This is a genomic window from Cupriavidus sp. IDO, assembly GCF_000812465.1.
In the GTDB taxonomy this organism is placed as follows: domain Bacteria; phylum Pseudomonadota; class Gammaproteobacteria; order Burkholderiales; family Burkholderiaceae; genus Cupriavidus.
This window is the reverse complement of sequence record NZ_JWMA01000160.1, coordinates 1-55,799: the sequence shown is the minus strand read 5'-3', so window position 1 is coordinate 55,799 and position 55,799 is coordinate 1. Positions and strand designations below refer to the sequence as shown.

The window sequence follows — 55,799 nt, the reverse complement described above, 5'->3', positions numbered from 1 at the left end:
TCGGATGTCGATGCCGCCGGGGTCAAGCGCTGGATCTTTACGCTGCCAGTCGTGGCGGTCGCGGACCTGCTTGGCATGCCGGTGGCAGCGAGCGGCAATGCGGCCGAGGTGGCGTCGCAGGTGGCCGCCTATGCCGCCTCGCAATCGCCGCTGGCGAGTGCCGCCGAGGTCCAGGCCGGCGCGGACGCAGCGCACTGGCTCGCGCAATGGTTGCTGGACGCCGATCCATCGTCCACCGGCTTGCTGCCCGCGCTGCAAAGCGCGGCGCAGCAAGCTGACGTCGATCCCGCTGCCGTGGCGGCCAACGCAATCGGGTTGATGGTGCAGGCCTGTGAAGCTACCGCGGGCCTCGCCGGCAATTCGCTGGTGCGCCTCGGGCGCGAGCCGGCTTTGCTGGCCCGCCAGGATGCGGCTGCCTTGCACGCGCTGGTGGCCCGCGTGGCGCGTGACGATCCGCCGGTGCAGAACACGCGCCGCTTCCTGGCGGCGGATGCCCTGTTGTGCGGCGTGCCGGTCAGCGCGGGCGACGCGGTGCTGGTGCTGCTGGCCGCCGCCTCGCACGATGACAGCCATGCACCAAGCGAGCGCCCGTGGACCTTCGGCGCGGGCCGCCACGCCTGCCCGGGCGATGCCCTGGCGCAAGCACTCGCCGCCGCAACGGTTGCGGCGCTTTTGGCGCGCGGCGCGCAACCGGCGCGGCTGGTGCAGTCATTGCGCTACCGGCCATCGCTCAACGCGCGCATTCCGCAGTTTTCCTGATCCTCCCGCCTGTCTTTCTGGAGCAAGCCCCATGATCGCCGTCATCTTCGAAGTCGAGCCCGCACCGGGCCGGCAGGATACCTATCTCGATATCGCCGCGCAGTTGCTGCCGACGCTGCAGGCCATCGACGGATTCATCTCCGTCGAGCGCTTCCAGAGCCTGACCAACCCCGGCAAGCTGCTGTCGCTGTCATTCTTCCGCGACGAGGCCGCCGTGATCGCATGGCGCAATACGCTGCCGCACCGCAAGGCGCAGGCCGCCGGGCGCGGCGACGTGTTTGCCGGCTACCGGCTGCGCGTGGCGCAGGTGCTGCGCGACTACGGGCTCAACGAACGCGACGAGGCGCCGGCCGACAGCCGCGCCGTGCATGACCAACCGGCAAGCTGAGGACGCGGAGCAATGACGAGTTCCATGATCGGCATTGAGGCTGCCTTTATCGGCCTGACTTTCCTGCTGGCCGGCTTCGTCAAGGGCGTGGTCGGGCTGGGCCTGCCCACGGTGGCGGTGGGGCTGCTGGGGCTGGTGATGCCGCCCGCGCAGGCCGCGGCGCTGCTGGTTGCGCCTTCGATGGTGACCAACGTGGTGCAGCTGTTCAGCGGGCCGCGCTTCGGGCAACTCTTGCGGCGGCTGTGGCCCATGCTGGCGGCCATCTGCGCCGGTACCTGGCTGTGCGCGGCGCTGGTGCCCGCACGCATGATGGTGCACGCCACCGCGGCGCTCGGCGTGGCGCTGGTGCTGTATGCGGTGGTGGGCCTGGCGGCCGTGAAGATGACCGTGCCGCCGGCAGCCGAGCGCTGGCTCGGGCCGCTTGCCGGGTTTGTTACCGGCGCCATCACGGCCGTTACCGGCGTGTTCGTGATTCCGGCCGTGCCTTACCTGCAGGGGCTGGGGCTCGACAAGGAAAGCATGGTGCAGGCGCTGGGGCTTTCATTCACGGTCTCGACCATCGCCCTTGCCATCAGCCTGGCGATGGGTGGCGCGCTGCTGCATATGCCGGTGCTCGGTGCCTCGGTGCTGGCGCTTGCGCCGGCACTGGGCGGCATGTTCATCGGGCAATGGCTGCGTCATCGTATCAGCGTGGAGCGCTTTCGCCGGCTGTTCTTCTGCGGCTTGCTGGTGCTTGGGGGCGAACTGGCGCTGCGCGGCGCCTTCTGACCTGCTGCTTCCCGCGTTGCCCGCTGGCATGCAAAGCCTGACACAATCGTTCCAGATACTCGCGGTGCGCGGGTGCGCAGCAACGAATCCGGCATCGACGACCGGGCGGGAGGCCAGAGGCATGGGACGCGGCAGGAGCAGCGGAGCAAAGCTATGGGCGGCGCTCAACAAGAGCGCGGCGCGCAATGCCCGGCGCATGCAGCGCGTGGTGGCGAAGGCGGTGGCCAGGCCGATGACCGACGCCATCGTGCGCCATGCGGTCAGGCAGTCCACGGCCATGACCCGCGCCGCGCAGCGCGCGCTGTCCGGTGTGGTGTCGCCCGCGCTGGCTCCTGGCGGGCGCGGGAGCGGGCGCTGGGAAGAGGGTGTGTGGGGCCTGGGGCTGCTTGCCCAGCACCGCTACCGCATCTTTATCCCGTCCGGCGTCACGGCGTCGCGGCCGGCACCGATGCTGGTGTTGCTGCATGGATGCGGGCAGGACTCGGCCAGCTTTGCCGTGGCCACGCGAGCCGCCGCCGCGGCCCGGGTGGCGCGTTGCGTGGTCCTGATGCCCGAGCAGCCGGTCCAGGCCAACGCCCAGCGCTGCTGGAACTGGTTCCGGCCCGCCGCGCAAGGCGGTGGCGAGACCACGCTGCTGATGGCGATGATCGATCATGTCCGCCAGCGGTACCCGATCCGCTCCGGGCGGATCAGCGCGCTGGGGCTTTCGGCGGGCGGCGCCATGGCGCTCATGCTTGGCCTGCACTACCCGGAGCGGTTTGTCGCGGTGGGCTCGCATTCCGGCGCAGTGCCATACAGCGCCACCAACGCCGCGCAGGCGGCGCGCGCCATGCGCGGGCAACGCAGGCCGGACGCACAGGCGCTGACTACGCTACGACTGTTGCTGGCCGGACGCCGTCCGCCGCCGCTGTTGCTGCTGCATGGCGATGCCGATGCCGTGGTTGGCTTCGGCAATGCCACCGCGGCGGCGTCGCTGTGGCTGGATCTGCAGCCGCCCGGTGCCCCCGCGCCGGCTGCGCTGCCATCGCGCCGCGTCCAGCGTGGAGCCCGGCGGGCGGTGGATGTGATCGACTGGATCGCGGATGGCCTGCCCTATATCCGGCTGGTCAGGATCGACGGGCTGGGGCACGCGTGGAGCGGAGGCAGTGCCGGGCAGGCTTTCTCGGATCCGAGTGGCCCGGATGCGTTGAAGATTGCGTTGCGGTTTTTTTCGGTGAATGGGTTGGGGATTGATTGAAGGCAGTCGTCAGCCCAACCCGACCGGCTCGATCACTACATCGCTCGTCGCACAGGCCACGCACGGCAGGATCAACCCCTCCTCCTTCTCGTCGGGGCTCAGGCCCGGCCATTCGATGCGGTAGCGGATCGTGCCGGTGTGCAGGCGGCTCACGCACGTGCGGCAGGTGCCGTTGCGGCAGGAGCTGGGCAGCGCCACGCCCTCGAGCAGCGCGGCCTCGAGCAGGCTTAGCGAGGCGGGCGCGGTGAAGGTGGCGCCGTGCGGAACCATGCGCACGGTGAATTCGGCGCTGTCTTCCACGGGGGCGTGGTGCGGCTCAGCGACCATGTTCATCATCTTCCTGCTCCGGAAACTGCGCGCGGCCATGCGTGGCGTCGCGCAGCGTGTCGCGCGCGGCGTCGCGCATCGAGGCCGGCAGCCGGATCACCAGCCGCGCGCTGGCGCCGTACGCCGTTTCCTGGAGCGAGCAGCCGTCTTGCGCCGACTGGTCCAGCCAGCGCCGCACGCGCGGTTCATCGGCGTAATCGATCTCGACAGCAAGTGTCGCGTAGGCAATGCGTTCGATGCGCTGGGCGGATTTCAGCGCGGCGGCGATGGCATCCGTATAGGCTCGCACCAGCCCGCCCGCACCCAGCTTCACGCCGCCGTAGTAGCGCACCACCGCCGCCAGCACGCCGTCCAGGTCATGGTGCCGCAGCACTTCCAGGATGGGCCGGCCGGCCGTGCCGGAAGGCTCGCCGTCGTCGGACATGCCCGATTCGCCGCCGGCCAGCAAGGCCCAGCACACATGCGTGGCGGTGGGATGCTGCGCGCGCAGCGACGCCAGCACCGACATGGCGGCATTGCGGTCGGCAACGGGAACGGCCAGCGCGAGGAAGCGGCTTTTGCGGATTTCGATATCCGCTTCGACGGTGGCGGCGAGGGTATAGGTGGGCAAGCGGAGTTGGCAGAAAAAGGCGGATGGCAAGGCTGCCGGCGCGCGTCGGGCCGCCGGGCAACTGGTGAGTTTACCGCAGCCGGGACACAGAACCCGCCCAGTGGGAGGTTTGTGGTTCGTCGTCAACTTTCTGTCACACAAGGTCAATAGGATGCGCGTTGCCTGTCTTAACAAGCAGGCATTCAGGCCGGACGTCCGTTGGGGCGTATCGCCATGACATCCCTTCTCCCCCGGAAAAGACCATGCTTGAGAAACCAGATGCTGCCCGCCGCAAGGCCCTCCGAATCATCGCCGGTGCGCCTTTGCTGCCGCTAGGCCTGGCATCCGCCGGCCTGCTGGCAGGCGGATGTGGCGGTAGCGATGACGCTGTTGCCGCGCCGGTACCCGCACCGAACCCCGGCCCGTCGGCCAGCGCCACCTTCACCACCGCGGAATTCACCGGCATGAGCGCGCCCACGCTGGCCGACCCGGCCGCGATGGCCACTACCACGGTGGGTTCAAGCCTGAAGGTTTCGTTCAGCGACGGCAGCAGCCAGACCTACAAGCTGGCCTACCAGCCCTTCTTCATGACCGGCGACACGCTGCCGGACGGCAAGGGCGGCACCGTGGTTGCCGGCGGCTACTACAACATCAACAACCAGCCGATCATCGACACGTCGGTCGCGGGCAAGGAGCGCCAGTTCTTCTCCGATGCCCCCGACGGCAGTTCCCTGCTGACGCTGGCCAATCCGACCGTGCCGGGCGTCAAGGGCAATACCGTGTTTGCCGTGGTGCAGTTCGAGTACACCAGCGTCAATCAGAACAAGGTCAGCATGTACGGCCTGCTGCCGTCGCCGATCGCGGTGGTGACGCTGGACCAGGATCCGGCCACCGGCAAGCTGACGCCGGTGAAGTACCACAACGTCGATACGTCAGGTGTCAACGGTCTGTGGATTACCTGCGGCGCCAGCCTGTCGCCGTGGAACACGCACCTGTCGAGCGAAGAGTACGAGACGGACCTGAAGACCGCCTCGGCCGTGACCCAGTTGCAGAACTACAGCCAGAACCTCTATGGCGATCCGAACAAGGCCAATGCCTACAATTACGGCCACCTGCCGGAAGTGACCGTCAATCCGGACGGCACCGGCTCCATCAAGAAGCACTACTGCCTGGGCCGCATCTCGCACGAGCTGGTGCAGGTCATGCCCGACGAGCGCACCGTGCTGATGGGCGACGACGCCACCAATGGCGGCCTGTTCCTTTTTATCGCCGACCAGGCCCGCGACCTGTCGAGCGGCACGCTGTACGTGGCCAAGTGGACCCAGGTCTCGGGCGTTGGCCCGGGTTCCGCCACGCTGTCGTGGATCAAGCTGGGCCACGCCACCAGTGCCGAGATCCGCGCGCTGGTTGACGGCGGCATCCGGCTCGCCGACATGATGGACGTGCAGACCGGCGACCCGTTCGACAGCAGCTACACCCGCATCCTCTACAACGGCAAGCCCAACTGGATCAAGCTGGTGCCGGGCATGGAAAAGGCTGCCGCCTTCCTCGAAACCCATCGCTACGCCGCCTTCGTCGGCGGCAGCCTGGGCTTCACCAAGATGGAAGGCACCACGGTCAACATCAAGGACAAGAAGGCCTACTCGGCGATGTCGCGCATCGAGGCCAGCATGCTCAGGGGCAACGCCGCCAACGCCGGCGACATCCAGGTCGAAGGCCCGTACTCGGGCGCCGTGTACGAGCTGAACCTGAAGGGCGGCCAGTCCGACAAGGGCGGTGCAGCGATCAGCAGCGAATGGGTGCCGGTCGACATGGCCGCCGTGCCGGCGCTGGTCAGCGAAGACCTGGGCGGCGGCAAGATGCTGCAGCAGGACGCACTGGGCAACTTCGCCAACCCGGACAAGATCGCCACGCCGGACAACCTGAAGTTCTCCGAGAAGCTGCGTACGCTGTTTATCGGCGAAGACAGCAACACCCACGTCAACAACTTCCTGTGGGCCTACAACGTCGACACCAAGGTGCTCAGCCGCGTGCTGTCGTGCCCGGCGGGCGCCGAGTCCACCGGTCTGCATGCCGTGGACGAGATCAACGGCTGGACTTACGTCATGAGCAACTTCCAGCATGTGGGTGACTGGGAATCGCCGCTGCACGACAAGGTTAAGCCCACGCTCGACCCGCTGGTGCGCGCCAGCTACAAGGACAAGTTCGGTTCTTCGGTTGGCTACCTGACCGCGGATCCGACGAGCGTGAAGTTGGCGAAGGCCTGATCGGTCCTGAGGGGTCGCCAGGAAGCAAAACGGCGGGCTGTAGCCCGCCGTTTTTGCTGCTCGCGCGCGCTCGGCGTGGGCGCGCGGCGGCACATGCCTTTGGGCGCGTTGCGTTCAGCTGGCGCTGACCTCGTTGGTGAGCGGTTTGCCCGTCTCGAACTCCGTCACGCTGCGCAAGGTCGTTTCACAGATGGTCGTCACGGCTTCGCGCGTGAGAAAGGCCTGGTGCCCCGTCACGATCACGTTCGGGAACGTGATAAGCCGCTGGAGCACGTCGTCGGTGATGATGGTGCCGGACAGGTCGCGGAAGAACAGGCCTGCCTCCTGCTCATACACGTCGAGCGCGAGCCCGCCCAGCTGCCCGCTCCTCAGCGCGTCGATGACCGCCTCCGTGTCGATGAGCGCGCCGCGGCTCGTGTTGATCAGCAACGCCCCGCGCTTGGCGCGCGACAACATGTCGGCGTCGATGATGTGATGGGTTCCGGGCGTGAGCGGGCAGTGCAGCGAGATGGTGTCCGCACACTCGCCGATTTCCCCCGGCTCCGCGTAGCGCGCCCCCAGGGCTTCGAATTCGGGCGACGGGAACTTGTCATAGCCGATCACATTGCAGCCGAACCCCAGCATGATTCTGGCGAAGACGCGCCCGATCTTGCCCGTGCCGATCACGGCGACCGTCTTGCCGCACATATCGAAGCCCATTAGTCCGTCGAGCGAGAAATTGAAGTCGCGCGTGCGGTTGTAGGCCCGGTGAATCTTGCGATTGATTGCCATCAGCAAGGCGACCGCATGTTCGGCGACCGAATTGGGCGAGTAGTCAACCACGCGGACCACCTTGATGCCGAGACCTTGCGCCGCTTTCAGATCGACGTTGTTGAACCCGGTGCAGCGCAGCGCGACGAGCCTCGTGCCGCCCTGCCCGAGCGCTTCCAGCACGGCCGCATCGGCCCGGTCATTGACGAAGATGCACACGGCGTCGTGGCCCGCGGCGAGGCCGACCGTTGTGCTGTCCAGTGGGACCTCGAAGTACTTGAGGTGATGGCCTGCCTCCGCATTCGCGGCATCGAGATATTCACGATCGTAGGGCTTTGCGCTGAAGACGGCTATTTCCATGATGTGCCTCCGCGGCGAATCGGGGTTCAGGGATTCGCGTAAATTGCGCCGCGCTATCCGCCTGCCAGGGTGGCGGCGATCTGCACGAACAGGATCTTCACGATGGTCATCGACGGGAAAATCATCGAGTAGCCGATGTCGGGGCGGTCGGTCGGCGCGACGCGATTGGCAAAGGCAAGGATCGCGGGGTTGCCGGTCGCTCCGCTGATCACACCCACTGTCATATCGAACGGCAGCCTGAAGATCCACAGACAGAAGAGCGCCGTGATCACGACCAGGGCGAGCAGGATCGCCACGCCGTACAGCAGGAAGGACGCGCCGGTCACGCCGATGGTGGCGAAGAACTTCGGCCCTGAGGCAATGCCTACCTGCGCAAGGAAGATGGTCAGGCCGAAGTTGCGCAGGACCAGGTTGGCCGAGAGCGGCATCGTCCAGACAAACGGCCCGAAGCGGCGCACCCGGCCAAGGACGAGGGCGACCAGAAGCAGCGCGGCGAGCCCGAGGGCCAGCTTGCCGACGCCGGGAATCGGCAGCGGAATCAGGCCGGCCAGCAGCCCGAGGGCCGCGCCGGTGCCGATCGAGATGAAGCTCAGCTCGGCGGTCCCCTTGATGGAATCGCCAAAGAGCGCACGGATCGACTTCAGGTGGGCGCGATTGACGAGCAGGCCGACGCGGTCGCCGAATTCGAGGATGAGATCATGGTTCGGCATCAGGTCTGCATCGCCCCGGCGCACATGGGCGATCGAGCAGACCACGCCCTCGGGAAAACGGATGTCGCCCAGCGTGTGCCCGACCACGAACCGGCTCGAAGCGAACACGCGCATATAGTCCAGATCCTCCCGATGACTCGCCATGCGGCCCGGCTGCAACTCTCCGAACAGCGTCGTGGCTTCGCGCAGCACGGCCGGGTCCGTGGCGGTCGCGAGCAGGACATCGTCCGCCTGCAGGACCAGATCGTCTGCGGGTGGCCGATTGTGGTGTTCGCGGCGCACGGCGGCGATCGCCAGGCCGGCCGGCATGCGCGCCAAAAGCTCTGACAGTCTTGAGCCGATGAACGCGGGGTTCCTCAGGGCGATCTCGGCGGTTTCGATCAGCTTCGGCGGCGGCCGCTCGATATTTGGCTTGAGCACTGCGCTAAGGAAATACAGGAACAGGATCGGCCCTGCCACGCCGAACGGGTACGAGACGCTGTAGCCCACCGTGGCGCCGTCGCTCTTCATGGCTGCCATCGCGGCCTGCAGACTCGCCGTGCTGGTGCCGGAGCCGGCGAACATGCCGAGCGATTCGTCGAGCTTCACGCCGAACAGCGGCACGAGCGCGACCGACACCAGCCCGGCGCCGATGACCCCAAGCGCCGCGGCTGCGTTGGCCTTGAGGCCGTCGGAGCTCGTCAGGCCCTTGAAGAACTGGTCGCCGTACTGGATCCCGATCCCGTAGAGAAAGAGCAGAAGCCCAAGCGTGCCGAGCAGCGCCGGCGGCGCTGACTTGGGCGCGAATCCGCCGATCGCCAGTCCCACGAACAGCACTGCGCCCGACCCGAGGGACACGCCCTTGATGCTGATCTCGCCGACGACATAGCCCAGGGCGACCGTGAGAAACAGCGTGAGCAGGGGCTGGGTTTCGAGCAATGTCCTGACTGCATCCATGGCAGCTCCTTTTGATGAGCAGGCGCAAGGGCGCAGCGACGAGTAACCGCGCGGTAATCACGCGCAAACCTCAGGGGACCGGGTTGCCTGACCCTTCGGTTCGGGACATGCCTGATCGGCTGTGATCTGCCGCGAATCCGCTCACCGTGAAGAATACTATCGAGTCCGACGATCGATCACTGGTTCGCACTGCGGCAACCCTAAAGAGGCTTCTGGAAAATATACGATGCCCCGCACGATTTCAAGGCTCACAGGGTCGTTGGTCTGAACCGGTGATGCGCGGCGCGATGTCCAGCCGTATCGAATGCATGCACCGCGACTACTATCAGGCCTCCATGACCGGCATCGCCGTGGCGGTGTACGAGAACGCTGACGACAGCGACATGCGGGCCGCCCGCGCGCAGCACCAGCGCGAGCCACTACGGCGTGATCTTCTTCCCGCTGCAAATCCCGACTAAGGCGGCGGCACCGGCCAGATCATCGGTTACCTGGCCGGTGCCGCCGCGGTTCAGCATTCCGCGGTCTTGCATGACAAGGACGAAGTCGCCGGGCCTTTGAAGGCGGTCCGGATATCACCTATCCTTGTTGGTCGTAGTGCCACGGCCAACGGTCGATCCTGATTTGATTGCTGGGCCGTGTGGCGCCAACGACTCCCTCAAGGAGAAACGGCGATGCGTGTCATGGTGATGGTGAAGGCGACAAGCGAGTCCGAAGCCGGAAAGATGCCCAGCACGGAACTCCTTGCCGCCATGGGCAATTTCAATGAAGAGCTCGTCAAGGCGGGCGTGATGCTCGCGGGTGAAGGCTTGCACCCGAGTATCAGGGGAAAACGGGTGCGCTTTTCGGGCAGCCAGCGGACTGTGGTCGATGGACCTTTCAGGCAGACCAGTGAACTCGTTGCCGGGTTCTGGCTGTGGCAGGTCAAGTCGATGGAAGAAGCCATCGAATGGGTCAAACGCTGCCCCAATCCCATGGAAGGCGAATCCGAAATCGAGATTCGTCCGGTGTTCGAGGCCGAGGACTTCGGCGCTGAATTCACCCCGGAACTGCGGGCGCAGGAAGATCGACTGCGCGCCGCGACGGAAAACATCGCGAACAGGCCGCGCTGAAGCAGGGCTGGCCGGACTCGTCCTCGGCAAGCTCGCAGAACCGAAGGCAATTGCCCTAGAACCCGTTTCACAATGAAAAAGGGTCCCCTTCTTCATTATGAAACGGGTTCTAGGGCTGAATCAGAAGACGCCAAGCGCAAGACCAGCCGCCAGTCCTGCACCAAGCTCGGCACAGCGCTCAAGGTCGTCGGCGCCGATCGTCTTGGGTGCGAGGATGCGTTCCGGCGTTTGCGCATGGGTGCAGACGATCAGGCCTGGCGCCACGCTGTTGAGGCGCCAGCCGGTGGCGATTCGCTCGACCTGGCGCAGCGCGTTCTGGCCATCGCTGCCGGCACAGATCATGGCCGCGTACGGACGGCCATTCAGGCGGTCAAGCGCCGCGTAGTAGCAGCGGTCGAAGAAGTCCTTCATCAGGCCGGACATCGCAGCCAGGTTCTCCGGCGTGGCGAAGAGATAGCCGTCCGCGGCCAGCACATCGTCCGGGCTGGTCTCGGACGCGCGCTGCAGCTTCACCGCGACGCCGGACTGCGCGCGCGCTGCGTCGGCCGCGGCCTCGGCCATCTGCTGCGTTCCCCCGGTCATCGTGTGGTAGATGATCAGTAGCGTCTTCATTTGTGCACGCCTGTGGTCTGCCGGTACCTCGCCGGCGCACGCAGCACTATGCCTTCGCGGTCACGAGGTTCGCATCGCGCGCGAGCAGCCAGCGGCCGTTCGCGTCCTTGCGCAGCAGGGTAAGCGTGTAGCCCGCGCGCCGCACGGCCTGCGTCGTGCCAGGCGGCGTCACCGCGATCTCGATGTAGTTGCGTATGAAGGCCCACTCGCCGAGCACCTGCAGCTCGACAATGTCGGAAGTGCCCTCGATTTGCATGCCCTGCTGCGCCGCCGAGGCGGCGGCGAAGGCCGCCTTGCCGAACGGCTCCTGACCCGGCACGGTAAATACGACATCGTCGGTCATCAGGCTCAGCACCTTTTCGGTATCTCCGGCCTTGCTTGCGGACATCCAGGTGTCCACCAGATCGCGAATTGCGCGTTCGTCGTCGGTCATCACGAGCCTCCTGGCCATTGCCATGCCGGCGATTGTAGCAACCAGCAACGGCATTCAATACCACTGGCGCTTTCCCGCCGCGCCATGACGCGGTTCCGTCACGTCGACGCGCGTTCGACGATGCGAAAGCCGACGTCGATGACAGGCTGGGTGATGGGCTTGCCGCGGAAGCGGTCCAGCAACAAGCGCGCCGCCAGCGCGCCGATGGCCGCGCCATCCACGTGCACCGTCGTCAACGACGGATTCAGGTGTGCGGCGAAATCGGCATCGCCGAAGCCGCAGATCGCAAGATCCTCGGGAATGCGCAGCCCGCGTGCGAGCGCCTCGACCATGACACCTTGCGCAAGCTGGTCGGAACTGCAGTAGATGGCCTGGATCCGAGGATCCTTTTCCAGGAGTCCGGCAAGAGCCTGACGGCCCAGCGCCAGGCTGCTCGGCGCAGGCACGACGACGGTGGGAACGTCATGCCCGACCGTCGAGACAAAGCCTTCACGCCGTACCGATGCGCGGTGATCATCGCCGGTAGCAATACCCAGGTGGCGCCATCCCTTGCCAAGGAAGAAGCCGGCGATTGCGCTGCCGACTTTCACGTGGGAAAAGCCCACGGTCATGTCGACAGGGCGATCGCTGAGATCCCAGGTTTCGACGACCGGGATGCCCGCCCGGCGCAAGCGCTCGCGGGCAGCCTGGGAGTGGACCAGCCCCGTCACGACGATGCCGTCCGGGCGCCGGCTGATCATCGTGCCCAGCAAGGCTTCTTCCCGCGCGTGGTCATAGCCGGTCTGCCCCAGAATCAACTGGTAGCCCGCCGCGTCCAGGGCGTCGGTCAGCGCCTTGACCGTCGGCAGGAACTGCGCCACCGCGATATTCGGAACGAGTGCCGCGACCATCAGGCTTCGCTTCGACTTCAGCCCGCCGGCCAGCAGGTTGGGGATATAGCCGGTCGCTTCCACGGCCTGCTGAACCCGCGCAATGGTCTTCTCCGACACCATGCCGGGATTGCTGAGTGCGCGCGAGGCGGTGATCAGCGAGACGCCTGCCTCGCGCGCGACGTCGTGCAATGTCACGGATTTCGGCGGATTCGTAATCGTCATGCGGGGTTCTGACTCAGGGTAAATCGCTACCGGCAACGTCGACGCGGACGGTTGACGATCCAAAATGACAACGTTAGCATTCGATCCATTCCCTCAAGCAGCGGCACATTGCCGGCTGAGAGGACTTAAGCCGCGTGAAATGGCGTATGACGGATGGATTATATCAATCTCGTTCGCCCAAAAATGATAACGTTATCATTTTGAGTATGCAAGGACCGCGGCCCGATTCACTTCTTTCCATTGCGGGGCATTCCGTGACGACTCCTACCGCACAAGCGACCGATACCATTGCCTGGATCCGGCTCTCGTCGTGCTACCTGCCGCTGGCCACGCCGATCAGCGATGCCAAGGTGCTGACGGGCCGGCAGAAGCCGATGACCGAGGTGGCCATTCTGTTTGCCGAGATCCGCACGACGCGCGGCCACGAAGGCATTGGCTTCAGCTACGCCAAGCGCGCCGGCGGCCCGGGCCAGTTCGCGCACGCCAGTGAAATTGCCCCGGCATTGATCGGCGAAGACCCCAATGACATCGCGAAGCTGTGGGACAAGCTCTGCTGGGCCGGCGCGTCAGTCGGGCGCAGCGGACTGTCGACACAGGCGATTGGGGCATTCGACGTCGCGCTCTGGGACCTGAAGGCAAAACGGGCTGGCCTGTCGCTGGCAAAGCTGCTGGGTGCCCACCGCGACGCCGTGCGTTGCTACAACACCTCGGGGGGCTTCCTGCATACGCCGCTGGATCAGTTGCTGGTCAATGCGGCAGCCTCGGTGGAGCGCGGCATCGGCGGCATCAAGCTGAAGGTGGGCCAGCCCGACGGGGCGCGCGACATCAAGCGCGTGGCGGCCGTGCGCGAGCGGCTCGGCGATGCGGTGCCGCTGATGGTCGACGCCAACCAGCAGTGGGATCGCCCCACGGCGCAACGCATGTGCCGGACCTTCGAGTCCTTCAACCTTGTCTGGATCGAAGAGCCGCTCGACGCCTACGACCACGAGGGCCATGCCGCGCTGGCGACGCAGTTCGATACCCCGATCGCGACGGGCGAAATGCTCACGAGCGCGGCCGAGCACTGGGACCTGATCCGTCATCGCGCCGCCGATTACCTGATGCCGGATGCGCCACGGGTGGGGGGCATCACCCCTTTCCTCAAGGTTGCAGCGCTGGCCGAGCACGCAGGCCTGATGATCGCCCCGCACTTCGCCATGGAACTGCACGTGCACCTTGCCGCAGCGTATCCCCGCGAGCCGTGGGTCGAGCACTTCGACTGGCTGGAGCCCCTGTTCAACGAGCGGCTGGAGATCCAGAACGGCCGGATCATCGTGCCGACGCGGCCGGGCCTGGGCATCACGATCAGTGAGCAGGCCCGTGCCTGGACGCGGCACCAGGCGGAATTCGTTCACCGTGCCTGACGTATGCCGTCATACCTAAAACAAAGGAGACAGAACATGAAAAAGCTGATTGCGTCCGTGCTGATGACGGTAGCCATGACGGGGGCGCAGGCGGCGTGGCCCGAGAAGCCCGTCACCGTGCTGGTTCCCTTCCCCGCAGGCGGCTCGACCGACAATGTCGCGCGCATACTGAGCGCAAAGTTCCAGGCGCAGTTCGGCGGCAGCTTCGTGGTCGACAACCGCCCCGGCGCGGCCGGCATGATCGGTGCCGCCACCGTCAAGCGTGCGCCGGCCGATGGCTACACCGTCTTCGTCTCGTCGCTGGGCCCGTTCGTCATCGGCCCGCATCTCTCGAAGAACGCGGGCTACGATCCGCTCAAGGACTTCGACTACATCAGCGTCGCCGTGCAGGCGCCGAACGTCCTGGCGGTGCCTGCCAACTCGCGCTTCAAGACCATTCGGGATGTCATCGCCTACGAGAAGGCCAATCCCGACAAGGTGACGTTCGCTTCCGCTGGAAACGGTACAAGCGACCACCTCACCGTGGAATTGTTCTGGCAGCAAACCGGCACGACCGGCGTCCACGTTCCGTACAAGGGCGGCGCGCCGGCAATGAATGACCTGCTCGGCGGACAGGTCGACGCCACCTTCATGAACATCAATACCGCGGTCCCGCATATCAAGGCGGGAAAGCTGCGCGCGCTCGCCATCACGAGTACGAAGAGATCGCCGATCCTGCCCGATGTTCCCACCATGGACGAGTCCGGCATCAAGGGCGTGACGGTCTACTCCTGGCAAGCGGTTGCCGCACCCAAAGGCCTGCCTGCGGACATCAAGGCGAAGCTGCATTCCGCCACCGTGGCCGCGCTCAATGATCCGGCGGTCAAGTCAAAGCTGCTCGAGGTCGGCTTTGAAATTGTCGCGAATACTCCGGAACAGTTCGCTGCATTCCAGGCGTCGGAGTTTTCCCGCTGGAAGAAGGTCATCGAGGTGGGAAAGATCACGGCGGACTGACCGTGTGCAGGATGGATGTGCGCTTGCGCAAGCGGTCCGCCGCCGCATTGACTATCGCTGACTGCCGACTACTATGCAGAAAACATATCTGCCGGCCAGCGCGCGTGCTGCCACCGGCACAGGGCATCCGCCGGCGCTTCTGACATCCCGGCCGCATCTCCGATGACTGGCCAGCCCGCACCGGGGCGCCAGCGTTCTCACATCAGGAGGTACACCATGACCACTCGCCGAACATTCCTGAGGGGCGTCTCGGGCGTCGTGGCAATCGCTGTTGCCGGCATCGAGACACCGCAGGCCAATGCGCAAGCGGCAAAAGTGGACGAAGCCGATCCCCAGGCGGTTGCGCTCGGGTACCGGCATGACACCACCAAGGTCGACAAGGCCAAGTTCCCGAAACATGAGGCCAGCCAGAAATGCGGTAACTGTCAGTTGTTCCAGGGAAAGGCCGGCGATGCGTGGGGCGGCTGCCCGCTCTTCCCCGGCAAGCAGGTTTCGGGCAACGGCTGGTGCAGTTCATACGTGAAGAAGGCATGATGGAGCCCGGTGCATCGCGCATCGCGTTGAAATATGCCTGTCATATGACAGCGTCACAATAGCGAGCTGTTCGGACGGCGCGAACAAGCAGTGAATAGCGCGTCAACTGTCCAGGATGTGGCCTCGGCCAATGTGTTTCACGCGTGTCCCCGAAGACACCGGAGACGGCCATTGAGGTCTTTTTGTCGCGGGGGTATGAGAGGCCGTCCACCAGGACGGCCTCTTTTGTTTCCGATGCGCGGCTTTGACGCCTCCGTGTGTCCGCCAGCCTCTTCTTCTGCCCCTGTTGCGCGCTGCATCTGCTAGCCTGAATTGCCGGAGTGCTGCACCGGCCCGGCCGGAAGAAGGAAGAAAAATCATGATCAGATCAGGCGATGGCAAGGCAGGCTTTTTCCGTGCGGCATGCCGGCATATGGTTGCACTGGCTTTGTCTCTCGCGGCGGTTGCGAGCGCAACGGCCGGCGAGGTGACAGGCGCGGGCTCCACGTTCGTCTATCCGCTGATGTCCAAGTGGGCGGCCACGTACTACGCCAGGACCGGCCAGCAGATCAACTACCAGCCAACCGGATCGGGCAACGGCATCCGGCAGATCCGGTCAGCCAGCGTAACGTTCGGCGCCACAGATATGCCACTCCGGCCTGAGGATCTGCGCACGGCCGGACTCGCGCAGTTCCCGATCGTGGTGGGCGGCGTCGTGCCTGTGGTGAACCTTGAAGGCATCCGGCCCGGCCAGATCCGCATGACCGGTGTCCTGCTGGCCGCTATCTTCCAGGGGAAGATAGCGAACTGGAACGATCCGGCCATCGCCGCGGCAAATCCGGGCTTTGCGTTTCCTGACCAGAAGATCGTGGTCGTGCATCGCAGCGACAGCTCGGGCACCACCTTCAACTGGACAGACTACCTGTCGAAAGTCAGCCCTGGCTGGAAGGCAAGCGTCGGCGCGGGCACGACGGTGAAATGGCCGGCAGGCGTTGGTGCCAGCGGCAACGAGGGCGTTTCCACGTACATCCGCAATGTCCGGGGCACGATCGGCTATGTCGAGCTGACGTACGCGCTGCAGCGCAGGCTGCCCTATACCTCGGTGCAGAATCGCGACGGCATCTACGTGCAGCCTTCGCGTGACACCTTCAGCGCGGCGGTGGCCGCGGCGGACTGGAGCCCCGGGTCGGATTTCTATCAGGTCCTGACCAACGCCTCGGGCCCCGATGCGTGGCCCATCGCCGGCGTTGTGTTCGTGCTGATGCCGCGCGCCGCGGGCAACGTGGGCACCAAGGACGCGCTTGCGTTCTTCCGCTGGGCATTGCTGGAGGGGCAGGCGGATGCAGCGGCCGAGCATTACGTGGCCCTGCCGCAGGGCCTTGTGAAGCAGGTCGAGGCTTACTGGGCAGCGACGTTCAGGTAGCCCGTCTCCGTGCGCCGCCGGCGCCGTTCGTCACGACACCGGACTGCGCTATTACCATCCGCGCCAGTCACTGATCGAGCATCGCTTCGTCATGCCGGATACGGAGCGGCTGGCGGGCTGAATTCAGCCGGCGCGCTTTGGGGGCGCAGCCTGCGGTCCGGCCAGGTAGGTTCGCAGCAGGGCATCGGGGCTCAGGTGCCGCAGGCGCGCCTCGCGCGCAACGGCACGCTCCAGCTCGGCACGCTGGAATGCCTCAAGCGTCATTCCGGCAGCGCGCGCGTGCCGCTCGGTGATCGCATTCAGCAGCGAGACGACATTCGGGTGATCCGCAAGGAAGCGCTCGTACGCGAGCTGCAGGAGTTCCGGCGTGATTGACATGTGGGTGCGGGGGGCGATGGCAGGGGAGGCCGATAGTACCTGTTTCCCGGCGTCAGGCCCCGCGACTCTGCTAGGCTTCACCCATGAACGGTGCAGCCTCGCCGAGCCCACACGCTACAGGACCCGACATGACCAGCCAGAGCAACGACCCGGATGCCCGCCGCATGGCCCCCGCCACCGAGCGCAACCGCGAGCCCATCCTTGCCGTGCTGCGCAAAGTATTGCCGGCGTCCGGCACGGTGCTCGAGATCGCCAGCGGCACGGGCCAGCACGCGGTGCATTTCGCGGCGGCGTTTCCCGATATCACGTGGCAGCCGAGCGATCCGGATGCGGCGGCGCGGGCGTCGATTGCAGCCTGGACGGCGCATGCCGGGCTGTCCAATGTGCGTGCGCCGCTGGCGCTGGACGTCTGCAGCCAGCCCTGGGGCATCGAAGCCGCGCAGGCGGTGGTCTGCATCAACATGATCCACATTTCGCCGTGGGCCGCGACGCAGGCCTTGTTTGACGGCGCCGGCAAGGTGCTGGGCGAAGGGGGCGTGCTGTTCCTCTATGGCCCGTACCGGCGCGATGGCGCGCACACGGCGCCGAGCAATTCCGCCTTCGATGCGCAGCTGCGCGCGACCGATCCGGAATGGGGCGTGCGCGATATGGAGGCCGTGATTGCGCTGGGCGCTGCGCAAGGGATGCGCTGCGACGAGCCGGTGCCGATGCCGGCCAACAACTTCAGCCTGGTGTTTCGGAAATAGGATTTCAACCGCGCACGAGCATGATGACCGCAGTCGCGATCAGGCATAGCGCGAACAATGCCCGCAGCCGCCGCTCGGGCATGCGGTGCGCAAGGGCCACGCCCCACGAGATGGTGAGCATGCCGCCCAGCGAAAGCGGAATGCCGCTGGCCCAGTCCACATGCCCGGCATGGGCATAGGTGGCCAGCGCCACCACCGCGCCCGGGGTCACCTGCGCCAGTGCCAGGCCCTGCGCCGCGGCCTGGCGGAAGCCGAACAGCCCCACCAGTGCCGGCGCGGCCACCACACCGCCGCCCACGCTGAACAAGCCGGAAAATGCCCCGCCCACCACGCCCAGCGCCGGGATCCAGCGCTGCGATACGCGCGCCTGTTGCACGGTGGCCGCCCTTCCCGGCAGCAGCCGCCACAGGAAATACAGCGCCAGCCCGATCATGAAGATAGCGAAGATGCGGCGCAGCAGCTGCGCATCCATGGCGGTGGCAAGCTTCGCCGACACATAGGTGGCAAGCACCGCCGACAGCCCGAGCACCAGCGCGGTACGCAGCGCGATATCGGCACGCCGCCGGTATTGCCAGAAGCCGATCAGCACATTGGGCGCGATCATCACCAGCGCCGTGCCCTGCGCGAGCTGCTGGTCCATGCCGTAGAGCAGCCCCAGCGCGGGTATCGCAATCAGTCCGCCGCCGATCCCGAACAGGCCGCCTACCGCGCCGAGCAAACCACCAAGTCCGAAGATCAGCAGGGAAGACAGCAGGAAATGTCCAGACATTGCGGGGGCGGCGGTGATGCGGGGGCGAATCGCGGTGGATCGGAGGGCGGGTTCAATCATACGCGAGCGGGTCACGTGGCGCATTGCACTAAAATCGCCGCAGCATTCGATCCATGCCGTGACACAGCCGTGCCGCAGCACCCCACGCAGCCCACTTCCGGAGAAGACGATGAAGGTAGACAACATCCTGCAGACCATTGGCAATACGCCGCACATTCGCATCAACCGCCTGTTCGGCAACGGCCATGAGGTCTGGATCAAGTCGGAGCGCTCGAACCCCGGCGCATCGATCAAGGACCGCATCGCGCTGTCGATGGTGGAGGATGCGGAACGCCGCGGCGTGCTCAAGCCGGGCGGGACCATCATCGAGCCGACCTCGGGCAATACCGGCATCGGCCTGGCCATGGTCGCCGCCGTGAAGGGCTACAAGCTGGTCCTGGTGATGCCGGACAGCATGTCGGTCGAGCGCCGGCGACTGATGCTGGCCTACGGCGCCACCTTCGACCTGACCCCGCGCGAGAAGGGCATGAAGGGCTCGATCGCGCGCGCCCAGGAACTGGTAGCCGCTACGCCCGGCGCCTGGATGCCGCAGCAGTTCGAGAACCCGGCGAACGTGGATGTCCACATGCGCACCACCGCGCAGGAAATCATCGCCGACTTCCCGCAAGGCCTGGATGTGCTGATCACCGGTGTCGGCACCGGCGGGCACCTGACCGGCTGCGCCCGCGTGCTCAAGGACAAGTGGCCGCAGCTCAAGGTGTTCGGCGTGGAGCCGGTAGCCTCGCCGGTCATCTCCGGCGGTGCGCCGGCCCCGCACCCGATCCAGGGCATCGGCGCCGGCTTCATTCCGAAGAACCTCGATACCTCGCTGCTGGACGGCGTGATCCAGGTCGACGCCGAGCCGGCCCGCGAGATGGCTCGCCGCTGCGCGCGGGAAGAGGGCATCCTGGTCGGCATCTCGTCCGGTGCGACGCTGGCCGCCATTGCGCAGAAGCTGCCTGAGCTGCCGGCCAATGCGCGAGTGCTGGGCTTCAACTATGACACCGGGGAACGGTACCTGACGGTGGAGGGCTTCCTGCCGGCGTAAGCGGCACGCAAGGAGGGGCCGGCGCCTCTACACGGAGAGCAGGCCATGCCTGCGATGCCAGTCCTCCAGCGATTCCGCCGGCCACGTGCCGCAATGCACGTGCCCTTTACCGCGCGGCACATCGACCCATGGCGCCGCAAAGTCCAGCGCCGCCTCCACGACTTCCGGCGGCTTGGGCAGCGGCGTATCGATGGCCGAGGCATGCGGATGCACCAGGTGCGGCCAGCGCGGGTCCCACAGCCAGAGCGCGCTGCCGCATTTGAGGCAGAAATGCCGCTGTGCCGGCGAACGCGTGGCGCGCTTGCCGGGCTCGCGCATCACGGCGTGATAGATCCCGAGATGCTTCTTGCCGCGTACGCGCAGCGTGTCCGCATCACCGCCCAGGTTGATCGCATAACCGCCGCTGCCCGCAGTCTTGCGGCAAATCGAGCAGTGGCAGTGCATGAACGGATAGGGCGAGTTGGATTCCAGCGAGAAGTGAATGGCGCCGCAATGGCATGAGCCGTCGAGATGCATGGGAGGGTCCTTTGAGCGTTAGCGAGCGGTGCAGTCCATTGACTGTAGAAAACCGCGCTCAAAGTGCAACCGGTGTCTTTGTGTTGTCTTTGTGTTTCCCCTCCAGCAGGCGGGGGAGGGGAGCGGACGGCTGGCACGCGAGTGCTGGTGAGCCCGGTCCTACAACGCCTTGCGAAACGTCAGATTGATCCGCTCACGCCCCAGCAGCGGGTGATCGCCATCCGCCAGCGGCGCCACGCCGTGAAAGGTCAGCCGCGCCGGACCGCCCCATACCACCACGTCGCCATGCACCAGCCGCACGCGCGCCGGACGGTCGGCGCGACGCTGGCCGCCGAACAGGAACACCGCGGGCAGTCCGAGCGACACCGACACGATTGGCGCGCGCAGGTCTCGCTCATCGCGGTCCTGGTGCAGCGACAGCCGCGTGCCGGGCACGTAGCGATTGATCAGGCAGGCATCCGGCATGAAGTCCGGAAAGCCCGCCAGGGCTGCCGCCTGCGTTGCAAGTTCGAGAAAGATCTCCGGCATGGCGGGCCACGGGCGGCCGCTCAAGGGATCGAGCGAGTCGTAGCGGTAGCCGTTTGCATCCGAGACCCAGCCGGCACCGCCGCAGTTGGTCATGGCCACCGACATGCGCAGGCCGCCCGGCGTGATCATGTTGCGCCACGGGGCGCTGGCCAGAATCGCGTGGACGGCTTCGAGCAGCCGGGGCGCGGCGTCACGCGCCTGCGCACGCAGCACGACGGCGCCGTCGGCCAGGGGCTCGGCGCGGCGTCCGGCGTGATCCGGATCATCGAGGTTGTCGAAGAGGTCGAAGGTCATGGGGGCTCAGGGCGTTTTCAGCCATCAGCCACATGATAGGGACGAACGGCGCCTGCCGGTATCCGCTGCTTGCGGTGGAATTCGGCAGGTGCCTTGTGGGGTACTCCTGCCCTTCGCGCGAAGCAGAAGGCACGGTCCCGAAAACAGGCCGGAACGGGGCGTGCGGCGCCCCGCGGCCGGGTCAGGCGAAGGTGTCGACTTCGCCGCGCGCCAGGGTGCGCTGCGGCGCAGGCGTGGCGGGGGTAGCGGTGACGGCGGCCTCGGAGCCGAAGGTGGCGCCCTGTGCAAAGCCCGGATTCCCGCGTCCGCCGCTATTGGCCTGTTGCTGCTGGCCGTTGCCGGCCTGGCCGGCAAAGCCATCCGCGCCCACCGAGGTGTGGCCCAGCTGGATGCCGTTCTCCGACAGCGCGGTGCGCAGGTGCGGAATCGCCGCTTCCACGGCGGCGCGCACGGCCTGGTGCGGCGAGACGAACTGCGCCTGCACCTGGTCGCTGACGACGTTGAGCACCACCTTGAGCGGTCCCAGGTTGGGCGGGTTCAGCTGCAGTTCGGCGCTGTTGTTGCCCTGCGTGGTCAGGCGGATCATCTGCTGGCCGAGTGCCTGCGGCCATTGCGTGTCGTTCAGCGGCGGCGCCACCACCGGGCGGGCAGCTTCGGCAATGGCAGCAGGTGCCGCGGCCGGGGTCTGGCCGGCCAGATGGGCGGCGATTGCCGGCGCGGAGTTGGCGGCGGCCGACGTATCGGTCGATTCGCCGGTGCGTGCGGCCAGCTGCGCGGCGGCGAACGAAGGTGCGGCGGGCTTGCTGTCCTGCGCGGCGCCTTCGACCGGCGCCAGCACGCCTTGCTTCGGCTGGCCGATGCCGGCGTCCTGCTGGCCTCCGGCCGACTGGCCGCGCGCATCCTGCAGCGAGGCCAGGGCCACGGGTGCCGCCGCATTCTTGCCGGCGTCGGCCGTAGCGGACTGGGTGGAATCCTTCGACTGCAACGCGGCGCGCTGCGAGGCAATGGTGGCGAGCGTGTCGGCCACCGTGGGGGTTGCGGCCTGCGTGGCGACGGCGGTGGCCGACAGCGGTCTGGCATCGGCCTGCAGATCGGCAGTCTTCAGCGCCGGATCCGGCTGCGCGGCGGTGGCATCTGCCTGTGCGGTGGGCGTGCCTTGCAGGGCGGCCAGACCACTGCTTGCGGCGCTCACGGCGGTGCCAGCGTCATTGGCCGTGGCGGCCGGAGCCGGAACGGGCGCTGCGGGCAGCAGCGCCGCCAGCGCGGCAGCTGCCGCGGCCGCAGCGTCATTTACCTGGGCCGACGCAGCATCGTCGTCCTCCTTCTTCTTGTCCTTGCGCACCGGGGCAGCACTGCTGGCCTGGGTGGTCTCAGCGGGTTTGCTGCCCGCATTGCCGGCGTCATTTTGCGCCGCCTTTGCGTCGGCCTTGCGGCTGGCATCCTGGCTGTCGCTGGCATTGCGCGTGGCGCAGTCCGGCGCCGCGGGCTTGCCGCTATCCTTCGCGCGCGAGAGGGCGCTGCCGAAGGCATCGGCGCCGGCATCGGCCACAGGGCGGCGCGACAGGTCTGCCTTGACGGCGGCGTTGCTGACAATCTGGCTGATATCGATCATGGCTTGGTGCGGTTCCGATGCGCTCAGCTCAGGCGGCTGGGCGCCGTGCGCGCCAGGCGCGCGGCATATTCGTCATTGGCACGCTGCTCGCGGCGGGCGGCAACCTGCTCTTCGCGGGCGTCCGCGCGGGCGATCAGGGTGTCGAAGGAATTCACGCGGCGCTTCTGGTGCTGCCAGTGGTTGCGGCCGGCCAGCAAGTCGGCCTCGGCCTTGGCCAGCGCCGTGGTCTGCTGGCGGATGGCGTGGTCAAGCGAATCCAGGAAGCGCGAGAAATCGTGCCAGCGGCTCGAGGTCATCCCTTCGGCTGCCACCACCTGCATGCGGGTGCGGTATTCCTGCCGGTACTGCGTAAGCTGGTTGAGCTGCAGCTCCGCCTGGGTGCGCAGCCCCTGCAGCCGTCCCAGTTCGCGCGCGGCGGCGTCGGTATCGCTCTGGGCCAGGTCGGCCAGCGTGTTGAGCGGAGAATGCTTAGGCATGTTCACTCCTGTCGAAGAGACTGTGCAGCTGCCCGACCGAGTCGCCGTAGCCGGCGCGCTCGTGGATGTCTTGCTGCAGGAAGGCTTCCATGCGGGGATGCAACCGGATCGCCAGATCCAGTTCGGGATCGTTGCCAGGCACGTAGGCGCCCACGCTGATCAGGTCGCGATTGCGCTGGTAGCGCGACATCAGCTGCTTGAAGCGCCGCACCGAGCCAAACTGCCCGGGCGAGATCAGCGCGGTCATGGCGCGGCTGATCGAGGCCTCGACGTCGATGGCCGGGTAGTGGCCCGCTTCGGCCAGGCTGCGCGAGAGCACGATATGGCCATCCAGGATGGCGCGTGCCGAATCGGCGATCGGGTCCTGCTGGTCATCGCCTTCGGTCAGCACCGTGTAGAAGGCGGTGATGGAACCGCCGCCTTCGGGGCCGTTGCCGGTACGCTCCACCAGCGTGGGCAGCCTGGCGAAGACCGAGGGCGGGTAGCCCTTGGTGGCCGGCGGTTCGCCGATGGCCAGCGCGATCTCGCGCTGGGCCATGGCATAGCGCGTGAGCGAGTCCATGATCAGCAGCACATGCTGGCCCTGGTCGCGGAAATACTCGGCCAGCCGCGTCGCATAGGCGGCGCCCTGCATGCGCAGCAGCGGCGAGGTGTCCGCGGGCGCGGCCACCACCACCGAGCGCGCACGGCCTTCGGGGCCGAGGATGTTCTCGATGAATTCCTTCACTTCGCGGCCGCGCTCGCCGATCAGGCCGACCACGATCACGTCCGCGCTGGTGTAGCGCGCCATCATGCCCAGCAGCACGCTCTTGCCCACGCCGGAGCCGGCGAACAGGCCCATGCGCTGGCCGCGGCCCACCGTCAGCATGCCGTTGATGGCACGCACGCCGGTATCGAGCACGGTTTCGATCGGCGCGCGCATCAGCGGGTTGATCTGCTCGCCCGCCAGCGGCACTTCCATGGCGGCGTTGATGGGCCCCAGTCCGTCAAGCGGGCGGCCGGCGGCGTCCAGCACGCGGCCAAGCAGGCCGTCGCCCACGGGCAGGCGCTTGGAGCCGGGCTCGCGCGGGCCGGAGGCGCCGGCCGGTTGCGGAGACGGTTCGAGCGGATAGACGCGCGCGCCGGGCAGCAGGCCCACCACGTCGGACTGCGGCATCAGGAACAGCCGGTCGGCGCCAAAGCCCACCACTTCGGCCTCGGCCGTGCGGGGCGCGTTGGAGTCGGCGCTGAACTGGCCGGCAGGCAGCTCGATCAGGCAATCGCTGCCGACCGGCAGGCGCAACCCGATGGCCTCCAGTACCAAACCGGCCGCACGTGTCAGGCGGCCGCAGGCGCGCTTGCTGTCGAGGCCGGCGATGCCTGCCGATGCCCCGTTCAGCGCGTCCACCCATTGCCGGGTGTGCTGCAGCGGTGCATCGGTCGTATCGACTACGTTCGGGCTGGCGACGGCGGCGTCACGCATGCGGCGGCTCCCACGCGTCGTCGCGGCCCAGCGCCTTGACTACGCGCGTCCAGCGGGTAGGGAGCCTGGCATCGCGCTCGCCGCTGGCAGCGCTGGCGATACAGCCGCCGCGCTCCACGGCCGGATCGGCGCGCATGCTCCAGCCGGCGGCTTCGAGCTCGCCTTTCAGATGGGTTTCCACCAGGGCGACGTCGTCGGGATTGAGCAGCAGGCACGGCGAACCGGACAGCGCCGGCTCGCTCGTCAGCAGCTCGCGCACGGCGGGCAGCAGCACGGCCGGGTCTTCGGCCACGGTGGTGCGCACCAGCTGGCGCGCGACATCGAGCGCCAGCGAAACCAGCGTGCGAGAGACCTCCTGGTCCACGCCCGCCAGCGCCTTGCGGAAATTGTCAGCCAGCCCGTGCAGGCGCGCAGCCTCATTGCGCGCGGCTTCCAGGCCGCGGGCATAGCCTTCGCGGTGGCCGTCGCCGTAGCCCTGGGTCTGGCCCTGGGTATAGCCCTGCGCATAGCCTTCCTTGCGTGCGCCTTCGCGCATCGCCTCGAGGGCCTCGAAATCGATGGGGGGTGGTGGCGGATCGGCCGGCAATGCCGGCTCGAATTCCTGCAAGGCGTCGCGCGGATCGAGCGAGTCCATCTGCCAGCGCTGCCAGCCGTTGCCGCTGCGCGCGCGGCGCGGCGGCTCGAACGGCGTGAAGCCGCCCGCGTCGGCCCTGGCGGCATTGCCGCCGGGCTGGGATTCGCCGCGCGTCGCGCGTCGCGCGGTAAAACCGCTTTCAGACATAGGCATCCTCGCCTCCGCCGATCTGGACTTCGCCCGCATCCGCCAGGCGTCTTACCACCTGCAGGATGGCCTTCTGCTCGGCCTCGACCTGCGACACGCGCACCGGGCCCAGCGCGTCAAGGTCCTCGCGCAGCATTTCGCCGGCGCGGGTGGACATATTGCGGATGAACTTGTCGCGCAGCTCCTGCGGCGCGCCCTTGAGCGCGACGATGAGCGACTCGGTGGCGATTTCCTTGAGCACGCGCTGGATGCCGCGGTCGTCCACCTCGAGCAGGTTCTCGAACAGGAACATCTCGTCGATGATCTTCTGCGCCAGGTCGCCGTCGTGCAGGCGCACGCCGTCGATGACGGCTTCTTCGTGCGCGGTGCTCATCAGGTTGATGATCTCCGCTGCCGTGCGCACGCCGCCCATGCGGCTGCGCTTCAGGCTCTGGCCGGCCAGCAGCTTGGTCAGCACGTCGGTCAGTTCCTGCAGCGCGCCCGGCTGCACGCCGCCGAAGGTGGCGATACGCAGGATCACGTCGTTGCGCAGGCGGTCGGTGAACAGTGCCAGCACTTCGGAAGACTTCTGGCGGTCCAGGTGGATCAGGATGGTGGCGATGATCTGCGGGTGCTCGTCGCGGATCAGCTCGGCGATTGCCGTGGCATCCATCCAGTTCAGCGAATCGATGCCGCCGCCCGGATCGCGCGATTCGAGGATGTCTTCGATCACGGACTGGGCGCGTTCCTCGCCCAGCGCCTTGTTCAGCACGCTCTTGATGAACGCGCTCGAATCCACGTTGAGCGCCAGGTATTGCTCGGTCTCGCTGCGGAACTCGCCCAGCACGTCGGCCATCTCCTCGCGCGTCACCGAGCTGAGCGTGGCCATGGCCGAGCCCAGCTCCTGCACTTCGCGCTGGGACAGGTGCTTGAACACCTCGGCGGCCGCGTCTTCGCCGATCGCCATCATCAGGATGGCGCTCTTCTGCAGGCCGCTAGCCGAGATTGCCTTGGAGGAGCCTTTAGCGGTTGTCATTGCCAATCCAGTTCTTGATTACGCTGGCAACCAGGCGCGGGTCGCGTTGCGCGGCGTCGCGCACCAGGGCGAGATCGCTTTCATACTTCGCGGCAAGCCGCAGGATTTCCGGATTCGCGGGCTCTTCCGGCGGCAGCAATACGGCCTCGGTTTCGTCGCTGGCGGTGGGTGCGGGCAGCGGCGGGACGGTGTAGCGGCGCAGGATCGGGCGCGCCACCTTGAACCACGCAAACAGCGCCAGCAGTGCCAGCAGCAGGTAGCCCGCGCCGGTCTTGCCGAGTTCGATCATTTCAGGTTGCTTCCACAACGGCAGCTCGGGCGTAATCTCGCGGTCGACCGTGAACGGGCTGTTGACCACGTTGATCGAGTCGCCACGGTCGGCCGAGAAGCCCATGGCTTCCTTGGTCAGGTTCTGGATCTGCTCCAGCAGCGCCGGCGGCAGGGCCTCGGCCACGGGCTTGCCCTTGGCATCGGCCTTCTGGCGGTAATTGACCACCACCGCCACCGACAGGCGGCGCACGCCGCCCGGCGCCTGCTGCACGTGGCGCACGGTGCGGTCCAGCTCATAGTTGACGGTGGAGTCGCGGCGATTGCTGCTAGGGCCGCTCGGCGCGGCGGTGCTGGTGCCCTGGGCGGCCTGGCCCTGCTGGCCCGCAGCGGGTGCGCCGGCCTGGCCGGGAGCCTGGCCCGCACGCGGCGTCTGCGGCGTGGTGACCGGCGCGGCGGCGGCGGCCGGCGGCTGGTTGGACAGCGCGCCCGGCACGCCGCCCGGCGTCGTGGCGCCCTGCTGGTTCGATTCGCTGGTCTGCTGGCTGCGGATCGCGGCGCGAGTGGGGTCCTGGTTGGGCTTGTAGCTCTCGTCGGTGTGCTCGACGACGGAGAAATCGACGTCCGCCGTCACCTGCGCGCGCACATTGTCCTTGCCGACGATCGGCGTGAGGATGGCTTCGATGCGCTTCAGGTAGTTCTGCTCCAGCGCCTGCACGTACTTGAGCTGGGTGGCGTCGAGCATGCGCTCGTTGCCGCTGTTCGACAGCAGGTTGCCGTGCTGGTCGACGATGGAGATTGCCTTGGGCGTGAGTTCCGGCACGCTCGACGACACCAGGTGGCTGATCGCTGCGACCTGGCCCTCGTCGATGGCGCGGCCCGGGTAGAGCTGCAGCACGATCGAAGCCGTGGGCTTCTGGCGCTCGCGCACGAACAGCGTGGGCTTCGGGATGGCCAGGTGGACCCGCGCGGACTGCACCGCGGCGATCGATTCGATCGAACGCGCCAGCTCGCCCTCCAGCCCGCGCTGGTAGTTGACCTGTTCGGCAAACTGGCTGATGCCGAACTTCTGGCTATCCATCAGCTCCATGCCCGTGGTGCCGCTCTTGGGCAGGCCCTGCGACGCCAGCCGCAGCCGCGTCTCGTGGACCTTGTCCGCCGGCACCATCACCGCACCGCCGCCTTCGGCGAACTTGTACGGCACATTCATCTGCTGCAGCGAGGCAATCACCGAACCGCCGTCGCGCTCGGACAGGTTGCTGTACAGCACCTTGTAGTCCGGGCTGCGCGACCACAGCACGCCAACGGCAATCGCGGCGGCCAGCGCCGCGCCGCCCAGCATCATGGGCAGCTTCGGGTTGGCCTTGAGGCGCTCGATCACTTCGGCCGAGCGGCCCGGCAGGGCGACTGCCGCCGTCATGCGCGTGCTCCCGGCCCGGCCTCGCACCGGCGCTGTTGACCGCCACTGGCGCCTGCAAGGCTCACATTACGCTGCAGAGAAGACACGCGTACTCCCGAGTTGATTGGGTTCTGGGTTCTGTTTCCGGACCGGACGCGCAAGGCGGCAGCCCGCGCTTTTCCGGCACGGTGGCAATGATCGGCCAGACTTGAGCCCGACAATCGGGTGAATAGGCCCGGTTTTCCGTCCGAATTCGGGCTATGGCGGGGTGGGGGCGGCGGGTACGCTGCGGGGGCTGAAACTGGGTGAGAACCGCGCGCAGGCCTGCCGGCATGTGAGCGACCAGGCTCCCCGATGGACTTCAACCACTGACATGACCACGATCTCTTCTATCGAAAGCATGCTGCAGCAACTGCGCGGCCTGTCCCAGGTTGCCTCGGGCAACAACGCCAGCCAGTCGGCGGCGCCGGTCGGCGGCGGTTTTGCCGGCGAGCTGCAGCGCTCGCTGGGCCGCATCAACGCCGCCCAGGACCGCGCCTACGGCCAGGCCGAGGCGTTTGAACTGGGCAAGCCGGGCGTGGCGCTCAATGATGTGATGATTGACCTGCAGAAGGCCAACGTGTCGTTCCAGACGGGGGTGCAGGTGAGGAACCGGCTGGTGCAGGCGTATCAGGAAATGATGAACATGCCGGTGTAAGCCGCCGGGTAGTGCACGGCCCCCTGTCCGCCCCCAATCATCATCATGCAAAACAACAACTATTACGCGTCGCGGGTGTCTCGCTACATCAGCCAGGCCGCCGCCAGCCTCGAGGCGCAGCGTTATCACGATTGCATCCGGCTGGCAGAGCAGGCCGAGCGGTTTGATAAGTCAAATCCGGACAGCTACTGCCTGCGCGCCCTGAGTCATCTTTCTCTCGGTGCCGCTCAGGAGTCGCTGCGCATTGCCGACGAAGCGCAGCGCAGATTCCGGGGTAATGTGGCCGTCGAGGTTCTGGCCGGAAAGATCCTGATGGACCTGGGTCGCTATGATGAAAGCAAGCAGATCCTCGAGTCAGCCCTTGCCAAGGACGCAGGGATCTGGACGGTCTGGCAGAACTACTCGGCTGTACTGCACGCCATGCAGCAGTACCAGGCGGCCAAGGACGCCGCCATCAGGGCGCTGGAACTGCAACCGGGCAATGCAGACCTGCTGTCGAACTACGCCAACACGCTGAAGGAGACAGGCGCCGTACCGGAGGCGCTGGTTGCGCTGCGAAAGGCCAGGGAGATGGCTCCGCGGTCGGAGACGATCCGGTTCAACCTGCTGTTCACCATGTTGTTCGACGAGGCCACAACGCCGCTTGACCTGCGCCGCGAGGCCGAAGGCTGCGCCTCGCTGCTGGCGCCGCGTGGCGCTGCCATCCTGCCATTCGAGAAGCCGAATGATGATGGGAGGATCCGGCTGGGCCTGATGTCCAATGACCTCTACTCCCACGCGTGCGCGTACTTTGTCCTTCCGTTCCTTGCCAACCTCGACCATACCCGGATTGAGGTGTTCGTGTATTCGCTGAATGGGCGCCAGGACAACATTACGCGCAAGATTCAGAACTACGCAGAGCACTTCATCAGTCTGGCCGGTGAGCCGCGGGAAAAGATTGCCGACGTCATCCGCGCCGCGAAGCTTGATGTTCTGATCGACCTGGGCGGCTATACGCGCAACACACCGTTGCGCCATATGGCCCAGCGCCTTGCCGCGCGGCAGATGACCTGGATCGGATATGCGGGTACGACCGGCATGCTGCAGATCGATTACCGGCTGACCGACAGTGAAATGGACCCTGCCGGCAATGAGGCCTACCACACCGAGAGCCTTGTGCGCGCGCCGGTCGTGTCGGCTGTCTATTACCCGCTGGTCGGGCGGCCAATCCATGCATATGGCTCGCTTTACAAGGTGCGCGCCACGCCCGCGCTGGAGAATGGCTATATCACCTTTGGCTGCTGCATCAACCTGGCGAAGATCAGCCCCCGCACGCTGCGAATGTGGAGCGAGGTGCTGGCGCGCTGTCCGGGCAGCAAGTTGCTGGTGGAATGCATGGGGCTCGATAATGAGGCGGTACGCGCGCCCCTGCTGAACCGGATGGAGGAGGCGGGCATCGCGTCCGACCGCGTAATCTGCGTAAACCGACAGACCCTGCAGCAGTACCTGACATATAACAGGATCGACGTGGTGCTCGATACGTCGCCGCTGACCGGTGGTGCCAACGCCTGCGATGCGCTGTGGATGGGTGTTCCGCTCGTCACGCTGGCGGGCAAGGCCAGCCACGAACGCGTGGCGGCGTCGTTCCTGCGCGCGGTAGGCCTGGAAGGCCTTGTCTGCCGAACCGAAGCGCAATACGTGGAGATGGCCGTCGAGCTCGCCGAAGACGTCGCTCAGTTGAACGCGCTGCGCCAGTCCATTCGCCCGATGTTCGAGGCCAGCCCGCTGTCCGATGCCGCCGGATTCTGTCGCTGGTTCGAAGGCGAGCTAGCGGGCTGGGTCGGCACCTACCGCCAGCCCGGGTTGTTGCCGAGGGCTGCCGGCGAGGGCGTTTATTTCGGCGGCCGCTGGCATGCCATGGAAGAAATCGTTCTGGCCGTGGTCCGCGAACTCCGGGCCAGCAATCCGGATGGCCTGATCAATATCCTGGAGAATATCTCAGCCAAATGGAGCAGGCACTGGCTGGTGGCCTACGCGCTGTCCGAGATCGCCTACCGTGACGGAGACCGGGAGGCCGCGCTCGACCTCCTGATCGATAGTGCCACCCTGCGCAAGTATTCGCTGCCGCTGTACCGCTTGTTGCTGGCGCGCCTGGACGAACTGGGCCAGGACAAGTCACCCCTGGCGGCGTTCCTGCAGGAGGCCTTTGGCGTGGAGCTGGCCTACCTGGAGGCGCAACCGGTGCCATCGGCATACGAGATTGCCGGCATTCCGGTGGGGCAAGAGGAGATGGCGGCATGAAGGCAGTAATCCTGGCTGGCGGCCTCGGGACCCGTATCTCCGAGGAATCGCACCTGCGTCCCAAGCCCATGATCGAGATCGGAGGCAAGCCGGTCCTGTGGCACATCATGAAGACCTACTCCCACTACGGGATCAATGACTTCGTGATCTGCCTGGGCTACAAGGGCTATGTCGTCAAGGAGTACTTCGCCAACTACTTCCTGCATATGTCGGACGTGACCTTCGACCTGAAGCACAACCGCATGGAAGTCCACCAGCGCCACGCCGAGCCATGGCGGGTCACGCTTGTCGATACGGGCGAGCACACCATGACCGGCGGTCGCATGAAGCGCGTGCGAGAGTACCTGGAGGAAGAGTCGTTCTGCTTTACGTATGGCGACGGCGTATCTGATATCAATATCCGGGCGCTGCTCGACTTCCACCTCGCGCACGGCAAGCCGGCCACGGTTACGGCGATCCAGCCGCCGGGACGTTATGGGTCGCTGAAAATCGAAGGCACTTCGGTCGATCGCTTCCAGGAGAAGCCGGCCGGGGATGGCAACTGGATCAATGCGGGCTTCTTCGTGCTGGAACCTTCCGTGATCGACCTGGTGAGCGACGACACTACCATCTGGGAGGACGAGCCGATGAGCCAGCTCGCCGAACAGGGCATCCTGCAGGCATTCATGCACAAGGGCTTCTGGCAGGCGATGGATACCCTGCGCGACAAGAACCACCTGGAGCAACTCTGGGCTGGCGGCAACCCGCCATGGAAAGTCTGGACGTGAGGCAGTTCGACGATATCTATGAGGGCCGGCGCGTCTTGCTCACCGGCCATACCGGTTTCAAGGGCAGCTGGCTGGCGCAGTGGCTGGTGCAGCTCGGTGCGACGCTGACCGGCTTTGCCCTGGCTCCGGCCACGACCCCCAGCCACTGGCAATTGCTGGACCTGCCGGCCACCGACTTGCGTGGCGACGTGCGCGACCTGCCTGCGCTCGATGCCGCGCTGGCGCAGAGCCAGCCCGAGATCGTGTTCCATCTTGCGGCGCAGCCGCTGGTGCGCCGCTCCTACCGGGATCCGCTCGAGAGCTGGTCGACCAATGTCATGGGGACGGCCAACGTACTGGAAGCCTGCCGGCGGCATCGCTGCGTGCGGGCAGTGGTGGTGGTCACCACCGACAAAGTCTATGCGAACCAGGAGTGGGCCTGGGGCTATCGTGAGAGCGACCGCCTGGGCGGCCACGATCCCTATAGCGCATCCAAGGCGGCGGCTGAGCTGGTCGCGGCCAGCTATCGCCAGGGCTTCTTCTCGCAAGACGGTGCGCCGCTGCTGGCGACTGCCCGCGCCGGCAACGTGCTTGGCGGCGGCGACTGGTCGGAAGACCGCCTGATCCCCGACCTCGTCCGTGCCAGCAGCCGCGGCGAGACGCTGGAGATCCGTTCGCCCCATGCCACGCGGCCGTGGCAGCACGTGCTCGATTGCCTGGCCGGCTACCTGCTGCTGGGACAGCGGCTGCTGGAAGGCGACCATAGCTGCGCCGCCGCCTGGAACTTCGGGCCGGCCGCGCAGGACAACCGCAGTGTCGAGGCCGTGCTTGCCCAGATGCAAGGGCACTGGCCGGCGCTGGCATGGCGTGTGTCCGATGCACCGCAACCACACGAAGCCAAACTGCTGTATCTCGACAGCTCTCTGGCCAGGTCAAGGCTTGGCTGGCAGCCCGCCTGGAACCTCGGGCAGGCGCTCGCCGCGACCGCTGCGTGGTATCGCGAACAGGCTGACGGTGGCGCGCCGACGCGCCGGCAGCTGGATGCATACATCGCGGACGCGGCCGCGGCCGGCGTGAACTGGGTGGCCGCATGAAGCTGGCTCCGCTTGCCATCCCCGGTGCAGCGCTGGTCCAGGGCGAGCCCGTTGCGGACCATCGCGGCGCGTTCGCGCGGCTCTTCTGCGTGGATGCGCTTGCCGAGCTGCTGGGCCCGCGCCGCGTGATGCAGGCCAACCACTCGTGCACGCGTGAAGCCGGTGCGGTGCGCGGGCTGCATTTCCAGCATGCGCCGCATGCCGAGATGAAACTGGTGCGTTGCCTGCGTGGCCGGGTCTGGGACGTGATGGTGGATCTGCGCGCAGGATCGCCGACCTTCCTGCAGTGGCATGCCGAAGAGCTGAGCCCCGGCAATGCCAGCATGGTCCTGATTCCGGAAGGCTGCGCGCACGGGTTCCAGGTGCTCGACGCCGACAGCGAGCTGCTGTATCTGCATACCGCACCCTATACGCCGCAGGCCGAAGGCGGGGTACGCCACGACGATCCCGCGCTTGGGATCCGCTGGCCGCTGCCCGTGACCGATATTTCGGCACGCGACCGTTCCCATCCGCTTCTCAGTGCCGGCTTTGCCGGTCTCCATCCATGAATTGCCGTCACTGCAATGCCGCGCTCGACCACGTCTTCCTGGACCTGGGGTCCGCGCCGCCTTCCAATGCTTATCTGACAGCGGCCGACCTGCGGGCGCCGGAGACCTGTTTCCCGCTCAGGCTGCATGTGTGCTCGCACTGCTGGCTGGTGCAGACTGAAGACTACGCGCGCGCCGACGAGCTGTTCAGCCGTGACTACGCGTACTTCTCGTCGACGTCGCAGACCTGGCTGGCCCATGCGGCGGCCTACGCGAGCCAGATTGCGCGCCGCCTCGATCTGGGGCCGAAGAGCTTCGTCATCGAAGTGGCCTCCAACGACGGCTACCTGCTGAAGAACTTCGTCGCCACCGGCATTCCATGCCTGGGCATCGAGCCGACGGCCAGCACCGCGCAGGCCGCGGAAGCCATCGGTGTGCCGACGCTGCGCGAGTTCTTCGGGCAGGCGCTGGGCGAACGGCTGGCGTCGGAAGGCAGGCAGGCCGATCTTATCGCCGGCAACAACGTCTTTGCGCATGTGCCGGACATCAATGACTTCACGCGTGGGCTCAAGGCTGCGCTGAAGCCGGGCGGTACGATCACGCTGGAATTCCCCCACCTGATGCAGCTGATCGCACAGACCCAATTCGACACCGTCTACCACGAGCACTTCTCGTATCTATCGCTGGATACGGTGCAGCGGATCTTTGCGTCCGCAGGGCTGCGGGTGCTGGATGTCGACACGCTGACGACCCATGGCGGCAGCCTGCGCGTCTATGGCGGCCACGCCGATGACGCGCGCGCGCCCAGCGCCGCGGTGAAGACGCTGCTTCAGGCGGAGGAAACCTTCGGCTTGCGCCGGGTCTCGACCTACCTGGACTTCCAGGCACGCGCGGATGCCGTCAAGGATGCGCTTGTCACGTTCCTGATCGGGCAGAAGCGCGCGGGGCGCCGCGTGGCGGCCTACGGCGCGGCAGCCAAGGGCAATACGCTGCTCAACTACGCCGGCGTGCGGCCGGACCTGCTGCCGTTCGTCTGCGATGCGGCACCGTCCAAGCAGGGCCGCTACCTGCCGGGCAGCCGCATTCCGGTGGTCGCGCCAACGCAGCTGCGCGCCTCTCGGCCGGACATCGTGCTGATCCTGCCATGGAATATCGCGGACGAGGTGCGGGACCAGCATCGCTATGTGCACGAGTGGGGCGGGCGCTTCGCGGTGGCCGTGCCGGAGATCAGGATGCTGGATCATGCGGGTGCCTGACGTGCCGAAGGCGGACCACAGCCTGGTTATCTCCCAACCCATGCTCTTTCCGTGGGTCGGCATGCTGGAGCAGATCCGGCTGAGCGATACCTACGTCTTCTACGATGACGCCCAGTTCTCGACCGGACCGGCAAACCGTGTCAGCCGGGTGCAGGTCAAGACCCGGGACGGCATGCGCTGGATGACGGTGCCGTTGCGCGGCCGGCACCTGGGTAGCCTGATCGGCGGGCTGGAGCTGGACGATCGCACCGACTGGCGAGGCAAAAGCCGCAACCTCTTGCGCCATGCCTATGCGGGTGCGCCATATGTGCACGACATGCTGGCGCTGGTTGATGACGTGTTCTCCGCGCCGGCGCGATACCTGTCGGAACTCTCGCGTGCCTCCACCATGGCCCTGACGCGCTACTTCGGGCTCGATGCAGGCAGGGCCTTCCTGGATTCGTCGGCGCTGGACGCGGCCGGGCACAGCAGCCAACGTGTCTTTGCGCTATGCCAGCGGCTGGGCGCCACACGCTACGTGACCGGGCATGGCGCGAAGCAGTACCTGGATCACGAACTGCTCGAGCGGGCCGGCATCGCGGTGGAATACATGGACTACCGGCTGAGCCCTTATTCCCAGCGCCACGGCGACTTTACCCCCTATGTCACCGGGCTTGACCTGGTGGCCAACTGCGGACGCGACGGTGTGCGTCATATCTGCTCCGGCACCATATCGTGGCGCAGCGCATGCGCGAGCGGTGCGGCTGCCTGATCCAACCAACCGGCCATCCGGGCCGGGCATTCTCGGATAGTTACATCATGAAGCGCATTCCGGTCTCTGGTCCTTCGATCACCGAGAAGGAGATTGCTTATGTCACGGACGCCGTGGCCAACGCCTGGTACGCCAACGCCAACGTCTATAACGACCGCTTCGAGCGTGCGTTCGCGGAGTACCATGGCGTTCGCCATGCGGTATCGCTGCCGTCGTGCACCTCGGCGCTGCACCTGTCGTTGCTCGCGCTGGGCATCGGTCCGGGCGACGAGGTGATCGTTCCCGACTGCACGTGGATCGCCAGCGCGGCGCCGGTCAGCTATGTGGGCGCCACACCGGTGTTTGCCGACATCGATCCCGACAACTGGTGCCTGTCGCCGCAGTCCTTTGCCGCCTGCATCACGCCTCGCACCAAGGCCGTGATTGCCGTCGACCTGTACGGCAACATGCCGGACTACAGCGCGCTGGCCGAAATCGCGGGCCGGCACGGGATCGCCATCATCGAGGACGCGGCCGAAGCCGCGGGCTCGCGCTACCGCGGTCGCGCGGCCGGTACCCTTGGCGTCACCGGAACCTTCAGTTTCCACGGCTCCAAGACGCTGACCACGGGCGAAGGCGGCATGCTCATTACCGATGATGAAGCGATTTATCGCCGCGTGATGGTTCTGCGCGATCACGGCCGCCGCCCGGGTGACACCATGTTCCAGAATGCCGAGGTGGGCTACAAGTACAAGATGAGCAGCCTCCAGGCCGCGCTGGGGCTGGCACAGATCGAGCGCATCGACGCACTCGTGGAGCGCAAGCGCGAGATCTTCGGCTGGTATCGGGAAGAGCTTGGCGACTGCGACGGGATCGTGCTGAACCATGAAGCGCGGGCGGTGCACAACTCCTATTGGATGGTGACTGTGATCCTGCCCGAACGGCTGGGGGGAAAGGCCGGCGTGATCCGGGCGCTAAGCGAGCAGGGGATCGATTCCCGGCCGTTCTTCAGTCCGCTGAGCAGTCTCGATGCCTATTCCGCAACCCCGATGGCGCGTGCGGCGCGCGCGCGCAACACCGTTTCCTACGCCGTGGGAGCACACGGGGTGAATCTGCCGTCGGGCCTGAACCTGGAGTGCGCCGACGTCGCGCGGGTAGGCGCTGCGGTGCGGGCGATGCTGAGGGAAAGTGTGCCGACGGTCATGCCGGCTTGAACGGCCGGATTGCCCGGCTTACGGGTGGCGATGGAGCGAGAGCTTGCGCTGCGGGTTCCGGAACACGGCGGTAAAGCCGAAATCTTCCAGCGTTGCCCGGTGCACGTCGTTTGCATAGGCGATCATTGACTTCCCTTTCCTGAAGTGCTCCAGGTTCCGCGAGACGAACTTGCGCAGGATCACGTCATCGAACGGGTTGAACATGAAGATCAGGTTGCGCGCATCGGGCAGTTCGAACTCGGTGGCGTCGGTGTTGGTGAACGAGATATTGGATGCGCTCCCCGAGCGGAACTTCTCCAGGTTGCCGTTGGCGATGGCGTTCAGTCTGTCAGACAGCTCGACGCCGACAATCTTCCTGAACGGCCGGCGGGTGTGCGCGTAGAAGCAGGCCTTGCCCTTTCCCGAGCCGAGATCGATGAAGTTGTCGAAGGTCTCGCCCGTGCGCCCGGCCTCGGCAAACAGCTCGCGCAGGTTCCTGCACCAGACCGCGTGGTACGCCGATGCATGGGCGACGGGAAGACAGTCGCTGTCCATCAGATCATTGGCCGCAATGATGCCGCCGAGATCGAGTCCATGCCGCTTCTCGAACAGATAGTCTTCAAAGTCGAAGAATTTCCAGGTCAGGGCTTCGAGTAGGGGCTTCCTGCGTGTCGCGGCAGTGGTGGTAGTCATGGTGAATGCGTTGTCTGTCCGCCAGCGATTGTCAGCGGATCAGGCCGGGCCGAAATGCGGGTCGCCGGCCTTCTCCTGCTCCAGCTGGTAGAGCCACGCCAGCAACTCTGCCACCGCGACGTAGAGTTGCGGTGGAATATGAGAGTCCATATCCACCTGCATCAGCAGGTTGACCAGAGCGGGGGAGTCGTGCACATAGACGCCGGACTCCTTCGCTCGCGCGATGATTGAATCCGCGACCACACCGTAGCCCTTGGCGACAACGCGTGGTGCGCTGTCCTTCTTGTCATAGGTCAGCGCCACCGCAGCGCCGCGAGAATGATCGGCGTTGCTCATTGCGACCGCCTTGGCGTGCCGGTGCCGGCTGTGAACTGCACCAGCTCGATGCCATTGGCTGCGAGACGTTCCTGCAGTCTGGCGCGGGCATCGTCAAGGCGGTTGGCAACCTCGGACGCGCCGGCAACCAGCCGCGCCCCCAGCCCGCCGGGCGACAGGGAAAGCCGTGCCTCGACCGTCCCCAGTTCGGGCAGCTCCAGCAACAGGCGGGTCGACCAGGTCTGGGCTCCTTGCCTGCCGCGGGCGGCTTCGTCGTCCGCTTCGACGTGGTCGCGGGCGATCTCCCATGCCATATGGGTGCCGGGCCACGCTTCGCCGGCCCAACGGAACTGCTGGGTGGCGAGCAGCTCGAGCTGCTGGCGGACCAGCCCTTCGGCGCCGGGATGCACGGCGGGGCCGGCAGGTGTCGCGCTGGCCGGCGGATTGTTCAGGCTGTCGTACACATGCTCCGGCAGGCGGGCGGCAGGTTGGGGCGCGTCGCCTGCGCGGGCCATGGCTTCGTAGAGCAATGCGCCCTGCTGCGGGGTTGCCGCAGGGCCGGTGCCGGTGTGCGGTCCGGGGGACAGGGTGCGCGGCACCGGCAGCGCGTGGTCGGCCGGCCCAACTTCGGTCTGCGCTGACGCGGCACGGTAAGCCGCCACGCGGCCAGATGCCGCCTCGCTCAGCGGATCGCGCGGTGCCGTCCGGGCGGCAAGCGCCTGCGCAAGAGTGTCAGCAGGGCTGTCGGCGGCATCGCCTGCGGCGGGGCCAGAGGGGGGATTTGCCGCGGCGCCTGGCCTGGCAGCGGGGGCGGGAAGCAGCGCGACGGGCCGGCCCGTCGCTTCATCCGGTTCGCCGTCCGGCGCGGGCATGCCCAGCGATGCCTGCGGCTCCTTGCGGACTTCCGTCAGCGTGCGCGCCCCATTGACCCACTCAGCCAGGTGCGACTCGTAGAACAGGCCACTATGGTCCACCAGACCTGCAAGGGCGGCCGGCAGCGCGGCGGCCGTGGTCGGCGTCGGCGGCGCCGGCATCAGCGTCGCGGTCGCGCGCGGGGCGCTGTCCGCTGCCTGGCCGAGAAGATCGAGGATCGTGCGCGCGGCAAAGCTCAGGGTTTCACGTGTCGAAGTGGTGGTGACCAGGCCGCTGCCATTGAGCGCACCGCTGGCTTCCTGCGCCTGGCGTCCCTGGATTGCAGCATTGCCGGCCTGACCGGCGTTGCGTGAGTTGGTCTGGGTGACGTCGGGCGCCGGCAGCAGCGCGGCAAGCTTGTTGACCGAAAGGGTCGGCCGCAGCGTCTGCGTATCGGGACGCGGTGTCAGTGAGGCGTCGGGAGGCAGGAGCAGGCCGGTCATGGTGCAAGCCAGTAAGACGTAGGGTCGCGGTCGCGGTGGCGTGGCCGGCTGTCAGCGGTCAGGAAGCAGGCGGATGCCGGACGCCGGACGCAGGGCGAGACATGCATGCAGGCATCGCCATCGCCCCCGGGTTCAGATTGCCACGCCGTAGGCCTGGCCGAGTTCCTGCCTGCGGCGGGAGTTGCCCAGCAGGGCTTCGAGCTGCGACATCTGCGGCATGATGATCTGGCGAATGGCTGCGTCGTGCGCAAGGATGCGCTCGAGCAGGCGGTAGCGGCGCGTGCGCTCCTGCGTGGAGGGCACCGGCTGCGGGCCGAGGGCGCGCAGCTGGTCGACTTCCGCGACATAGACCTGCTGCAGATCGCTCATCGCATCCCAGTTACCGGCGCGGGCCGCTTCCAGCATCTGCTCGGAGAGCAGCAGCAGTTCTTCGTAGCCGCGGGTGACCGGGCCTGGGGCTTCGAGTTTGAACGAACGCATCTCAGTTCTCCACGGCCAGCAAGGGCGCCGGTGCCTGTGCTTGCGCGGGCGCGGCAGCAGGCGGTTGCTCGCCGATCTGCGCCCACGCGGACGCGAGGTGGGCGAGCAGGCCGTCGACCTCGGTCAGCAGGGCGGCGTCGTTGCGCAGGTTGGCCTGCAGCAGGCGGCGCGACATGTAGTCATACAAGGCTTCGAGATCGGCTGCGATCTCGCCGCCGGCCTCGTGGTCGAGTGCGGCATTGAGGCCATTGACGATGATGTCGATGGCCTTCGAGATGGCATTGCCCTTGGCCGGGATATCGCCGGCGTCCATATGGAAGCGGGCGCTGGCGATGGCCGCGCGCGCTCCGTCAAACAGCATGACGATCAGCCGGTGAGGGCTGGCGCTCATGGCCCCGGTCTGGACTCCGACCTGGGAATAGGCGTTGATGGCATTGCGCGCGTACATGGCGATCGGCTCCCCGTAAAGGCTTGCTGGCTTACTTGCCGCTCGACGAGTTGTTCATGGCATTGAACTGCTGCGTCAGGTAGGTGCTGGTGTTCTTCATCTGGGCCATGATCATGTCCAGCTGGGTGAACTGCGCACGGTAGTTGGAAATGGTGGCGTTGACGCGGTCCTGGGTCGCGCTGTACTGGTCGCTCAGGTCCTTCAGGCTCCGGTTGATGCCGTCGGTGGCGGCCGTCAGGGCCCCCTTGTTGCTGGTCAGCGCAGTGATGGTGGTGCTCAGCTGGTTGCCGTAGCCGCTCTTGCCGTCGTCATTGCCGAACAGGGCCGCAACACCGCTCGGGTTGTCGCTCATGGCCTTGTTCAGCTTGGTGGTATCCAATGCCAGCGTGCCATCGAGCTGGAACGTCACACCTACTTGTGCCAGTGCCGTGATGGCGTTTGTCCCGCTGCCCGGCTGCGGCGTGTTGAGCACGCTGCGAATCTGCGTCTGGATCAGGCGCAGCACACCGTCTCCAGTGAGAGGCGAACCCGTTTGCGTGGTGGGATCGTAGGCCGACAGGCTGGTGGCTGCATTCTGCAGGTTGTTGTAAGCAGTGACAAAGGCCTGCACGCCATTCTGGATCGAAGCGGTGTCGCGCTGGACCATGACGTTGCTGGTGCCGGTCTGCGCCAGCGAAAGCGTCACGCCCTGCACGGCGCCGCTGACCTGGTTGCTGGCGCTCTGGATCGCGATGTTGTTGACGGTCAGTGTTGCATTCTGCGCGGTCACGGTTTGCTGCAGGTTTTGCGTGCCGGCCGGATCGTTGGCAACCAAGTTGGACAGCGCGCTGGTGCCGTCGCTCGACGTGACCGAGATGTGCATGCTGTTGGTGGCGCCGGTATTGTTCGAGTTCAGGACGAGGCGATAGGGCGTGCCGGAGCCGTCGTTGATGATGCTGGCAGTGACGCCGGCATTGGCCTTGTTGATGGCGTCGCGGATGCCTTGCAGCGTGTTGTTGCTGGAGTCGATCGTGATGTCGAAGCCGGTCGAACCCGTATTCGCGGTGAAGCTCGCCCCGCTGTACTTGCCATAGGTGGGGCTGGCGGCGTTGGTGTCGAGCGTGCCACCGGTGATGGCGCCGAAGTCGATATGGATCGTGCCGGTACCGATCGCCGCATCCTGCTTGGCCTGGCCCGTGCTCACCAGCGACTGCGCCTGGGCCAGGGCGGTGACATTGACCGCATAGCTGCCGGCGGCCGCGGTGTTGCTGCCAGTGGCAGTCAGGACATTGGTGTTGCTGGAGGTGGCGGTAGCTGCGTTGAAGAAGCTTGGCTTGGATAGCTGGTTGGCCGTGCCCTGGAAGGCGGCAAGCATGCTCTGCAGCTGGCCATAGGCAGACAGCTTGGTCTGGTAGCTGCTCTGCTGCTGCTTGATGACCGTCAGCGGTGCCTGCTCGGCGGTAGTGAGCTGATCGAGCAGCGTGCTCAGGTCGAGCCCTGATCCAACGCCGAGGTTAGAGATTGTTGCCATGTCTTCTACTCCAGAGTGCTACTTCAAATCCAGGTCCGATGGACGGCTCAGGCGGTCTGGTTCACAAAAAGGCCTTGCAGCTGCGTCATCGCATCGGAGATGCGCACCAGCTCCTCGGTCGGGATTTGGCGGATCACTTCACCGCTGGTCTTGTCCATCACCTTGGTGATGACGCGGTGGCTGGTGCTGTCGATTTCAAACTGGACGCTGACCGAGGCGGTGCGCAGCGCGTCGGTCAGGCGCTCGAGCGCAGCATCCAGAGACGGCGATGGTTGCTTGCCGTCCTTCGCGACGCCGCCAGGCTTGCCCGGTGCAGCCGCTTCGACGAAAGCGCCGGGCATGCGGCGCTCAGGCCATTCGGTCAGCTGGGTCGCCAGCGCGGCAGGCGGCGCGGACGAAGTGGTAGCGGCAGTAGCCATGATCGTCTCGACTCAGTGGTTGCTTGAAATGCTTTCCCAGGACGACGGCCCTGGGGAAACATTCCACGACAGTGCCGGGCACGAGGCCCGGCACCGGTGCTACGCGTCAGTCAATTAACGCAGCAGCGACAGCACGCCTTGCGTGGTCTGGTTGGCCTGGGCCAGGACCGAGGTACCAGCTTGTTGCAGGATGTTGGCGCGGGTCATGTTCGACACTTCCGTTGCGTAGTCCGCATCCTGGATACGCGAACGCGACGACGACAGGTTGGTGATCGTCGTGCCCAGGTTGGCGATGGTGGAATCCAGGCGGTTCTGGATCGAACCCAGCGAGCTCTTCAGGCTGTCTACCTTTTGCAGAGCGGCGTCCAGGGTAGCCATCGGGTTGGCCGAAGCGCCAGCCGTCAGGTTGGCGGCGGTCAGCTTGCTGGTGTCGAGCGTGAATGCGGCGGTGCCAGCGGTGGTGGTGGTGTCGACGTTCGACATGTCCAGCGCCACGTAGGTGTACATCGCGGTAGCGGCCGTGGCTTGGGTCATGCCCTGGTTTTGCAGCGCCTGGGCTTCGGTCGCGTTTGCCGGGGTGATGGCGACTTCAGCGAACCAGTTGCCATTCTTGTCTACCACGGCGGTGCCGGTGACTGCGACGCTACCCGCGGCGATCCCCAGCGTCTGGGCCAGCGTGCCGCCCGTCGCCTCGGCAACGGTGTTGGCGCTGACTGCGGTCGTAGCACCGAAGACAGCCTGGTAGTTCGCAGCGACGGCGGCGGCGGGCGCGGCCATCGAACCAGCAGCGGCGGTGCCGGCGAACGAGGCGGTCGCCGTGGCTTGCGGGCCATTCACATTGAAGCTTTGCAGGTTCAGGGTCTTGGTGCTGATCTCCTGCAGGTTGACGGCGATGGTCTGGCCGTCATTGGCGCCAACCTGGACGTTCACCGGCTTGGCCGTCGACGACAGCACCTTCACGCCGTTGAAGTCGGTCTGTTGTGACAGGCGGTCGATTTCCGACATGCGCTGGCCGATTTCGTCCTGGATCGACTTCAGGTCGGAGGCGGAGTTCGAGCCGTTGGCGGCCTGCACCGACAGCGTACGGATACGCTGCAGGTTGTTGGTCACTTCGGTCAGCGCGCCTTCAGTCGTCTGCGCCAGCGAGATACCGTCGTTGGCGTTGCGCTGGGCTTGCGTCAGGCCGTTGATGTTCGAGGTGAAACGGTTGGCAATGGCCAGACCAGCGGCATCGTCCTTGGCGCTGTTGATGCGCAGGCCCGAAGACAGGCGCTGGATCGCCGTGTTCAGTTGCGATTGCGAAGCGTTCAGGTTGTTCTGAGTCATCAGAGACAACGAGTTGGTATTGATGATGGACGCCATGGTTGCGACTCCTATATGCAGTGATTTACACAGTCCGGCGGATGCCGTAACGTTGGCCGACTGCGTTGCAGTGCTGTAGTGCCTCCGTTGCAAAGGTTATCGACCACGCTTTGGAAAGGTTTAGAGTGATCTTTGCAGCGACTTTGCGCGGGGCCGGAGCGGCGCGGAACACGGCAGGCGCATGGTGCTGCCGGGCGGGAATCAGGGCGTGAAGAGCCGCGGAGCAGGCGTTGGATGGTGGCTGGCACAGACACGCTGTCAAAATGAAGCGAAGCGGTTCTGGCTAGACGCGCGGCCGCAGACGGTACAAGTAGTACGGCAAGGCCGCGCAACGACGCCAGAATCGTTTTGACAGCGACTCTTAGCGCCGCCGCCGCGGGCGCGGCATATATATAGGCACAAAATCCGGCGCACTGGCCGGATCCGGGACAACGATCGGGGCTTCGGGGCCGTTGCCCGGCACGATCAGCGAAATGGCGCTCTTGTAGACCATGGTCGGCCGGTCGTCCTGCGGGTGCTTGGCCAGCAGGAGCATATAGTCGTCCGACGCGATGACGACGCCCTGCAGCCGAGTGCCGTTCGAGAGATAGACAATAACGGGGGCACGACTGACGGAATGGGCCGTGAATTGCTGGTGCTGCAGTTTCCGGCTGGTTCGCGGGGGCCTGATTTCCTTCTTCTTCACAACTTCTCCGGAAGAGCCCGCGAGGGTTCTGGCGGCTGATGACGGTCCGTCGGCCCGTGCCGGTGAACGGCAATGCCTGGCCTGGGCGAGGGATGAAACATTCGCTCTCGGTGCCGGCACCAGCGGACGGATCCGCCAGGAGAGAAGGGGAATACTTCAGGGGTGAGAGTAACAAAATTTTACAAACATTGACGGCCTGCGAGTGAGTCTGGGTCTAGAGGCTTTGCTCTATAAAAATTGTTGCATTGCGAAAAGATATTCTTTACATACTTTTCGTGCAACGAGGCGGGGATGGCCCTGATATCTCGCCATCCTTTGTCCAGACTAGGCTGGCGGGTGATGGGGACAGTCCGGATGTGATCCGCCGAGCTTGTCTCAATCGATCAAATCTGTTAAAAGTGAATCAAGCGCCTTATTTGGTATAAGGGAATTCCCTGATAGAAACGGGATTTACACCTCATGTAAGCGCGTTTATATTCGTTTCGAGAGCCATTTGGCTCTTAGCAGTCCTGGAAAGCCTACGAGCACCCCGCGCGTGGGCTTCTTTTTTTGCGCCACGTCATTGGTATCGCGCTCTGCGGCGCAAGTGTCGAGTTCGACAGATCGGGTGTGCCCTGCGGGATTAGAAGCCACCCTCCCTGATGGCAATTGCCCGAAATGCGGGCACTTTCCCCGCCAATTCCAAATTCCCTTCAAGAAGTGTTCGATGACCGCCGATAGCGGTCACGTGCGCTGCCCTTCGCCGGGCATGACCGCGCTCGTACGAACAAAGTAATCGAGAGCAGGAGGGTACGCAGTGATGGCATGGATGCGAAATCTGGGCATAGGGGCGCGGATGTCCCTGGCCTTTTCCGTGGTGGTGCTTCTGCTCGTGGGCGTGGCCGTGTTCGGCGTCATGTCGCTGGGCGGGATGAACGATGCCATGCGCATGACGGTGGAAGGCCGGCTGCTCCGGGTGCTGGAGCTCCACCACGTCAAGGAGGATGCGCAGGCGATCGGCATCATGGTGCGCGACGCCACGCTGACCGAGGATCCCGCGCTGGTCACGCAGCACACCGAGCGCATCGACCGCATGCGCAAAGGCATGCAGGACGCACTCGACGACCTGGGCAAGGTGATGGCGGCATCGGGGCGTCCGGAACTGCACAAGGTCTTTGCCGACCTGAACGAGGCCCGCGCCGCCTACAACGGCCAGCTGGACATGGTGCTGCGCCAGTTGCAGGCCGGCGAGTTCGCCGGCGCGCGCGCGGGGCTGGTGGTGACGCTGCCGGCCGCACAGGGCCCGTACTTCGGCAAGCTGGATGAAATTGCCGAGATGGGGCGGGCCTCGGCGGTCGCCGCGGTGAAAGAGGCGGGCACGCGCTACATCTGGACGCGCAACATCCTGCTGGGAGCCGCCGCTGCCGCGGTGGCGCTGGCTGTGCTGCTCGGCATCGGCATCACGCGCTCGATCACCCGCCCGGCGCGCCAGGCGCTGGAAGCCGCCGAGGCGCTGGCCACCGGCAACCTGCGCTACGTGGTCAAGGTGCGCAGCCGCGACGAGATGGGCCGCATGCTGGGCGCGCTCGAGCGCGCCTTCAGCCATCTGGCGGCGCTGGTGCAGGGCATCCAGCAGGCATCGGGATCGATCGACGGAGCGACCCGCGAAATCGCCCGCGGCAACAGCGACCTCTCGCAACGCACCGGGCAGCAGGCCGCCTCGCTGCAGCAAACCGCGGCATCGATGGAGCAGCTGACCTCCACCGTGCGCCAGAACGCCGACAACGCCCGCCAGGCCAACCAGCTGGCGGTCAACGCGTCGGACGTGGCGACCGAAGGCGGGCGCGCGGTGCGCGACGTGGTGCAGACCATGGAAAGCATCTCGAAATCCTCGTCGCAGGTGGGCGAGATCACCGGCGTGATCGAGAGCATTGCCTTCCAGACCAATATCCTGGCGCTCAACGCCGCGGTGGAAGCCGCCCGCGCGGGCGAGCAGGGGCGCGGCTTTGCGGTGGTGGCCTCGGAAGTGCGCAACCTGGCACAGCGCTCGTCGGCAGCCGCCAAGGAAATCGCGGAACTGATCGGCGGCTCGGTGCGGCAGGTGAAGGACGGCGCGCGCCAGGCCGAGCAGGCCGGGCGCACCATGGATGACATCGTCGGCGCAGTGCGCCGGGTGACGGACATCATGGGCGAAATCTCCGCAGCCAGCGTGGAACAGACCACGGGCATCGAGCAGGTGAGCCAGGCGGTGTCGCAAATGGAAAGCGTGACGCAGCAGAACGCGGCGCTGGTGGAGCAGGCCGCGGCCGCCGCCGAAAGCCTGATGCAACAGGCCGACGGGCTGGTGGTGGAAGTGGGGCGCTTCGATGTGGGCGATGGTGCGTCGGGCGGGTACGCCGTTGACCGGCGCCAGCCTGCCGGGCGCACCGACAGCCACGTGTCGGTCACCGCCCGGGCCATAGCGCTGCCGTCCGAGCCCGCGCCGCGCGCACCGTCCGCCCGTCCCGCACCGGCGAGCACTGTCCCGTCCCGTGTGTCCAGCGCAGCCCGCGCCCGCGCCCCGGCCGTGCCCGCGGCAGTCCGGCCTCCGGTCGAGCGCAAGGCGCAGAAGTCAGTGCTCGCTAGCCGCGCGCCGGCCATGCCTGCCAAGCCTCGGGCACCCGTGGCCCGCCAGCGGCAGGAGCCGGTCCTGCAGGTCACGCAGCGTCGCCGCGCGGCAGCCGGCCAGCCGGCGCTGGCCGACAGTGGGGACTGGGAGACCTTCTGATCGCACCGAACGCCGGGCATCCGGCGCGGGCGCCAGCGAGACCGGCGGGTTGCGCCTACAATGCGGGTTCTCCCTGACCCCCTAACTACAAGAGCGGGCCAGTCCGCTTCCCGGTTGCGCACGGCGTCCCGGGGTGCGGACATCAGTCCACTGGCCGGCCGCAGCGCCCATGACCGCAGTCTCTTCCCAGCCGCCGCATCCGCAGGCGGCCGATCCTGTTTCCTCGTCGTCATCCTCCGCCCGGCACGGCAATCCCCAGCCCCAGGTGCCGGTCATGCAGGTCATCTTCGGCCTGATGCTGGCCATTCTGCTGGGCGCGCTGGAGCAGTCGATCGTAGCCGTAGTGTTGCCGGAAATCGCACTGCAGCTCAATGGCTTCGAGGACATGGCGTGGGTGATCTCGGCCTACCTGGTCGCTTCCACGGTTGCCACGCCGATCTACGGCAAGCTGTCCGATGTGCTCGGGCGCCGCTCGGTGCTCTCGTTCGCGATCGTGATGTTCACGCTGGCCTCGGTGGCGTGCGCGATGGCGCAGACCATGCCGCAGCTGATCGTGGCCCGCATCCTGCAGGGCCTGGGCGGCGGCGGGCTGATCTCGGTCTCGCAGGCGACCATTGCCGACGTGGTGCCCCTGCGCGAGCGCGGCCGCTACCAGGGCTATGTCAGTGGCGTGTGGGCCGTGGCGAGCATGGCCGGGCCGGTGATCGGCGGCTATCTGGCGCACTTCCTGTCGTGGCGCTGGATTTTCTGGATCAACCTGCCGCTGGCGTTGCTGGCCCTGGTGAGCGTGCGGCGCGCGCTGCGGCACCTGCCCGCGAGCGGGCGGCGCCATCGCATCGATTATCTCGGCGCGCTGCTGTTTGGCGGCGGCCTGAGCGGGGTGCTGGTGTTCCTGACGCGGCTCGGGCAAGGCCAGTCGCCGTTGCGGCCGGATACGCTCGCGTTGCTGCTGGCGGGGCTGCTTGGCCTCGCTCTCTTCGTCTGGCAGGAGCGCCGTGCCACCGATCCCGTCATTCCGCTGGCGATGCTGCGCGTGCCCACTGTGGCGATCTGCTGTATCACGCTGTTCCTGTGCTTTTTCCAGCTGATAGCGATGTCGGTGCTGCTGCCGCTGCGCTTCCAGGTGGTGGGCGGCGCGCATGCCGACGCCGCCGCGCTGCGTCTGGTGCCGCTGACGCTGGCGATTCCGTTCGGCGCATTCGCCTCGGGCCGGCTGATGTCATTGACCGGCCGCTATAAGCCGTTGCAGATGGTGGGCTCGCTGGTGGCGCCGCTTGCCATCGTGGCGCTGGCGTTCGTCGATCCGCGCTCGGTCTGGCTCTGCGTGGCGGTGATGGTGGTGCTGGGCCTGGCGATCGGCCTGCAGTTGCCGAGCGGACTGGTGGCCACGCAGAACGCGGTGCCGCCGCAGCAGGTTGGCGTGGCGACCGCGCTGACCGCGTTCTCGCGCATGCTGGGCGGTGCCGTCGGCGTGGCCGTGCTGACGACCGTGCTGATTGCGCTGTTGCGCCACGGCGGCGTAGCCGTTTCGGACCTGGCCGGCGGTGAAGACATACTGATGAGCATGTTCCGGCGAGTCATGGCGGCGAATGGCACGGAAGCCGCTGACGCGGCCGCCGTGCGTGCAACCGCCGAGCATGCGTTCCGGATCCTGTTCCTGCTGAGCGCCGGCGTATCCCTGATCGCGCCGTTCCTTGTTGCTCGCCTGAACGAGGCGACCCTGCGCGGCAGCACGGCGAGCGCCACGGTGTCGGCAGAGTAACAAGGCCGGCGGAGGCCGGCGCCGGCTATCCGCCGCTCGCCACGCGCCGCCGCGCCCGCACCGCAAGCCCGCCGCCCAGCACCCAGCGCAGCGTCGGCGCCAGCACCTGCATGCCCGCCAGCGAGACCGGCCGGCGCACCGAGGGGCCCTCCAGGCTCAGCGCCTGTCGCGCCCAGCGCGGCAGCAGCGCAATGCCGGCATAGGCCATCACGCGCACGGCCGGCTTCAATAGTGGATTGGCCACCGGCATGATCATCACCAGCCGCACCACCTCGCGTGTGCGCTCGCTCACTTGCAGCTGGGGCCGCATCGATTCGAGGTAGCCGGCGATCGCCGCGCGCGAACGCGGCACGCTGGTGGCGCCGAGCAATTCCGCGATGTGCGCCACCTCGCCGTAGTAGCGGTCCTGCTCGGATTCGCTGAGCGGACCCACGTAGCGCAGGTACCCCGCCAGGAAGCTCGACACCTCCGCCACATGGACCCAGGTCAGCAGCGCCGGGTCCGTCGCCGCATAAGGCCGCCCGTCGGGTGCCGTGCCGGAGACACCCGCATGGATGCGCCGCACGCGTTCGATCAGCGCCAGGGCATCGGCGCGGCTGCCGTAGGTGGTGCCGGCGATGAACTGCGCGGTGCGGCCCAGGCGCCCCTGCATGTCGGTGCGGAAGGTGGAGTGGTCCCATACGCCGGCGAGCGCCAGCGGGTGCAGCGTCTGCAACAGCAAGGCGCTGACACCGCCCGCCAGCATCGCAGGAAAATCCGAGTGCACGCGCCAGCAGACCGCGTCGGGGCCGAACAGCCCCGGGTCGCCGGGTGGGTTGTCGTAATCCAGCGTGAGGCCGGAATTGCTGCGGGTCAGCGCGCGTACCTGGGCGCCCGCCCGGTTGCGCAGCTGCGTGGAAAGCTGGGTCAGCAGCCGGCCCTGGCGGCGGCCGGCGGCCGGATCGGATGACGTGGGCAAGGTCGGAAATCGGAAGAATGAAGCCACGTTCAGCATACACGGGATGCCGGCACCAGTGGACCATCGGTGCCGTCGTCGCCCAACCTGTTCTTCGCTGGATTGCGGCGTTTGGGTTCTTGGATGCTCTGCTGTTTCGCCGGCGTAGCCGGCGACTCCCTTTTTGACTGCGCCAAAAAGGAAGCAAAAAGCGCTTTCTTGCCCGCCGGGCGGGAGTCTTATCGTAGTGAGCTACGGTTTTTGTACGGGTATTTGCTTCAGCGCATAGCTGGACTGCCTGCCGCGCAGATCGCCAAGGGCAACGCCGGGAACAGCGCTGTCCTCCCGACCTCGTGAGAGCGGAGTGGCTCAGTGATCGAACGGCGTGCCTGCGGCAAGAGGTGCCGGACCACAACCGTGGTGCGCGATGTCGCTGCGCAGACGGACGGACCTCAAGCCGCGTACCACTCCCCTCTCACGAGGTCGGGAGGACGGCCTATCAATGCCTCGCGCCCTCTCGTTACCACGCGGCAGGCATCGTAGCTATGCCCTGAAGCCCATACCCGTACAAAAACACGCGCACGCTACGATAAGACTGGCCGTCCGCCGAGGACAGTAAGTCAGTATGACTCCCGTGGCAGCGAGGCTGGCCGCCGTGGGGAACCAGACGCGGATTAGCATTGCTGCCAGAGCCGCATTGAGGGGGAGGCGAATCCGCCACTCAACGGCTTATTTCCCACGCGGAGGCCAGCATGAAAGACGATAGCACTCTGTACGTCGGTCTGGACGTTCACGTGCGACCTGAAAGTCGCTTAAGTTTCTGTTTCACTGGAGAAGGTATGACCTGATGAAACCGGTTGTTCCATCAACCGTTCCCTACCCGGACATGCCGAGCCGGCAACAGCTTGGTGTGAAGCTCCGGGGACAACGTAGCCGCCGGATAACCGGTACGCCGAACCGCGAGGTGAGGTGGAATCTGCCAGCACAGAGGCGGAGAGGAGCAAGGGACGGGCGGGTACGACCAACACATGTGAACTTCCGATAAACGTCGTCACCAAGAAACAAGCCAAACGTGCTGACAGGCTTGAACCAAAACGGTACGCGGTGTGGAGTGGCCCTCGTGGACTGGGCCACCATGGACGCCTAGCCGCCGGCGAATAGGAAGGGTCCGCCCCGCTCAGAGACTCAAGCGGAACAGGGTAAGCCCATCGTGCTGCCGGCAACGGCAGGCGAACCGCAAGGAACGCTGTTGGCGCGGTGGGTAAAGGAATGCGGAGAAAGCGAATGCCCGGCTGTAATGGACGGGATACGGGCTGAGACATTGCCCGACGCGAAAGCGGGCAGACTTCCGCGCGGTCATTCATGGCGGGATAACTTTGACCAATCGTTATACGAGGGAAAGCAGATGACGGCAACCGACGCGAAAGCGCTCGGGGCTGGTGCGCCCTCGCGCGCTGCGCAGATGTGGGATCAGGCGGACTGGTCGCAGATCGACGCAGAAGTGAAACGACTTCAGGTGCGTATCGCCAAGTAACGTTGCACATAACGTTACTTGGCTAATGTGTAGCACTTCGTTATGTGAAGCTCCGCGGCTTCAGTCGCGCTGGTCCATACCCTCAGCATCTTCCCTCCACATAACCTTGAACGTTTGGCGTAGGGTGATATTCCCTCTGAGCAACTTTACGGAGGCACCATGCTCACGGAACCATTTCCCAAGGCACATGGACGCTACGCCGAATCACCGGTGGCGCCCTGGCTACACAGATTCGCCGAATGGCTGACGAATCGCGGATATTCGCGCAAGGCGACCAGGGGTCATGTTCTGAGGCTCCGTCAGGCGCTCGAACGCGCTGGAGCGTTTCCACCTCAACGGGGATTGACTCGTGGCCAACTTGCCGAGCTATTCTTATTTTCGACGCGCCCGGAGCAATACCGGGCTACCGGACACAATTTTCAACGGTTCCTGATCTCGACTGGCCAAGGGTGCCTGATGTCCGAACCTGAGTTCGGCCGCTTTACGCGCGTCCTGGTTGCATATCGGGAGTATTTGCTTGAAGCGCGCGGCTACGCCGTCGAGACTACCAAACATCATCTGGATACGGCATATGCCTTCCTCAGTCATGCCGTTAAGCCTGATTCTCCGGTCAGTACGATCTCCGCGTGCGCAGTCGAATCCTTTGTTACTGCTGCCGGACAACGCTTGAAGCGCACCACGCTGCAACAGCCGGTGGGTCAGTTGCGTTCTTTTCTGCGATTTTGCTATGACCGGGGCGAAGTTCTCGCGCGGCTTGATGGCATCGATACACCCAGGGTGTATCAAGGCGAGTTGCCACCCAAGGCTCTCCCGTGGAAGCTCACCCTCGCGTTTCTGGACACAATCGACCAGACTGAAGCCGCGGGATATCGGGATCATGCCATTCTCTACCTGATGGCCTATTTCGGTTTGCGCCCGTCTGAGGTCGCATTGCTGAATCTGGACTCGATCAACTGGTCTTCCGGAACACTTCAGGTGGAGCAACGCAAGACGCGCTCGAGGTTGGTCCTGCCTCTGCCATCCGCCGCACTTGCGCTACTTCGCCGCTACGTTTACGACGTCCGCCCGCCGAGCGCCCTTCCTTCGCTATTTCTGCGCCTCCGCGCACCTGCTCAGGCACTGACGAGCACTTCAATACGATCCATCTACCGAAGACGGGCGCGCCAAAGCGGACTACCTCTTGAAGGGACTTCGTCGTACAGCTTGCGCCATGGGTTCGCAATGCATTTGCTGGAGCGCGGAGTCGGCATCAAGGCCATTGGAGACCTGCTAGGCCATCGAACTGTAGAAAGCACCCACGTCTATCTACGTCTGCAGATCGAGAGCCTGCGTGAAGTCGGATTGTCGTTGCCACGGCTTGCCGAGGCAGAGGGAGGGCAACATGAAACCGTATGATTTCCCCCTTGGTCCGCTCGTCGAGCGGTATGTTGCCACAAGACGCGCCCTCGGCCGTGATTACCGTTATGAGCAGATGACCCTGGTTTCGCTGGGGCGCTTCCTGTTGGACCGGTGCGCAACAGACCTTGACTCGGCCCAGTTTGAGGCCTGGTGTAACTCGCTATCTGGAGTTTGTATCAATCATCGTCGGAAACGGCAGTTGATCGTTCGTAAGTTCTGTCTCTACCGGCAACGTACAGAACCAGCATGTTTCATCCCGGACATCAATTGCTTTCCTCGCCTGGTCGCTTGTCGTCCGCCGTCCATCTTCGGCGAACAGGAAGTGGCACGGATGCTTGCTGCGGCGGACCGATTGCCTGCGACTCATCGAGGGCCACTACGGCCGGCCGTCGTCCGGCTGGCAGTGGTCCTGCTTTATACGACAGGCCTGCGCATAGGAGAAGTGGCACGACTGACGATCGGCGACGCCGACATTGAACAAGGGGTATTACATATTCGCGAGTCCAAATTTCACAAATCCAGATTTGTTCCGCTCTCGACCGACGCGCGCCAGGAACTGCAGTCGTATCTTAAGCTGCGGTTGACATTACCTTCACGCAACGAATCGACGTCCCCCTTGCTTTGCAGTTTCGCGAACGGATTTCGCGGTTATTCCGTTGGCGGTCTTCGAGAAGCTATCCAGAACGTGTTCCATGCCGCCAATGTGCTCGGCAGCGATGGGCATTGCCCACGCGTTCATGATATGAGACATGTCTTTGCTCTTCAGGCCCTCCTGCGATGGTACCGAGAGGGACTCGACGTGCAATCACAGCTTCCCAAGCTCGCACTGTATATGGGCCACGTGTCCATCGTCTCGACTGCGTACTATCTGAAGTGGATTCCGTCACTTGTGGCAGTGGCCAGCCAACGCTTCGAAGCACACTTTGGCCATGTGATTGATGGAGGTGCATCATGAATCCCAGTCATCCAAACGAACTTGGACGCTCACTGGTACGCTTCTTCCACGAATATCTTCCGACCTTGCGCGGTATGAGCGAACACACGATTCGTGGCTACCGAGATGCCATCGTGCTGTTCCTACGTTACCTATCCGAGGATTCTTCACGGCCCGTGGACAGGCTCGACCTTTGCGATATCAATTCGGAAGCCGTCAGTCGGTTCCTGACGTTCATCCAGGAGAAGCGCAGCAACGGCATTAGCACCCGTAACGCTCGATTGGCTGCGCTCCATACATTCTCGCGGTTCCTGTCGAACCACTATCCAGAACACATGCTCGAATGGCAGCGGATATTGGCACTACCGTTCAAGCGAGGAGCAAGGCAGGCACCAGTCGAATATCTGGAGGCTTCTGAAGTCAAGGCGGTTCTCGATAAAATTGACCGCTCCACCGAAGCTGGCCAACGCGATTACGCGCTCTTTGCCGTGCTGTTCAACACGGGCGCCCGAGTGCAAGAGATCCTCGATCTGCGCCGTTGCGATGTACGCTTCCAATCGCCATGCCAGGTTAGACTGAAGGGTAAGGGTGGCAAGATACGCTTCTGCCCAATCTGGGCTCGTACTGCCAGGTTGCTGCGAGATTTGCCACGAGCGCGGCCTGATGTTCTTGAGGACCGCGAGGACTTCTTGTTTCGCAACAATCATGGCGGTCAACTTACCCGCTTCGGTGTGCGATATCTGCTTAGCAAGTATGTTACGGCTGCCGCCGAAGACGTCGACACCCTTCGTGCCAAGCGAATCCATCCTCATTCACTGCGTCACGGAACCGCCGTTGCGTTACTCAAAGCCGGTTTCGACTTTGCAACAATCAGTCAATGGCTTGGGCATAGCACGCTGAATACGACCATGATCTACGCGAGAGCCGACATGGATATCAAGCGGCAGGCGCTTGCGCAGGTCTTTCCTGATATCCTGGGCGGACAGGCGCCAACCAGTCAGAACACTCCCAAACAACCCGATATCATCGATTGGCTGCGTCGGCTGTAGGCTGGAAAATTATGTGGAGTTCGAACTGAGCCAGTGGCTCTCGAGGCCAGCACTCTACTCGAACTCCACATGTCGGTTAGCTCCACATTAGCCAAGGCAACTCGGGAAGGCCGATGGGGCAAGGTGAAAGCCTTGCAACGTCTGCTGACCCGCTCGCATAGCGGCAAGATGCTCGCCGTGAAGCGTGTGACGGAAAATCGCGGTAAGAGGACGCCGGGGGTGGATGGCAGAATATGGCCGTCCCCGGCGGCCAGATGGAACGGAATGGTGTCGCTACGTCATCGCGGCTATCGTGCGATGCCGCTGCGGCGGATTTACATTCCCAAGAGTAACGGCAAGAAGCGCCCGCTGGGAATTCCATGTATGCGGTGCCGGGCGATGCAGGCTTTATGGAAGCTCGCTCTGGAACCCATCGCAGAGACCCTGGCAGACGCCAATTCCTACGGCTTTCGGCCCGGACGCTCGACCGCCGACGCCATCGAACAGTGCTTCAACGTTCTGGCCAAGCGTGCCTCGCCAGAATGGGTTCTGGAGGGTGACATTCGAGGATGTTTCGACAACTTCAGTCATTCCTGGTTCCTGGAGAACATACCGATGGATAAGGAGGTTCTGCGAAAGTGGCTTCAGGCCGGATATATCGATGAGGGAACCCTGTTCGAGTCGCGGGCGGGTACACCCCAAGGGGGTGTCATCTCGCCTGTGATCGCGAATATGGCGCTGGATGGGCTTGAAGCAGCAGTTTGTGCAAGTGTGGGAACATCAACAGTTGCTCGCAGACAGGCTCAGCTCAACGTCGTCCGTTATGCCGATGACTTTGTGGTGACTGGCGTATCGAAAGATGTGCTGGAATCCCGGGTGCTTCCCGCGGTCAAGCAATTTATGGCCGCCCGAGGCCTGGAACTCTCGGAAGAGAAAACCAGAATCACCAACATAGCGGAGGGTTTCGATTTCCTTGGCCAGAACGTGCGCAAGTACGGCGGCAAACTGCTGATCAAGCCAGCGACGAAAGGTATCAAATCGCTGCTCGACAAGGTCAGGGGAATCATAAAAGACAACGCGAGTGTCACCCAAGAGGTGTTGATCCGTAGGCTGAACCCGATCATTCGGGGATGGGCTATGTATCATCGCCACGTCGTGGCAAAAGCGACCTTCTCGACGATAGACTCGCACCTCTGGCACCTGCTCTGGAAGTGGGCAAGACGTAGGCACCCCACGAAAGGAGCCCGGTGGGTCAGGCAACGGTACTACCGGCGCGACGGACACCGGTCCTGGGATTTTGCAATGAAGGGTTCAACCGAGGGTGACACCTGCGGCCTGCAACTCTTCCGAGCAACGACGGTCGCCATCCAGCGCCACATCAAAATCCGGGGACTGGCCAATCCGTTTGATCCGGCATGGGACACCTACCTTGCCCGCCGTCGATCCGCGAAACGTTCCGCTGGGCTGCCCGGTGCCACCTAGTGGTGCTGAAGGATGGCTTGAGCCGGATGCGGGGCGACTCGCACGTCCGGTTCTTAGGGGGCGGCGACGCAGTAATGCGTCGCTGCTACCCGACAAGGACTCAATCACGGTTGCCTATGCGATAGGCCCGGGCGAAGTAGAGGTCTTGGGCAAGATCGGCACGACGCAGATCGAAGTCGATCGCTTGTGC

The 55,799-nt window shown here is 65.5% G+C and carries 55 protein-coding genes (1 of these 55 running past the window's edge); 28 read left to right on the top strand and 27 right to left on the bottom strand.

Annotation, left to right across the window (positions count from 1 at the left end; genetic code table 11):
• The 4 genes from RM96_RS30170 to RM96_RS30155 form a co-directional block, all read left to right on the top strand.
• Positions 1-759 carry the 3' portion of a cytochrome P450 gene (locus tag RM96_RS30170; RefSeq protein WP_193752553.1) on the top strand. Its footprint begins 360 nt before the window's first position, so only the last 759 of its 1,119 coding nucleotides appear in the window; its start codon lies beyond the left edge, outside the window; the stop codon is at positions 757-759.
• 31 nt (positions 760-790) lie between these two features.
• Complete coding sequence (locus RM96_RS30165) at positions 791-1,147, top strand: antibiotic biosynthesis monooxygenase family protein (RefSeq protein ID WP_039015404.1); 357 nt, start codon at positions 791-793, stop codon at positions 1,145-1,147.
• 12 nt (positions 1,148-1,159) lie between these two features.
• Positions 1,160-1,915, top strand: a complete 756-nt coding sequence (locus RM96_RS30160) for a sulfite exporter TauE/SafE family protein (protein WP_039015403.1) — start codon at positions 1,160-1,162, stop codon at positions 1,913-1,915.
• A gap of 121 nt (positions 1,916-2,036) precedes the next feature.
• The gene (locus tag RM96_RS30155) at positions 2,037-3,152 is read left to right on the top strand and encodes an extracellular catalytic domain type 1 short-chain-length polyhydroxyalkanoate depolymerase (protein ID WP_039015402.1); all 1,116 of its coding nucleotides are present in this window, start codon (positions 2,037-2,039) and stop codon (positions 3,150-3,152) included.
• Positions 3,153-3,161: 9 nt separating this feature from the next.
• Here RM96_RS30155 and RM96_RS30150 read toward each other — a convergent pair whose 3' ends face one another.
• Positions 3,162-3,488 (bottom strand): 2Fe-2S iron-sulfur cluster-binding protein, encoded by a 327-nt coding sequence (locus tag RM96_RS30150; RefSeq protein WP_238587473.1) that lies wholly within the window; start codon positions 3,486-3,488, stop codon positions 3,162-3,164.
• Entirely contained in the window at positions 3,469-4,089 is a 621-nt protein-coding gene (locus tag RM96_RS30145) for an IMPACT family protein (RefSeq protein WP_039015401.1), read from the bottom strand. The genes RM96_RS30150 and RM96_RS30145 overlap by 20 nt, the downstream gene beginning before the upstream one ends.
• A gap of 242 nt (positions 4,090-4,331) precedes the next feature.
• On the opposite strand from RM96_RS30145, the gene RM96_RS30140 reads away from it, so the two are divergent.
• On the top strand, positions 4,332-6,335 hold the full coding sequence (locus RM96_RS30140) for a PhoX family protein (RefSeq protein ID WP_039015400.1): 2,004 nt from the start codon (positions 4,332-4,334) through the stop codon (positions 6,333-6,335).
• A 114-nt stretch (positions 6,336-6,449) separates the two neighbouring features.
• Here RM96_RS30140 and RM96_RS30135 read toward each other — a convergent pair whose 3' ends face one another.
• Positions 6,450-7,445, bottom strand: coding sequence for a 2-hydroxyacid dehydrogenase (locus tag RM96_RS30135; RefSeq protein WP_039015399.1), 996 nt, complete (start codon positions 7,443-7,445; stop codon positions 6,450-6,452).
• A gap of 53 nt (positions 7,446-7,498) precedes the next feature.
• Positions 7,499-9,091, bottom strand: a complete 1,593-nt coding sequence (locus RM96_RS30130; protein WP_039015398.1) for an aspartate:alanine exchanger family transporter — start codon at positions 9,089-9,091, stop codon at positions 7,499-7,501.
• Between the two features lie 287 nt (positions 9,092-9,378).
• On the opposite strand from RM96_RS30130, the gene RM96_RS30125 reads away from it, so the two are divergent.
• A complete protein-coding gene (locus tag RM96_RS30125) occupies positions 9,379-9,549 on the top strand; it encodes a hypothetical protein (RefSeq protein ID WP_443112288.1) in 171 nt (56 codons plus the stop codon).
• Between the two features lie 213 nt (positions 9,550-9,762).
• Positions 9,763-10,200 carry a YciI family protein gene (locus tag RM96_RS30120; RefSeq protein ID WP_039015396.1) on the top strand — a complete coding sequence of 146 codons (438 nt, stop codon included), beginning with the start codon at positions 9,763-9,765 and terminating at the stop codon, positions 10,198-10,200.
• 120 nt (positions 10,201-10,320) lie between these two features.
• Here RM96_RS30120 and RM96_RS30115 read toward each other — a convergent pair whose 3' ends face one another.
• The 3 genes from RM96_RS30115 to RM96_RS30105 all read right to left on the bottom strand — a co-directional run bounded on the left by RM96_RS30115 (position 10,321) and on the right by RM96_RS30105 (position 12,339).
• Positions 10,321-10,812 (bottom strand): NAD(P)H-dependent oxidoreductase, encoded by a 492-nt coding sequence (locus RM96_RS30115; RefSeq protein ID WP_039015395.1) that lies wholly within the window; start codon positions 10,810-10,812, stop codon positions 10,321-10,323.
• A gap of 46 nt (positions 10,813-10,858) precedes the next feature.
• Positions 10,859-11,245 carry an SgcJ/EcaC family oxidoreductase gene (locus tag RM96_RS30110; RefSeq protein WP_039015394.1) on the bottom strand — a complete coding sequence of 129 codons (387 nt, stop codon included), beginning with the start codon at positions 11,243-11,245 and terminating at the stop codon, positions 10,859-10,861.
• Positions 11,246-11,343: 98 nt separating this feature from the next.
• The gene (locus tag RM96_RS30105; protein ID WP_039015393.1) at positions 11,344-12,339 is read right to left on the bottom strand and encodes a LacI family DNA-binding transcriptional regulator; all 996 of its coding nucleotides are present in this window, start codon (positions 12,337-12,339) and stop codon (positions 11,344-11,346) included.
• Between the two features lie 146 nt (positions 12,340-12,485).
• On the opposite strand from RM96_RS30105, the gene RM96_RS30100 reads away from it, so the two are divergent.
• The 4 genes from RM96_RS30100 to pstS all read left to right on the top strand — a co-directional run bounded on the left by RM96_RS30100 (position 12,486) and on the right by pstS (position 16,671).
• Positions 12,486-13,742 (top strand): L-talarate/galactarate dehydratase, encoded by a 1,257-nt coding sequence (locus tag RM96_RS30100; RefSeq protein ID WP_443112287.1) that lies wholly within the window; start codon positions 12,486-12,488, stop codon positions 13,740-13,742.
• Positions 13,743-13,778: 36 nt separating this feature from the next.
• Entirely contained in the window at positions 13,779-14,735 is a 957-nt protein-coding gene (locus RM96_RS30095) for a Bug family tripartite tricarboxylate transporter substrate binding protein (RefSeq protein ID WP_039015392.1), read from the top strand.
• A gap of 216 nt (positions 14,736-14,951) precedes the next feature.
• Positions 14,952-15,269: a high-potential iron-sulfur protein gene (locus RM96_RS30090; RefSeq protein WP_039015391.1), complete on the top strand. Its 318-nt coding sequence runs from the start codon at positions 14,952-14,954 to the stop codon at positions 15,267-15,269.
• 358 nt (positions 15,270-15,627) lie between these two features.
• Positions 15,628-16,671 carry a phosphate ABC transporter substrate-binding protein PstS gene (gene pstS / locus RM96_RS30085; RefSeq protein ID WP_082016787.1) on the top strand — a complete coding sequence of 348 codons (1,044 nt, stop codon included), beginning with the start codon at positions 15,628-15,630 and terminating at the stop codon, positions 16,669-16,671.
• 123 nt (positions 16,672-16,794) lie between these two features.
• Here the strand turns inward: pstS and RM96_RS30080 are convergent, their stop codons facing one another.
• Positions 16,795-17,049, bottom strand: a complete 255-nt coding sequence (locus RM96_RS30080) for a DUF6388 family protein (protein ID WP_039015390.1) — start codon at positions 17,047-17,049, stop codon at positions 16,795-16,797.
• A gap of 128 nt (positions 17,050-17,177) precedes the next feature.
• Between RM96_RS30080 and RM96_RS30075 the strand changes: the two genes are divergently transcribed.
• Positions 17,178-17,795, top strand: a complete 618-nt coding sequence (locus RM96_RS30075) for a DUF938 domain-containing protein (RefSeq protein ID WP_039015389.1) — start codon at positions 17,178-17,180, stop codon at positions 17,793-17,795.
• Positions 17,796-17,799: 4 nt separating this feature from the next.
• On the opposite strand, the gene RM96_RS30070 is transcribed toward RM96_RS30075, so the two are convergent.
• Positions 17,800-18,564 (bottom strand): sulfite exporter TauE/SafE family protein, encoded by a 765-nt coding sequence (locus RM96_RS30070; RefSeq protein WP_039015414.1) that lies wholly within the window; start codon positions 18,562-18,564, stop codon positions 17,800-17,802.
• A gap of 169 nt (positions 18,565-18,733) precedes the next feature.
• On the opposite strand from RM96_RS30070, the gene cysK reads away from it, so the two are divergent.
• Positions 18,734-19,651 (top strand): cysteine synthase A, encoded by a 918-nt coding sequence (gene cysK / locus RM96_RS30065; RefSeq protein WP_039015388.1) that lies wholly within the window; start codon positions 18,734-18,736, stop codon positions 19,649-19,651.
• Positions 19,652-19,678: 27 nt separating this feature from the next.
• Here the strand turns inward: cysK and RM96_RS30060 are convergent, their stop codons facing one another.
• The 8 genes from RM96_RS30060 to fliF all read right to left on the bottom strand — a co-directional run bounded on the left by RM96_RS30060 (position 19,679) and on the right by fliF (position 28,022).
• Complete coding sequence (locus RM96_RS30060; protein WP_039015387.1) at positions 19,679-20,167, bottom strand: GFA family protein; 489 nt, start codon at positions 20,165-20,167, stop codon at positions 19,679-19,681.
• A gap of 159 nt (positions 20,168-20,326) precedes the next feature.
• Positions 20,327-20,989, bottom strand: coding sequence for a DNA oxidative demethylase AlkB (gene alkB / locus RM96_RS30055; RefSeq protein WP_039015386.1), 663 nt, complete (start codon positions 20,987-20,989; stop codon positions 20,327-20,329).
• 181 nt (positions 20,990-21,170) lie between these two features.
• On the bottom strand, positions 21,171-22,601 hold the full coding sequence (locus RM96_RS30050; protein WP_039015385.1) for a flagellar hook-length control protein FliK: 1,431 nt from the start codon (positions 22,599-22,601) through the stop codon (positions 21,171-21,173).
• A gap of 23 nt (positions 22,602-22,624) precedes the next feature.
• Positions 22,625-23,077, bottom strand: a complete 453-nt coding sequence (fliJ, locus tag RM96_RS30045) for a flagellar export protein FliJ (protein WP_039015384.1) — start codon at positions 23,075-23,077, stop codon at positions 22,625-22,627.
• Positions 23,070-24,539: a flagellar protein export ATPase FliI gene (fliI, locus tag RM96_RS30040; protein WP_039015383.1), complete on the bottom strand. Its 1,470-nt coding sequence runs from the start codon at positions 24,537-24,539 to the stop codon at positions 23,070-23,072. The genes fliJ and fliI overlap by 8 nt, the downstream gene beginning before the upstream one ends.
• The gene (gene fliH, locus RM96_RS30035) at positions 24,532-25,326 is read right to left on the bottom strand and encodes a flagellar assembly protein FliH (protein WP_039015382.1); all 795 of its coding nucleotides are present in this window, start codon (positions 25,324-25,326) and stop codon (positions 24,532-24,534) included. Before fliH ends, fliI begins: the two co-directional genes overlap by 8 nt.
• On the bottom strand, positions 25,313-26,335 hold the full coding sequence (fliG, locus tag RM96_RS30030; RefSeq protein WP_039015381.1) for a flagellar motor switch protein FliG: 1,023 nt from the start codon (positions 26,333-26,335) through the stop codon (positions 25,313-25,315). The genes fliH and fliG overlap by 14 nt, the downstream gene beginning before the upstream one ends.
• Positions 26,322-28,022, bottom strand: coding sequence for a flagellar basal-body MS-ring/collar protein FliF (gene fliF / locus RM96_RS30025; RefSeq protein WP_039015380.1), 1,701 nt, complete (start codon positions 28,020-28,022; stop codon positions 26,322-26,324). Before fliF ends, fliG begins: the two co-directional genes overlap by 14 nt.
• A 352-nt stretch (positions 28,023-28,374) precedes the next feature.
• Here fliF and fliE point away from each other — a divergent pair, with 352 nt between their 5' ends.
• The 8 genes from fliE to RM96_RS29985 are packed head-to-tail and all read left to right on the top strand — an operon-like array spanning position 28,375 to position 36,545.
• Entirely contained in the window at positions 28,375-28,698 is a 324-nt protein-coding gene (gene fliE / locus RM96_RS30020) for a flagellar hook-basal body complex protein FliE (protein ID WP_039015379.1), read from the top strand.
• A 45-nt stretch (positions 28,699-28,743) separates the two neighbouring features.
• A complete protein-coding gene (locus RM96_RS30015) occupies positions 28,744-30,978 on the top strand; it encodes an O-linked N-acetylglucosamine transferase, SPINDLY family protein (protein WP_039015378.1) in 2,235 nt (744 codons plus the stop codon).
• Entirely contained in the window at positions 30,975-31,745 is a 771-nt protein-coding gene (gene rfbF / locus RM96_RS30010; protein ID WP_039015377.1) for a glucose-1-phosphate cytidylyltransferase, read from the top strand. The genes RM96_RS30015 and rfbF overlap by 4 nt, the downstream gene beginning before the upstream one ends.
• Positions 31,727-32,818 (top strand): CDP-glucose 4,6-dehydratase, encoded by a 1,092-nt coding sequence (gene rfbG, locus RM96_RS30005; protein WP_039015376.1) that lies wholly within the window; start codon positions 31,727-31,729, stop codon positions 32,816-32,818. Before rfbF ends, rfbG begins: the two co-directional genes overlap by 19 nt.
• The gene (locus RM96_RS30000) at positions 32,815-33,366 is read left to right on the top strand and encodes a dTDP-4-dehydrorhamnose 3,5-epimerase family protein (RefSeq protein WP_039015375.1); all 552 of its coding nucleotides are present in this window, start codon (positions 32,815-32,817) and stop codon (positions 33,364-33,366) included. Before rfbG ends, RM96_RS30000 begins: the two co-directional genes overlap by 4 nt.
• Positions 33,363-34,601 (top strand): class I SAM-dependent methyltransferase, encoded by a 1,239-nt coding sequence (locus tag RM96_RS29995; protein ID WP_039015374.1) that lies wholly within the window; start codon positions 33,363-33,365, stop codon positions 34,599-34,601. Before RM96_RS30000 ends, RM96_RS29995 begins: the two co-directional genes overlap by 4 nt.
• Complete coding sequence (locus RM96_RS29990; protein WP_052279841.1) at positions 34,588-35,352, top strand: WbqC family protein; 765 nt, start codon at positions 34,588-34,590, stop codon at positions 35,350-35,352. Before RM96_RS29995 ends, RM96_RS29990 begins: the two co-directional genes overlap by 14 nt.
• Positions 35,353-35,399: 47 nt before the next feature.
• Positions 35,400-36,545: a DegT/DnrJ/EryC1/StrS family aminotransferase gene (locus tag RM96_RS29985; RefSeq protein ID WP_082016792.1), complete on the top strand. Its 1,146-nt coding sequence runs from the start codon at positions 35,400-35,402 to the stop codon at positions 36,543-36,545.
• Positions 36,546-36,563: 18 nt separating this feature from the next.
• On the opposite strand, the gene RM96_RS36510 is transcribed toward RM96_RS29985, so the two are convergent.
• From RM96_RS36510 to RM96_RS29940, 9 genes are all read right to left on the bottom strand, one after another.
• Positions 36,564-37,217: a class I SAM-dependent methyltransferase gene (locus tag RM96_RS36510; RefSeq protein WP_052279840.1), complete on the bottom strand. Its 654-nt coding sequence runs from the start codon at positions 37,215-37,217 to the stop codon at positions 36,564-36,566.
• Between the two features lie 39 nt (positions 37,218-37,256).
• Positions 37,257-37,553, bottom strand: coding sequence for an EscU/YscU/HrcU family type III secretion system export apparatus switch protein (locus RM96_RS29975; protein WP_039015373.1), 297 nt, complete (start codon positions 37,551-37,553; stop codon positions 37,257-37,259).
• A complete protein-coding gene (locus RM96_RS29970) occupies positions 37,550-38,887 on the bottom strand; it encodes a flagellar hook-length control protein FliK (protein WP_039015372.1) in 1,338 nt (445 codons plus the stop codon). The genes RM96_RS29975 and RM96_RS29970 overlap by 4 nt, the downstream gene beginning before the upstream one ends.
• A gap of 132 nt (positions 38,888-39,019) precedes the next feature.
• A complete protein-coding gene (locus RM96_RS29965; RefSeq protein ID WP_039015371.1) occupies positions 39,020-39,367 on the bottom strand; it encodes a flagellar protein FliT in 348 nt (115 codons plus the stop codon).
• A 1-nt stretch (position 39,368) separates the two neighbouring features.
• Positions 39,369-39,815 carry a flagellar export chaperone FliS gene (gene fliS, locus RM96_RS29960; RefSeq protein WP_039015370.1) on the bottom strand — a complete coding sequence of 149 codons (447 nt, stop codon included), beginning with the start codon at positions 39,813-39,815 and terminating at the stop codon, positions 39,369-39,371.
• A 31-nt stretch (positions 39,816-39,846) separates the two neighbouring features.
• A complete protein-coding gene (gene fliD / locus RM96_RS29955; RefSeq protein WP_039015369.1) occupies positions 39,847-41,325 on the bottom strand; it encodes a flagellar filament capping protein FliD in 1,479 nt (492 codons plus the stop codon).
• A gap of 47 nt (positions 41,326-41,372) precedes the next feature.
• Complete coding sequence (locus RM96_RS29950; protein ID WP_039015368.1) at positions 41,373-41,744, bottom strand: flagellar protein FlaG; 372 nt, start codon at positions 41,742-41,744, stop codon at positions 41,373-41,375.
• 114 nt (positions 41,745-41,858) lie between these two features.
• Positions 41,859-43,106 (bottom strand): flagellin FliC, encoded by a 1,248-nt coding sequence (locus RM96_RS29945; protein WP_039015367.1) that lies wholly within the window; start codon positions 43,104-43,106, stop codon positions 41,859-41,861.
• Positions 43,107-43,467: 361 nt separating this feature from the next.
• Entirely contained in the window at positions 43,468-43,791 is a 324-nt protein-coding gene (locus RM96_RS29940) for an RNA chaperone Hfq (protein WP_039015366.1), read from the bottom strand.
• 835 nt (positions 43,792-44,626) lie between these two features.
• On the opposite strand from RM96_RS29940, the gene RM96_RS29935 reads away from it, so the two are divergent.
• Positions 44,627-46,537, top strand: a complete 1,911-nt coding sequence (locus tag RM96_RS29935) for a methyl-accepting chemotaxis protein (RefSeq protein WP_238587472.1) — start codon at positions 44,627-44,629, stop codon at positions 46,535-46,537.
• A gap of 169 nt (positions 46,538-46,706) precedes the next feature.
• Positions 46,707-48,299: an MDR family MFS transporter gene (locus RM96_RS29930; RefSeq protein ID WP_052279839.1), complete on the top strand. Its 1,593-nt coding sequence runs from the start codon at positions 46,707-46,709 to the stop codon at positions 48,297-48,299.
• Positions 48,300-48,324: 25 nt separating this feature from the next.
• On the opposite strand, the gene RM96_RS29925 is transcribed toward RM96_RS29930, so the two are convergent.
• Positions 48,325-49,293, bottom strand: a complete 969-nt coding sequence (locus RM96_RS29925; RefSeq protein WP_082016786.1) for an oxygenase MpaB family protein — start codon at positions 49,291-49,293, stop codon at positions 48,325-48,327.
• 1,345 nt (positions 49,294-50,638) lie between these two features.
• On the opposite strand from RM96_RS29925, the gene RM96_RS40630 reads away from it, so the two are divergent.
• The 5 genes from RM96_RS40630 (at position 50,639) to ltrA (ending at position 55,609) form a co-directional block, all read left to right on the top strand.
• Positions 50,639-50,767, top strand: coding sequence for a hypothetical protein (locus RM96_RS40630; protein WP_274520244.1), 129 nt, complete (start codon positions 50,639-50,641; stop codon positions 50,765-50,767).
• Positions 50,768-50,926: 159 nt separating this feature from the next.
• Positions 50,927-52,162: a tyrosine-type recombinase/integrase gene (locus tag RM96_RS36620; RefSeq protein ID WP_039015362.1), complete on the top strand. Its 1,236-nt coding sequence runs from the start codon at positions 50,927-50,929 to the stop codon at positions 52,160-52,162.
• Positions 52,149-53,120, top strand: a complete 972-nt coding sequence (locus RM96_RS38030) for a tyrosine-type recombinase/integrase (protein WP_082016785.1) — start codon at positions 52,149-52,151, stop codon at positions 53,118-53,120. Before RM96_RS36620 ends, RM96_RS38030 begins: the two co-directional genes overlap by 14 nt.
• The gene (locus RM96_RS29910; protein WP_039015361.1) at positions 53,117-54,148 is read left to right on the top strand and encodes a tyrosine-type recombinase/integrase; all 1,032 of its coding nucleotides are present in this window, start codon (positions 53,117-53,119) and stop codon (positions 54,146-54,148) included. The genes RM96_RS38030 and RM96_RS29910 overlap by 4 nt, the downstream gene beginning before the upstream one ends.
• Positions 54,149-54,280: 132 nt before the next feature.
• The gene (gene ltrA / locus RM96_RS29905) at positions 54,281-55,609 is read left to right on the top strand and encodes a group II intron reverse transcriptase/maturase (RefSeq protein WP_238587471.1); all 1,329 of its coding nucleotides are present in this window, start codon (positions 54,281-54,283) and stop codon (positions 55,607-55,609) included.
• Positions 55,610-55,799: the final 190 nt, after the last annotated feature.

Coding starts and splice junctions, on each gene's coding strand:
- RM96_RS30120 (WP_039015396.1), top strand. CDS start 9,763: ATGCGTGTCATGGTGATGGTGAAGGCGACAAGCGAGTCCGAAGCCGGA.
- RM96_RS30125 (WP_443112288.1), top strand. CDS start 9,379: ATGTCCAGCCGTATCGAATGCATGCACCGCGACTACTATCAGGCCTCC.
- RM96_RS30095 (WP_039015392.1), top strand. CDS start 13,779: ATGAAAAAGCTGATTGCGTCCGTGCTGATGACGGTAGCCATGACGGGG.
- RM96_RS36620 (WP_039015362.1), top strand. CDS start 50,927: ATGCTCACGGAACCATTTCCCAAGGCACATGGACGCTACGCCGAATCA.
- RM96_RS38030 (WP_082016785.1), top strand. CDS start 52,149: ATGAAACCGTATGATTTCCCCCTTGGTCCGCTCGTCGAGCGGTATGTT.
- RM96_RS30155 (WP_039015402.1), top strand. CDS start 2,037: ATGGGACGCGGCAGGAGCAGCGGAGCAAAGCTATGGGCGGCGCTCAAC.
- fliH (WP_039015382.1), bottom strand. CDS start 25,326: ATGCCTATGTCTGAAAGCGGTTTTACCGCGCGACGCGCGACGCGCGGC.
- RM96_RS29945 (WP_039015367.1), bottom strand. CDS start 43,106: ATGGCGTCCATCATCAATACCAACTCGTTGTCTCTGATGACTCAGAAC.
- RM96_RS29985 (WP_082016792.1), top strand. CDS start 35,400: ATGAAGCGCATTCCGGTCTCTGGTCCTTCGATCACCGAGAAGGAGATT.
- RM96_RS29910 (WP_039015361.1), top strand. CDS start 53,117: ATGAATCCCAGTCATCCAAACGAACTTGGACGCTCACTGGTACGCTTC.
- fliD (WP_039015369.1), bottom strand. CDS start 41,325: ATGGCAACAATCTCTAACCTCGGCGTTGGATCAGGGCTCGACCTGAGC.
- RM96_RS30070 (WP_039015414.1), bottom strand. CDS start 18,564: ATGTCTGGACATTTCCTGCTGTCTTCCCTGCTGATCTTCGGACTTGGT.
- RM96_RS30105 (WP_039015393.1), bottom strand. CDS start 12,339: ATGACGATTACGAATCCGCCGAAATCCGTGACATTGCACGACGTCGCG.
- fliJ (WP_039015384.1), bottom strand. CDS start 23,077: ATGCCTAAGCATTCTCCGCTCAACACGCTGGCCGACCTGGCCCAGAGC.
- RM96_RS30135 (WP_039015399.1), bottom strand. CDS start 7,445: ATGGAAATAGCCGTCTTCAGCGCAAAGCCCTACGATCGTGAATATCTC.
- RM96_RS29930 (WP_052279839.1), top strand. CDS start 46,707: ATGACCGCAGTCTCTTCCCAGCCGCCGCATCCGCAGGCGGCCGATCCT.
- RM96_RS30060 (WP_039015387.1), bottom strand. CDS start 20,167: ATGCATCTCGACGGCTCATGCCATTGCGGCGCCATTCACTTCTCGCTG.
- fliF (WP_039015380.1), bottom strand. CDS start 28,022: ATGACGGCGGCAGTCGCCCTGCCGGGCCGCTCGGCCGAAGTGATCGAG.
- alkB (WP_039015386.1), bottom strand. CDS start 20,989: ATGACCTTCGACCTCTTCGACAACCTCGATGATCCGGATCACGCCGGA.
- RM96_RS29935 (WP_238587472.1), top strand. CDS start 44,627: ATGTCCCTGGCCTTTTCCGTGGTGGTGCTTCTGCTCGTGGGCGTGGCC.
- RM96_RS30050 (WP_039015385.1), bottom strand. CDS start 22,601: ATGATCGATATCAGCCAGATTGTCAGCAACGCCGCCGTCAAGGCAGAC.
- cysK (WP_039015388.1), top strand. CDS start 18,734: ATGAAGGTAGACAACATCCTGCAGACCATTGGCAATACGCCGCACATT.
- RM96_RS30000 (WP_039015375.1), top strand. CDS start 32,815: ATGAAGCTGGCTCCGCTTGCCATCCCCGGTGCAGCGCTGGTCCAGGGC.
- fliS (WP_039015370.1), bottom strand. CDS start 39,815: ATGTACGCGCGCAATGCCATCAACGCCTATTCCCAGGTCGGAGTCCAG.
- RM96_RS29965 (WP_039015371.1), bottom strand. CDS start 39,367: ATGCGTTCGTTCAAACTCGAAGCCCCAGGCCCGGTCACCCGCGGCTAC.
- RM96_RS30160 (WP_039015403.1), top strand. CDS start 1,160: ATGACGAGTTCCATGATCGGCATTGAGGCTGCCTTTATCGGCCTGACT.
- RM96_RS30165 (WP_039015404.1), top strand. CDS start 791: ATGATCGCCGTCATCTTCGAAGTCGAGCCCGCACCGGGCCGGCAGGAT.
- RM96_RS29925 (WP_082016786.1), bottom strand. CDS start 49,293: ATGCTGAACGTGGCTTCATTCTTCCGATTTCCGACCTTGCCCACGTCA.
- RM96_RS30090 (WP_039015391.1), top strand. CDS start 14,952: ATGACCACTCGCCGAACATTCCTGAGGGGCGTCTCGGGCGTCGTGGCA.
- RM96_RS30075 (WP_039015389.1), top strand. CDS start 17,178: ATGACCAGCCAGAGCAACGACCCGGATGCCCGCCGCATGGCCCCCGCC.
- rfbG (WP_039015376.1), top strand. CDS start 31,727: ATGGAAAGTCTGGACGTGAGGCAGTTCGACGATATCTATGAGGGCCGG.
- RM96_RS30080 (WP_039015390.1), bottom strand. CDS start 17,049: ATGTCAATCACGCCGGAACTCCTGCAGCTCGCGTACGAGCGCTTCCTT.
- RM96_RS30150 (WP_238587473.1), bottom strand. CDS start 3,488: ATGATGAACATGGTCGCTGAGCCGCACCACGCCCCCGTGGAAGACAGC.
- RM96_RS30015 (WP_039015378.1), top strand. CDS start 28,744: ATGCAAAACAACAACTATTACGCGTCGCGGGTGTCTCGCTACATCAGC.
- RM96_RS30140 (WP_039015400.1), top strand. CDS start 4,332: ATGCTTGAGAAACCAGATGCTGCCCGCCGCAAGGCCCTCCGAATCATC.
- RM96_RS29975 (WP_039015373.1), bottom strand. CDS start 37,553: ATGAGCAACGCCGATCATTCTCGCGGCGCTGCGGTGGCGCTGACCTAT.
- fliE (WP_039015379.1), top strand. CDS start 28,375: ATGACCACGATCTCTTCTATCGAAAGCATGCTGCAGCAACTGCGCGGC.
- RM96_RS30110 (WP_039015394.1), bottom strand. CDS start 11,245: ATGACCGACGACGAACGCGCAATTCGCGATCTGGTGGACACCTGGATG.
- fliI (WP_039015383.1), bottom strand. CDS start 24,539: ATGCGTGACGCCGCCGTCGCCAGCCCGAACGTAGTCGATACGACCGAT.
- RM96_RS30100 (WP_443112287.1), top strand. CDS start 12,486: ATGACGGATGGATTATATCAATCTCGTTCGCCCAAAAATGATAACGTT.
- RM96_RS30130 (WP_039015398.1), bottom strand. CDS start 9,091: ATGGATGCAGTCAGGACATTGCTCGAAACCCAGCCCCTGCTCACGCTG.
- pstS (WP_082016787.1), top strand. CDS start 15,628: ATGATCAGATCAGGCGATGGCAAGGCAGGCTTTTTCCGTGCGGCATGC.
- RM96_RS29995 (WP_039015374.1), top strand. CDS start 33,363: ATGAATTGCCGTCACTGCAATGCCGCGCTCGACCACGTCTTCCTGGAC.
- fliG (WP_039015381.1), bottom strand. CDS start 26,335: ATGACAACCGCTAAAGGCTCCTCCAAGGCAATCTCGGCTAGCGGCCTG.
- rfbF (WP_039015377.1), top strand. CDS start 30,975: ATGAAGGCAGTAATCCTGGCTGGCGGCCTCGGGACCCGTATCTCCGAG.
- RM96_RS29950 (WP_039015368.1), bottom strand. CDS start 41,744: ATGGCTACTGCCGCTACCACTTCGTCCGCGCCGCCTGCCGCGCTGGCG.
- RM96_RS29990 (WP_052279841.1), top strand. CDS start 34,588: ATGCGGGTGCCTGACGTGCCGAAGGCGGACCACAGCCTGGTTATCTCC.
- RM96_RS40630 (WP_274520244.1), top strand. CDS start 50,639: ATGACGGCAACCGACGCGAAAGCGCTCGGGGCTGGTGCGCCCTCGCGC.
- RM96_RS29970 (WP_039015372.1), bottom strand. CDS start 38,887: ATGACCGGCCTGCTCCTGCCTCCCGACGCCTCACTGACACCGCGTCCC.
- RM96_RS36510 (WP_052279840.1), bottom strand. CDS start 37,217: ATGACTACCACCACTGCCGCGACACGCAGGAAGCCCCTACTCGAAGCC.
- RM96_RS30115 (WP_039015395.1), bottom strand. CDS start 10,812: ATGAAGACGCTACTGATCATCTACCACACGATGACCGGGGGAACGCAG.